This window comes from Nonomuraea sp. NPDC048826 (assembly GCF_043198225.1).
In the GTDB taxonomy this organism is placed as follows: domain Bacteria; phylum Actinomycetota; class Actinomycetes; order Streptosporangiales; family Streptosporangiaceae; genus Nonomuraea.
The window spans coordinates 863,744-919,168 of record NZ_JBICUQ010000001.1; the positions used below are offsets into that span (position 1 = coordinate 863,744).

53 protein-coding genes and 1 tRNA gene (2 of these 54 only partly in view) are annotated in these 55,425 nt (G+C 72.9%); 25 read left to right on the forward strand and 29 right to left on the reverse strand.

Annotated elements, in window-relative coordinates:
• On the reverse strand, positions 1-563 hold the 5' portion of the coding sequence (locus ACGFI7_RS04280; RefSeq protein WP_393398878.1) for a crotonase/enoyl-CoA hydratase family protein. The gene continues 247 nt to the left of window position 1, outside the view; only the first 563 of its 810 coding nucleotides appear in the window; its start codon is at positions 561-563; its stop codon lies off the left edge, out of view.
• Positions 564-687: 124 nt separating this feature from the next.
• Between ACGFI7_RS04280 and ACGFI7_RS04285 the strand changes: the two genes are divergently transcribed.
• Genes ACGFI7_RS04285 through ACGFI7_RS04305 form a run of 5 tightly spaced genes read left to right on the forward strand, consistent with a single transcriptional unit; the run spans position 688 to position 6,905 of the window.
• Entirely contained in the window at positions 688-2,232 is a 1,545-nt protein-coding gene (locus tag ACGFI7_RS04285) for an acyl-CoA synthetase (protein WP_393398880.1), read from the forward strand.
• Positions 2,233-2,248: 16 nt separating this feature from the next.
• The gene (locus tag ACGFI7_RS04290; RefSeq protein ID WP_393398882.1) at positions 2,249-3,142 is read left to right on the forward strand and encodes a Zn-ribbon domain-containing OB-fold protein; all 894 of its coding nucleotides are present in this window, start codon (positions 2,249-2,251) and stop codon (positions 3,140-3,142) included.
• Entirely contained in the window at positions 3,143-4,162 is a 1,020-nt protein-coding gene (locus ACGFI7_RS04295) for a thiolase domain-containing protein (protein WP_393398884.1), read from the forward strand.
• Entirely contained in the window at positions 4,163-5,329 is a 1,167-nt protein-coding gene (locus ACGFI7_RS04300) for a thiolase domain-containing protein (protein WP_393398886.1), read from the forward strand.
• Positions 5,310-6,905 (forward strand): acyl-CoA synthetase, encoded by a 1,596-nt coding sequence (locus ACGFI7_RS04305; RefSeq protein ID WP_393398888.1) that lies wholly within the window; start codon positions 5,310-5,312, stop codon positions 6,903-6,905. Before ACGFI7_RS04300 ends, ACGFI7_RS04305 begins: the two co-directional genes overlap by 20 nt.
• On the opposite strand, the gene ACGFI7_RS04310 is transcribed toward ACGFI7_RS04305, so the two are convergent.
• From ACGFI7_RS04310 to ACGFI7_RS04320, 3 genes are all read right to left on the reverse strand, one after another.
• Positions 6,892-12,399: a hypothetical protein gene (locus ACGFI7_RS04310; protein ID WP_393398890.1), complete on the reverse strand. Its 5,508-nt coding sequence runs from the start codon at positions 12,397-12,399 to the stop codon at positions 6,892-6,894. The genes ACGFI7_RS04305 and ACGFI7_RS04310 overlap by 14 nt on opposite strands.
• Positions 12,400-12,509: 110 nt before the next feature.
• Positions 12,510-13,139, reverse strand: a complete 630-nt coding sequence (locus ACGFI7_RS04315) for a LysE family translocator (protein ID WP_393398892.1) — start codon at positions 13,137-13,139, stop codon at positions 12,510-12,512.
• Between the two features lie 21 nt (positions 13,140-13,160).
• Positions 13,161-14,042 (reverse strand): LysR family transcriptional regulator, encoded by an 882-nt coding sequence (locus ACGFI7_RS04320; protein WP_393398894.1) that lies wholly within the window; start codon positions 14,040-14,042, stop codon positions 13,161-13,163.
• A gap of 101 nt (positions 14,043-14,143) precedes the next feature.
• Here ACGFI7_RS04320 and ACGFI7_RS04325 point away from each other — a divergent pair, with 101 nt between their 5' ends.
• Positions 14,144-14,677, forward strand: a complete 534-nt coding sequence (locus ACGFI7_RS04325; RefSeq protein WP_393398896.1) for a cysteine dioxygenase — start codon at positions 14,144-14,146, stop codon at positions 14,675-14,677.
• On the opposite strand, the gene ACGFI7_RS04330 is transcribed toward ACGFI7_RS04325, so the two are convergent.
• Together ACGFI7_RS04330 and ACGFI7_RS04335 are read right to left on the reverse strand one after the other, a co-directional pair.
• Positions 14,661-15,311, reverse strand: a complete 651-nt coding sequence (locus ACGFI7_RS04330) for an alpha/beta fold hydrolase (RefSeq protein ID WP_393398898.1) — start codon at positions 15,309-15,311, stop codon at positions 14,661-14,663. The two genes, ACGFI7_RS04325 and ACGFI7_RS04330, sit on opposite strands and share 17 nt — an antisense overlap.
• Entirely contained in the window at positions 15,311-15,796 is a 486-nt protein-coding gene (locus tag ACGFI7_RS04335) for a pyridoxamine 5'-phosphate oxidase family protein (protein WP_393398900.1), read from the reverse strand. The genes ACGFI7_RS04330 and ACGFI7_RS04335 overlap by 1 nt, the downstream gene beginning before the upstream one ends.
• Before the next feature lie 65 nt (positions 15,797-15,861).
• On the opposite strand from ACGFI7_RS04335, the gene ACGFI7_RS04340 reads away from it, so the two are divergent.
• Together ACGFI7_RS04340 and ACGFI7_RS04345 are read left to right on the forward strand one after the other, a co-directional pair.
• Positions 15,862-16,491, forward strand: coding sequence for a winged helix-turn-helix transcriptional regulator (locus tag ACGFI7_RS04340; protein WP_393398902.1), 630 nt, complete (start codon positions 15,862-15,864; stop codon positions 16,489-16,491).
• Positions 16,492-16,528: 37 nt separating this feature from the next.
• Positions 16,529-17,029, forward strand: coding sequence for a pyridoxamine 5'-phosphate oxidase family protein (locus tag ACGFI7_RS04345; protein ID WP_393398904.1), 501 nt, complete (start codon positions 16,529-16,531; stop codon positions 17,027-17,029).
• Here the strand turns inward: ACGFI7_RS04345 and ACGFI7_RS04350 are convergent, their stop codons facing one another.
• Complete coding sequence (locus ACGFI7_RS04350) at positions 17,030-18,370, reverse strand: M20/M25/M40 family metallo-hydrolase (protein ID WP_393398906.1); 1,341 nt, start codon at positions 18,368-18,370, stop codon at positions 17,030-17,032. It lies immediately after the preceding gene.
• Positions 18,371-18,602: 232 nt separating this feature from the next.
• Between ACGFI7_RS04350 and ACGFI7_RS04355 the strand changes: the two genes are divergently transcribed.
• Positions 18,603-19,988, forward strand: a complete 1,386-nt coding sequence (locus tag ACGFI7_RS04355) for an aspartate aminotransferase family protein (protein ID WP_393398908.1) — start codon at positions 18,603-18,605, stop codon at positions 19,986-19,988.
• Positions 19,989-20,053: 65 nt separating this feature from the next.
• A complete protein-coding gene (gene ald, locus ACGFI7_RS04360; RefSeq protein ID WP_393398910.1) occupies positions 20,054-21,169 on the forward strand; it encodes an alanine dehydrogenase in 1,116 nt (371 codons plus the stop codon).
• Between the two features lie 15 nt (positions 21,170-21,184).
• Here ald and ACGFI7_RS04365 read toward each other — a convergent pair whose 3' ends face one another.
• From ACGFI7_RS04365 to ACGFI7_RS04375, 3 genes are all read right to left on the reverse strand, one after another.
• A complete protein-coding gene (locus ACGFI7_RS04365) occupies positions 21,185-22,612 on the reverse strand; it encodes a sel1 repeat family protein (protein ID WP_393398912.1) in 1,428 nt (475 codons plus the stop codon).
• Positions 22,613-22,693: 81 nt separating this feature from the next.
• On the reverse strand, positions 22,694-23,563 hold the full coding sequence (locus tag ACGFI7_RS04370) for a sulfite exporter TauE/SafE family protein (protein ID WP_393398914.1): 870 nt from the start codon (positions 23,561-23,563) through the stop codon (positions 22,694-22,696).
• Between the two features lie 88 nt (positions 23,564-23,651).
• Entirely contained in the window at positions 23,652-23,897 is a 246-nt protein-coding gene (locus tag ACGFI7_RS04375) for an SHOCT domain-containing protein (RefSeq protein WP_393398916.1), read from the reverse strand.
• 89 nt (positions 23,898-23,986) lie between these two features.
• On the opposite strand from ACGFI7_RS04375, the gene ACGFI7_RS04380 reads away from it, so the two are divergent.
• Positions 23,987-24,109 (forward strand): hypothetical protein, encoded by a 123-nt coding sequence (locus ACGFI7_RS04380; RefSeq protein ID WP_393398918.1) that lies wholly within the window; start codon positions 23,987-23,989, stop codon positions 24,107-24,109.
• A 9-nt stretch (positions 24,110-24,118) separates the two neighbouring features.
• Here the strand turns inward: ACGFI7_RS04380 and ACGFI7_RS04385 are convergent, their stop codons facing one another.
• Both ACGFI7_RS04385 and ACGFI7_RS04390 read right to left on the reverse strand, forming a co-directional pair.
• On the reverse strand, positions 24,119-24,592 hold the full coding sequence (locus ACGFI7_RS04385) for a Clp protease N-terminal domain-containing protein (RefSeq protein ID WP_393398920.1): 474 nt from the start codon (positions 24,590-24,592) through the stop codon (positions 24,119-24,121).
• A gap of 10 nt (positions 24,593-24,602) precedes the next feature.
• A complete protein-coding gene (locus tag ACGFI7_RS04390) occupies positions 24,603-24,800 on the reverse strand; it encodes a helix-turn-helix domain-containing protein (RefSeq protein ID WP_271279122.1) in 198 nt (65 codons plus the stop codon).
• A gap of 238 nt (positions 24,801-25,038) precedes the next feature.
• Here ACGFI7_RS04390 and ACGFI7_RS04395 point away from each other — a divergent pair, with 238 nt between their 5' ends.
• On the forward strand, positions 25,039-25,914 hold the full coding sequence (locus tag ACGFI7_RS04395; RefSeq protein ID WP_393398922.1) for a DMT family transporter: 876 nt from the start codon (positions 25,039-25,041) through the stop codon (positions 25,912-25,914).
• Between the two features lie 7 nt (positions 25,915-25,921).
• Here ACGFI7_RS04395 and ACGFI7_RS04400 read toward each other — a convergent pair whose 3' ends face one another.
• Together ACGFI7_RS04400 and ACGFI7_RS04405 are read right to left on the reverse strand one after the other, a co-directional pair.
• The gene (locus ACGFI7_RS04400; RefSeq protein ID WP_393398924.1) at positions 25,922-26,569 is read right to left on the reverse strand and encodes a response regulator; all 648 of its coding nucleotides are present in this window, start codon (positions 26,567-26,569) and stop codon (positions 25,922-25,924) included.
• The gene (locus ACGFI7_RS04405; protein ID WP_393398926.1) at positions 26,566-27,678 is read right to left on the reverse strand and encodes a sensor histidine kinase; all 1,113 of its coding nucleotides are present in this window, start codon (positions 27,676-27,678) and stop codon (positions 26,566-26,568) included. Before ACGFI7_RS04405 ends, ACGFI7_RS04400 begins: the two co-directional genes overlap by 4 nt.
• A 95-nt stretch (positions 27,679-27,773) precedes the next feature.
• On the opposite strand from ACGFI7_RS04405, the gene ACGFI7_RS04410 reads away from it, so the two are divergent.
• A complete protein-coding gene (locus ACGFI7_RS04410; RefSeq protein ID WP_393398928.1) occupies positions 27,774-29,510 on the forward strand; it encodes a gamma-glutamyltransferase family protein in 1,737 nt (578 codons plus the stop codon).
• A 1-nt stretch (position 29,511) separates the two neighbouring features.
• On the opposite strand, the gene ACGFI7_RS04415 is transcribed toward ACGFI7_RS04410, so the two are convergent.
• Complete coding sequence (locus tag ACGFI7_RS04415) at positions 29,512-30,966, reverse strand: flavin-containing monooxygenase (RefSeq protein WP_393398930.1); 1,455 nt, start codon at positions 30,964-30,966, stop codon at positions 29,512-29,514.
• A gap of 123 nt (positions 30,967-31,089) precedes the next feature.
• The gene (locus tag ACGFI7_RS04420) at positions 31,090-31,263 is read right to left on the reverse strand and encodes a hypothetical protein (protein ID WP_393398932.1); all 174 of its coding nucleotides are present in this window, start codon (positions 31,261-31,263) and stop codon (positions 31,090-31,092) included.
• A 104-nt stretch (positions 31,264-31,367) separates the two neighbouring features.
• On the opposite strand from ACGFI7_RS04420, the gene ACGFI7_RS04425 reads away from it, so the two are divergent.
• Together ACGFI7_RS04425 and ACGFI7_RS04430 are read left to right on the forward strand one after the other, a co-directional pair.
• Positions 31,368-32,150, forward strand: coding sequence for an SURF1 family protein (locus ACGFI7_RS04425; RefSeq protein WP_393398934.1), 783 nt, complete (start codon positions 31,368-31,370; stop codon positions 32,148-32,150).
• Between the two features lie 2 nt (positions 32,151-32,152).
• Positions 32,153-32,458 (forward strand): DUF3817 domain-containing protein, encoded by a 306-nt coding sequence (locus tag ACGFI7_RS04430; RefSeq protein WP_393398936.1) that lies wholly within the window; start codon positions 32,153-32,155, stop codon positions 32,456-32,458.
• A 21-nt stretch (positions 32,459-32,479) separates the two neighbouring features.
• Here ACGFI7_RS04430 and ACGFI7_RS04435 read toward each other — a convergent pair whose 3' ends face one another.
• The 3 genes from ACGFI7_RS04435 to ACGFI7_RS04445 form a co-directional block, all read right to left on the reverse strand.
• Positions 32,480-32,674, reverse strand: a complete 195-nt coding sequence (locus ACGFI7_RS04435) for a hypothetical protein (protein ID WP_393398938.1) — start codon at positions 32,672-32,674, stop codon at positions 32,480-32,482.
• Between the two features lie 105 nt (positions 32,675-32,779).
• On the reverse strand, positions 32,780-33,859 hold the full coding sequence (locus ACGFI7_RS04440) for a protein kinase (RefSeq protein ID WP_393398940.1): 1,080 nt from the start codon (positions 33,857-33,859) through the stop codon (positions 32,780-32,782).
• A gap of 29 nt (positions 33,860-33,888) precedes the next feature.
• Positions 33,889-34,731, reverse strand: a complete 843-nt coding sequence (locus tag ACGFI7_RS04445; protein ID WP_393398942.1) for an arylamine N-acetyltransferase — start codon at positions 34,729-34,731, stop codon at positions 33,889-33,891.
• Between the two features lie 72 nt (positions 34,732-34,803).
• On the opposite strand from ACGFI7_RS04445, the gene ACGFI7_RS04450 reads away from it, so the two are divergent.
• From ACGFI7_RS04450 to ACGFI7_RS04475, 6 genes are read left to right on the forward strand one after another with little or no spacing between them, the layout of a single operon-like run.
• A complete protein-coding gene (locus tag ACGFI7_RS04450) occupies positions 34,804-35,487 on the forward strand; it encodes a response regulator transcription factor (protein ID WP_393398944.1) in 684 nt (227 codons plus the stop codon).
• The gene (locus tag ACGFI7_RS04455; protein ID WP_393398946.1) at positions 35,484-38,957 is read left to right on the forward strand and encodes a DUF4153 domain-containing protein; all 3,474 of its coding nucleotides are present in this window, start codon (positions 35,484-35,486) and stop codon (positions 38,955-38,957) included. Before ACGFI7_RS04450 ends, ACGFI7_RS04455 begins: the two co-directional genes overlap by 4 nt.
• An 11-nt stretch (positions 38,958-38,968) precedes the next feature.
• Positions 38,969-40,501: an amidohydrolase family protein gene (locus ACGFI7_RS04460; RefSeq protein WP_393398948.1), complete on the forward strand. Its 1,533-nt coding sequence runs from the start codon at positions 38,969-38,971 to the stop codon at positions 40,499-40,501.
• Between the two features lie 38 nt (positions 40,502-40,539).
• Complete coding sequence (locus ACGFI7_RS04465; RefSeq protein ID WP_393398950.1) at positions 40,540-41,619, forward strand: alanine racemase; 1,080 nt, start codon at positions 40,540-40,542, stop codon at positions 41,617-41,619.
• A complete protein-coding gene (locus ACGFI7_RS04470; RefSeq protein ID WP_393398952.1) occupies positions 41,616-41,996 on the forward strand; it encodes a RidA family protein in 381 nt (126 codons plus the stop codon). Before ACGFI7_RS04465 ends, ACGFI7_RS04470 begins: the two co-directional genes overlap by 4 nt.
• A gap of 12 nt (positions 41,997-42,008) precedes the next feature.
• A complete protein-coding gene (locus ACGFI7_RS04475; RefSeq protein WP_393398954.1) occupies positions 42,009-43,205 on the forward strand; it encodes a hypothetical protein in 1,197 nt (398 codons plus the stop codon).
• Positions 43,206-43,250: 45 nt separating this feature from the next.
• Here ACGFI7_RS04475 and ACGFI7_RS04480 read toward each other — a convergent pair whose 3' ends face one another.
• A complete protein-coding gene (locus ACGFI7_RS04480) occupies positions 43,251-43,793 on the reverse strand; it encodes a TetR/AcrR family transcriptional regulator (RefSeq protein ID WP_393398956.1) in 543 nt (180 codons plus the stop codon).
• Between the two features lie 4 nt (positions 43,794-43,797).
• Positions 43,798-44,415, reverse strand: a complete 618-nt coding sequence (locus ACGFI7_RS04485; protein WP_393398958.1) for a LysE family translocator — start codon at positions 44,413-44,415, stop codon at positions 43,798-43,800.
• A 101-nt stretch (positions 44,416-44,516) separates the two neighbouring features.
• Here ACGFI7_RS04485 and ACGFI7_RS04490 point away from each other — a divergent pair, with 101 nt between their 5' ends.
• Positions 44,517-47,270, forward strand: a complete 2,754-nt coding sequence (locus ACGFI7_RS04490) for an AAA family ATPase (protein ID WP_393398960.1) — start codon at positions 44,517-44,519, stop codon at positions 47,268-47,270.
• A gap of 28 nt (positions 47,271-47,298) precedes the next feature.
• Here the strand turns inward: ACGFI7_RS04490 and ACGFI7_RS04495 are convergent, their stop codons facing one another.
• Complete coding sequence (locus ACGFI7_RS04495) at positions 47,299-47,676, reverse strand: response regulator transcription factor (RefSeq protein ID WP_393398962.1); 378 nt, start codon at positions 47,674-47,676, stop codon at positions 47,299-47,301.
• Positions 47,677-47,791: 115 nt separating this feature from the next.
• Here ACGFI7_RS04495 and ACGFI7_RS04500 point away from each other — a divergent pair.
• Positions 47,792-47,863: transfer RNA gene (locus ACGFI7_RS04500), tRNA-Arg, on the forward strand.
• 121 nt (positions 47,864-47,984) lie between these two features.
• Here ACGFI7_RS04500 and ACGFI7_RS04505 read toward each other — a convergent pair.
• On the reverse strand, positions 47,985-48,176 hold the full coding sequence (locus ACGFI7_RS04505) for a hypothetical protein (protein WP_393398964.1): 192 nt from the start codon (positions 48,174-48,176) through the stop codon (positions 47,985-47,987).
• Between the two features lie 398 nt (positions 48,177-48,574).
• On the opposite strand from ACGFI7_RS04505, the gene ACGFI7_RS04510 reads away from it, so the two are divergent.
• Positions 48,575-49,432, forward strand: a complete 858-nt coding sequence (locus ACGFI7_RS04510) for an NAD(P)H-binding protein (RefSeq protein ID WP_393398966.1) — start codon at positions 48,575-48,577, stop codon at positions 49,430-49,432.
• A gap of 630 nt (positions 49,433-50,062) precedes the next feature.
• Here the strand turns inward: ACGFI7_RS04510 and ACGFI7_RS04515 are convergent.
• Together ACGFI7_RS04515 and ACGFI7_RS04520 are read right to left on the reverse strand one after the other, a co-directional pair.
• Entirely contained in the window at positions 50,063-50,941 is an 879-nt protein-coding gene (locus tag ACGFI7_RS04515; RefSeq protein WP_393398968.1) for an RNA-binding protein, read from the reverse strand.
• Positions 50,942-51,344: 403 nt separating this feature from the next.
• Positions 51,345-52,007: a tetratricopeptide repeat protein gene (locus tag ACGFI7_RS04520; protein ID WP_393398970.1), complete on the reverse strand. Its 663-nt coding sequence runs from the start codon at positions 52,005-52,007 to the stop codon at positions 51,345-51,347.
• A gap of 110 nt (positions 52,008-52,117) precedes the next feature.
• On the opposite strand from ACGFI7_RS04520, the gene pafA reads away from it, so the two are divergent.
• Complete coding sequence (gene pafA / locus ACGFI7_RS04525; protein ID WP_393398972.1) at positions 52,118-53,476, forward strand: Pup--protein ligase; 1,359 nt, start codon at positions 52,118-52,120, stop codon at positions 53,474-53,476.
• Positions 53,477-53,482: 6 nt separating this feature from the next.
• Here pafA and ACGFI7_RS04530 read toward each other — a convergent pair whose 3' ends face one another.
• The 4 genes from ACGFI7_RS04530 to ACGFI7_RS04545 all read right to left on the reverse strand — a co-directional run.
• Positions 53,483-54,436 (reverse strand): NAD(P)-dependent alcohol dehydrogenase, encoded by a 954-nt coding sequence (locus tag ACGFI7_RS04530; protein ID WP_393398974.1) that lies wholly within the window; start codon positions 54,434-54,436, stop codon positions 53,483-53,485.
• The gene (locus ACGFI7_RS04535; protein ID WP_393398977.1) at positions 54,433-54,666 is read right to left on the reverse strand and encodes a helix-turn-helix transcriptional regulator; all 234 of its coding nucleotides are present in this window, start codon (positions 54,664-54,666) and stop codon (positions 54,433-54,435) included. The genes ACGFI7_RS04530 and ACGFI7_RS04535 overlap by 4 nt, the downstream gene beginning before the upstream one ends.
• Entirely contained in the window at positions 54,660-55,091 is a 432-nt protein-coding gene (locus tag ACGFI7_RS04540) for a hypothetical protein (protein ID WP_393398980.1), read from the reverse strand. The genes ACGFI7_RS04535 and ACGFI7_RS04540 overlap by 7 nt, the downstream gene beginning before the upstream one ends.
• Before the next feature lie 144 nt (positions 55,092-55,235).
• On the reverse strand, positions 55,236-55,425 hold the end of the coding sequence (locus ACGFI7_RS04545) for an ArsR/SmtB family transcription factor (RefSeq protein ID WP_393398983.1). It continues 599 nt past the right edge of the window; the window shows 190 of its 789 coding nt (coding positions 600-789); its start codon lies off the right edge, out of view — the gene reads right to left on this strand; its stop codon occupies positions 55,236-55,238.

Here is a 55,425-nt window from a genome sequence, read left to right on the forward strand (position 1 = left end):
ACCAGGCCCATCGCCAGCGCCTCGGCGGCGGTGACCGACCGGCCCGTGAGGAGGAGGTCCATCGCGTGGCAGTACGGGATCTGGCGCGGCAGGCGGACGGCGCTGCCGCCCATCGGGAACAGCGCCCGCCTGGCCTCGAACAGACCGAGCGTGGCCGACTCCGCCACCACCCGCAGGTCGGTGCCGACCAGCAGCTCGGTGCCGCCCGCCACCGCGTAGCCCTCGACGGCGCTGATCACCGGCTTGGTGGGCAGGTCCTCGCGGAGCAGGCCCTTCCAGTGGTAGTTCGCGATCCGCTCGCCGCGCGCCGCGACCTCGGGGTCCGACGGGGGCGTGGCCATCGCCTTGAGGTCGGCGCCGGAGCAGAACGTGCCCGCCGCGCCCGTCAGGATCGCCACCCTGACGTCCGGCTCGGCCGACACGTACGCCCAGGCGCTCGCCATGCCGATGAGCATGTCGGAGGAGAGCGCGTTGCGGGCCTCGGGACGGTTCATGGTGACGATCACCACGTGGTGGTCGCGTTCCACGCGGCAGTGGGGGGTGCTGATGGGCAGAAGCTCCACTCACTCCTCCTTGGATCAAGCGCTTGCTCACACCATAGCCGCGGGTTACGCTGCCCGAAAGAAATGAGAACCTGTTCTTATTTCGCCTGGTTCGGGGCCTCTTAACACCTGGTGAGGAGTACCGATGGGCACGCTCGGCTTCTGGCGGCTGGCGCAGGCGGACCCCGGCTGGATCGCGGCCGTGGACCCTGACGGCACCGAGCACCGGGCCGGTGATCTGCTGGCCCGGTCGAACCGTCTCGTCCACGGACTGCGCGCTCTCGGGCTGCGGGCCGGCGACGGCTTCTGCGGGCTGGTGCCCAACGGCGCCGACGGGCTCGTGCTCTACCTGGCCGCCCTCCAGGCCGGCTGGTACTACACGCCGATCAACTGGCACCTGACCGGGCCGGAGATCGCGTACATCCTGGCCGACAGCGAGGCCAAGGCGTTCGTCGCGCACCCCAGGTACGCGGCCGAGGCGGTGCGCGCGGCCGACGCCGTCGCCCCCGAGCGGCGCTTCGCCGTCGGGGACCTGCCGGGGTTCCGGCCGCTGGACGAGCTCACCGCCGGGCAGCCGGACACCCTGCCCGGCGACCGCACCGCGGGCGCGACCATGCACTACACCTCCGGCACCACCGGCCGCCCCAAGGGCGTGCGCCGCTCGCTGCCCGGCCTCGACCCGGACGACAACGCGGAGCTGATGACCTTCCTGCTCGCCCTGTTCGGCATCACCCCGGGGCAGCCCAACGCCCACCTGGTCACCTCGCCCAGCTACCACACCGCCGTCAGCCAGTTCGGCGGCACGGCCCTGCACCTGGGCCACACCGTCGTCTACATGGACCGGTGGGACGCCGAGGAGATGCTCCGGCTCTGCGAACGCCACCGCGTCACCAGCTCCCACCTGGTGCCCACCCACTTCAAGCGCCTGCTCACGCTGCCCGAGGAGACCAGGAACGCCTACGACCTGTCGTCCCTGCGCTGGATGATCCACGCCGCCGCGCCCTGTCCCGTACCGGTGAAATGGGACATGCTCCGGTGGTGGGGCGACGTCGTGTACGAGTACTACGCGGCCACCGAGGGCGGCGGCACCCTGGCCACGCCCGCCGACTGGAAGGCGCACCCCGGCACGGTCGGCAACGCCTGGCCCATCACCGAGCTGCTCATCGCCGACGAGTCCGGCGAACCGGTGCCCACCGGCACCCCCGGCACGATCTACATGAAGATGATGGGCGCCTCCTTCGAGTACAAGGGCGACCCGGCCAAGACCGAGGAGAACCGGCTCAAGGACTTCTTCACCGTCGGCGACATCGGCTACCTGGACGAGGACGGCTTCCTGTTCCTCTGCGACCGCAAGGCGGACATGATCATCTCCGGCGGGGCGAACATCTACCCCGCCGAGATCGAGAACGAGATCATGATCCACCCGAAGGTCGCCGACGTCGCCGTGTTCGGTGTCCCCGACGACGAGTGGGGCGAGCAGATCAAGGCCGTCGTCGAGCCCGCGCCCGGCGCCGACCCGGGCCCCGAGCTGGCCGCCGAGATTCTCGCCTCGCTGGAGGGCCGCCTGGCCAGGATGAAGTGGCCCCGGTCGATCGACTTCATCGCCGAGATGCCCCGCGAGCCCAACGGCAAGCTGCTCAAACGCAAGCTGCGCGCCCCGTACTGGGAGGGCCGCGACCGAGCCATCTGACCGCCCAGGAGGGTGCATGTCCGATCCGCTGACCGCGGAGCACGTGCTGGAGTTCCCCGGTGGCTACACCCGATCGACCGGGCCGGTGATCGGCCGGTTCCTGACCGAGCTGCGCGCCGGCCGGATCGTCGGGGCGCGCACCGCCGAGGGCCGGGTGCTCGTCCCCCCGCTGGAGTACGACCCCGCGACCGGCGACCCGGTGACCGGCGAGTACGTCGAGGTCGGCCCGGCCGGGACCGTCACCGCGTGCGCCTGGGTGGCCGAGCCGCGGCCCGAGCACCCGCTGGACCGGCCCTTCGCCTGGGCCCTGATCAAGCTGGACGGCGCCGACACCGCGCTCGTGCACGCCGTGGACGCGGGCAACCCCAAGGCGGTCGCGCCCGGCACCCGGGTGTGGCCGGTGTGGCGCGGCGAACGCTCCGGCCACATCACCGACATCTCCTGCTTCGCCCCCGAGGTCACCAGGATCGTCTCGCCCGTCCGCACCCCGTACACGCTCCAGGCCGGCGGCGCGCTCCGCGTCTTCCTGGAAGGGATCAGGCGCGGCGTCTTCATCGGCGGGCGGTGCGCGAGCTGCGGCCAGGTGTACGTCCCGTACCGTCTGTCCTGCCCCCAGTGCGGCATCGCGATCGGCGAGCAGGTCGAACTGCCCGACACCGGGACGATCACCACGTTCGCGATCAACAACCTGCCCGACCCGCGCGCCCCCGAGGTGCCCTTCGTCTCCGCGTACGTGCTCCTCGACGGCTCCGACGTGCCGGTGATCGCGCTCGTCGGCGGGATCCCCGCGCACGAGGTGCGGCAAGGCATGCGGGTGAAGGCCGAGTGGGTGCCCGAGAGCGAGCGGACCGCGTCCATGGCGAACATCCGGTGGTTCGCGCCCACCGGCGAACCCGATGTGGAGCTGTGAATGAGACAGGTGGCCATCGTCGCCTTCGCCCAGACCCGGCACACCGGCCACGACACCGGCCTGTCCGAGCCCGAGCTGATCCTGCCCGTGATCGAGGAGGTCAAGGCGCGCACCGGGCTCGGCCGGTTCGGCTTCACCTGCTCGGGAAGCTGCGACTACCTGGCCGGCGCGCCGTTCTCGTTCGTCTCCGCGCTGGACGCGGTCGGCGCCTGGCCGCCGATCTCGGAGAGCCACGTGGAGATGGACGGCGCCTGGGCCCTGTACGAGGCGTGGGTCCGGCTCCAGCACGGCGACGTGGACACCGCGCTGGTGTACGGGTTCGGCAAGTCCAGCCAGGGCGACCTGCGGTCCATCATGACGCTGCAGCTCGACCCGTACTATCTGGCGCCGCTCGGGCTGGACCAGCTCTCGTACGCGGCGCTGCAGGCGGCGGCGCTCGGCGCCGGGCGGGACGAGCTGGACGCGATCGCGCGCCGCAGCCGCGCCGACGGCAGGCGCAACCCCTACGCGCTGGACCTGCCGGACGAGCTGCCCGGCGGGTGGGCGGTCGAGCCGCTGAAGGAGTCGGACGTCGCGCCCGTCACCGACGGGGCGGCGGCCGTGGTGCTCGCCGCCGGCGACCGGGCCCGCGAGCTGTGCGCCAACCCCGCCTGGATCGCCGGCATCGCGCACCGCATCGAACCGCACTACCTCGGCCTGCGCGACCTCGGCCGGTCGCCGTCGGCGGCCGACGCCGGACGCGCCGCCGGGGTGGGCAAGGGGCCGGTCGACGTGGCCGAGCTGCACACCCAGTTCGCGCACGAGGAACCGATCCTGCGCCGCGCCCTGGAACTGCCGGCCGACACGGTGATCAACCCGTCCGGCGGGCCGCTGGCCGCCAACCCCGTCATGGCCACCGGCCTCATCCGCATCGGGGAGGCCGCCCGCCGCATCCACGACGGCGCCGCCCGCCGCACCGTCGGCCACGCGGCGAGCGGCCCCTGCCTGCAGCACAACCTCGTCACCGTACTGGAGGCCTGAATGGCTGAGCGCTGCGCCGTGATCGGCGTCGGGCAGACGCACTACACGACCAAGCGCAGGGACGTGTCGATCGCCGGCCTGGTGCGCGAGGCGGCGCTGCGGGCGCTGGACGACGCCGGGCTGACGTTCAAGGACATCGACGCCGTCGTCATCGGCAAGGCGCCCGACCTGTTCGAAGGCGTCATGATGCCCGAGGCCTACCTCGCCGACGCGCTCGGCGCCGCGGGCAAGCCGATGATGCGCGTACACACCGCGGGCAGCGTCGGCGGCTCCACCGCGCTCGTCGGCGCCGGGCTCGTCCAGGGCGGGGTGCACGAGCGGGTGCTGGTCGTCGGGTACGAGAAGCAGTCGGAGTCCAACGCCACCTGGGCGCTCTCCACCCACCTGCCGTTCAGCTCCTCGCTCGTCGTCGGCGCGGGCGGCTACTTCGCCCCGCACATCAGGGAGTACATGCGCAGGAGCGGCGCCCCCGGCCACATCGGCGTGCTCGTCGCCGTCAAGGACCGGCTCAACGCGCTCAAGAACCCCTACGCGCACCTGCGCATCCCCGGCATCGACCGGGCGATGGTCGAGTCCACGCCCATGCTGTGGGAGCCGATCCGCTACCTGGAGTCGTGCCCGTCCAGCGACGGCGCCTGCGCGATCGTGCTCTCGTCCGAACGGGCCGCCACCGGCACCCCGGCCTGGGTGCACGGCGCCGCCATGCGCTCCGAGCCGCTCTTCAGGGCCGGCCGCGACACCGTGAGCCCGCAGGCCGGCAAGGACTGCGCGGCCGACGTCTACCGGCAGGCCGGCATCACCGACCCGCGCCGCCAGATCGACGTGGCCGAGGTGTACGTGCCGTTCTCCTGGTACGAGCCGATGTGGCTGGAGAACCTTGGCTTCGCCGCCGAGGGCGAGGGATGGAAGGTCACCGAGTCCGGGGCCACCGCGCTCGACGGGGACATCCCGTGGAACCCCTCCGGCGGGGTGCTGTCCAGCAACCCGATCGGGGCGTCAGGACTGATCAGGTTCGCCGAGGCCGCGCTGCAGGTGCGCGGCATGGCGGGCGAGCACCAGGTGGACGGGGCACGCCTGGCGCTCGGGCACGCGTACGGGGGCGGAGCGCAGTTCTTCGCCATGTGGATCGTCGGACGGGAGAAGCCTGATGGAGTTCAACCACGCTGACTTGTTCGAAGGGCTGGCGGACGCGGTCGGGGACCGGACCGCGGTGGTCTGCGGCACGGACCGCCGCACCTACGCCGAACTCGACGCCGAGGCCAACCGGCTCGCCCACCACCTGGAATCCCGCGGCATCGGCCCCGGCGACCACGTCGGCATCCACCTGTACAACGGGGTCGAGTACGTGGCCGGCCTCCTGGCAGCGCTCAAGCTCCGCGCCGTCCCGGTCAACGTCAACTACCGGTACGTGGCGGCCGAGCTGCTCTACCTCTACCGCGACTCCGACATCAGGGCGCTGCTGTACGACGTCGAGTTCGAGTCGCGGGTGGCCGCCGTCGCCGGCCAGGCCCCCGAGCTGGGCCACCTCATCGCGGTCAACGGGCCGCCGGGGATCCCGGGCGCGATCCCGTACGCGGAAGCCCTGAACGACGGCAGCCCCGAGCGCGGGTTCGGGCCGCGGTCCGGAAGGGACGTCTACATCATCTACACCGGCGGCACCACCGGCATGCCCAAGGGCGCCATGTGGCACGTCGAGGACCTGTTCATGGCCTTCGGGGCCGGCAACCCCACCGGCGAGCCGCGCACCAGCCCGCAGGAGGTGATCGACGAGGCCGTCAAGGGCAGCCCGTTCGCGATGATGGCCGCCGCGCCCCTCATGCACGGCGCCGCCCAGATGGGCACCTTCATCACCTTCTTCATGGGCGCGACGATGGTGTACGTGCCCACGTTCGACGCCGACGAGGTGTGGCGGGCCGTCGCGCGGGAGCGGGTGCTCACCATGAACATCACCGGCGACGCCATGGCCAGGCCGCTCGCCGAGGCGCTGGAGAAGGGCTCCTACGACGTGTCGTCGCTGTTCGTGCTCAGCTCGACCGGCGCGATCCTCAGCGGCACCGTACGCGACCGGCTGCAGGAACTCCTGCCCAACGTGCTGATCCGCGACAGCTTCGGCTCCACCGAGGCCGGCTACACCGCCGACGGGGTCGACGGCGCCCGCCCCGAGACCGGCCTGCGCTACCGGCCCAACCCGCACGCCAGGCTGGTCGTGCTCGACGATCGCCTGCACCCCGTCCGGCCCGGCTCCGGCGACCTCGGCACCGTCGCCAAGGCCGGCCGCATCGCCTTCGGCTACTACAACGACCCGGACAAGACCGCCCGCACCTTCGTCACCACCGAGGACGGCACCCGCTGGCTGCTCACCGGCGACCTGGCCACCGTCGAGGAAGACGGCACGATCACCGTGTACGGGCGCGGCTCGCAGTGCATCAACACCGGCGGCGAGAAGGTGTTCCCCGAGGAGGTGGAGGCCGTGCTCAAGGGGCACCCGGCGGTGTTCGACGCGGTCGTCACCGGGGTGCCTGACGAGCGGTGGGGCAGCCGGGTCGCCGCCGTGGTCGAGCCCAGGCCCGGCCTGGACGTCACCGGCGACGAGCTCGACGCCCACTGCAGGGAGCAGCTGTCGGGCTACAAGGTGCCCCGCTCGTACGCGTTCGTGGACCGCGTGCAGCGCTCACCGGCCGGCAAGGCCGACTACCGATGGGCCAGGGACACGGTGCTGGCCGGCGAGGCTAGCGAGGTCTGAACCAGCGCAGATCGATGAGGTCGCGCTCGACCAGCGCGACCTCGCCCGCCCGGCCCGCGCGCTCGTGCAGCTCCAGCCGGGCGCGCAGCACGTCGCGGTGCATCTCCACCAGCTCCTCGTCCTCCTCCTCGCCGAGCAGCTCGCGCAGCCTGCCGTCCGCCGCGCGCAACGCCGCGTCGGCCGCCTCGTCGCGGCCCAGCCGCAGCTCGCACAGGCCGAGCTGGTAGTGCGCCAGCACGCTCAGGTAGCCGTCGCCGATCACCCGCGTGCCGCGGTGCAGCACCGCGCTCGCCTCCGGCGCCCGGCCCGCCGCCATCAGCGCGTCGCCCAGCATGAGCAGCGCCCTGGCCAGATGGCCGCCCAGCAGCGGATCGCCCGGCGCGTACCGCTCCAGCGCCGACACCGCCTCACGCAGCGGCGCCACCTCGTCCTCGTACCGCTCCTGCGCCGCCAGCGCCGCCGCCAGCGACAGGTTCGCCCCCGCCCGGCCGGCGTGCACGCCCTCGGCGGCCACCCCCGCCGCGATCAGCTCGTCGTACAGCCCGATCGCCTCCCGCGCCCTGGCCTCCGCCTTCGGCCCGTCGTCCAGGTGCAGCATGGTGAGGAGCTCCGCGCTCTGCGCCAGCGAGTCGGCGAGCACCGCCCGGTAGGTCAAGTCGCCGGTGGCCCGCCGGGCGTCCACGATCAGCTCCTCCACCAGCGGGGCCGCCTCGCCCAGCGCGCCGCACATCAGATGGCAGCGGACCAGCCGCTGCTTGGCCAGCGCGTGCTTGAGCCGGGCCGGCGGGCACCCCGCGTACCCGTCCACGGCCAGCAGCGCGTACTCGACCGCCTCGTCCGCCCGGCCGTCCGCCAGCAGGTCGTCCACGATCACCACCGCCACCTCGGCCACCGCCAACCGCCGCGCGGGGGTACGGGGAAGCGTTCGATGCTGGTCGACCGCCTCCACCAGATGGGCCAGCGCCTCCCGCCTCCTGCCCATGCGGCGCAGCACCAGCCCGCGCACCTCGTCCGCCCTGGCCCGCGCCGCCGCCCGGCCCCGCGGCATCCGCTCCTGCTCGGCCGCCGACCACGCGACGGCCTCCAGCGCGGCCTGCGGCCGGTCCAGCGCGGCCAGCGCCGCCCCCAGACCGGCGTAGGCCATCGCGGCGACGCCGGGCTCGTCCAGCTCGTCACACAGGTCGGCGGCCCGCTCCAGCTGGGCCAGCGCCTCCACGGGGCGGCGCGCGGCCAGCAGCGTGTCGCCGTAGAGCGCCAGCGTCGACGCCAAGGCCGCCCCCTGGGACGAGCCGGCCAGCAGGTCCGCGGCCCGCTCCAGGGTGGCGAGCACCGGGCGGGCCTGCTCGTGCTCGATCCCGGCCAGCACGGCGAACGCTCCGCCCAGCCGCTCCCGGTACCCCTCGCCGGTCGTCGCCGGCCCCTCGAACACCCGCACCGCAGCCTCGGCCGCCGCCGCCTCGCCGGTGAGCGCCGCGTACCGCTCCAGGCACTCGCCCAGCGACTCGTGCAACCCGGGCTCCGCCCCGACCGGCACCTCACGGATGAACGCCTCGGCGAACGCGGTCAGCGGCCCCAGCAGGTCACCGTCCGCCGGGCCGTCCAGATGGTCGGCGAGCTCGTCCAGCAGGGCGCGCACCGCCTCCGGCGGCGGCACCGGCCTGACCTCCAGCGCCCTGGCCAGGAACGGCGCGGGATCGCGCTGCAGCTCGCCGAGGGCCAGCAGGGCGAGCAGGTGCGTGCCGGCCAGCTCCGGGTCCAGCGGCCCGTGCTCGTCCAGCAGCCCCGCGATCAGCGTGGTGCCCCGCACCAGGTCCAGGCCCGCCCGCTCGTCGTCGTCCAAGTGCGCCCGGCACAGTCCACGCAGTTGCAGGCACGTCCCGGCCAGCAACCGCCTGGGCACCGTGGCCTCCTCCGGCAGCGCCCGGACCGCCGCGCCGGCCGCCTCCGACGCCCCGCCGAAGTCCCCCCGGGCGAACCGCGCCCCCGCCAGCACCCGGAGCGCCACCGCCACCTGCAGCGGCTCCCGCACCTGCTCGACCACCCGCCCGGCGATCTCCTCCGCCTCCGCCCAGCGCCCCAGGCCGGTCAGCGCGCAGGCGGCCGGCAACCACCGCTCCGCCCCGTCGGCCGCCCCGTCAGCCCCGTTCGCCGTCAGCACCGCCAGCGCCTGCTCGGCCCGCTCCACACTCTCCCCGGGCCGCACCGCCATGCCGGCCAGCGACAACCCACCCCGCATCCGCGCGCCGACGCCCAGGCCGGGCGGCGGTGCCGGGAAGGCCGCCCGCCGGCCCAGCAGGGTCAGGGTCCGGCGTACCCACCCCTCGACGTCCCGTCGCAGCGCCGCGTCCTCCTCGTCCAGCTCCCCGAGCAGCCCGGCCGCCGCCTCGAACTGGGCCAGCGCGTCGTCCAGCCGCCCCAGCTCCACCAGGCACACCCCGAGCAGCCGACGGCACCCCGCGACCAGGCGGGCGTGGCCGTCACCGAGCCCGCCCGCCACCCACACGGCCTCACGCAGCACCTCCGCCGCCGCCCACGACCGGCGGCGGAGCAGCAGGTACTCGCCCAGCTCGGACAGCCGCCCGGCCAGGTCCCGCCGGTGCCGCCCCGGTTCCAGGACCACCAGCGCCCGCAGGTTGTCCACCGCCTCCTCGGCGCCCCGTACCGCGGCCTCCAGCTCGCCCCGCTCCGCGTGCACCCGCGACACCAGCCCTGCCGCCGCGGCCAGCACCGCACGCAGCCCCGGCTCCTCCGCCGCGATCCCGCGCAGCCGGACGACCGCCTCACCGGCGACCACCACGGCCGCCTCGCCCCGCCCCTGACGGTCCAGCCGCACCCCCAGCCGGTACAGCCGCCGGCACACCTCCTGGTCCGTCACCGCCACGCCGCGCACCGCCTCGGCGGCCATGACCGCCAGCCGGGCCCCCAGCCCGAGCAACCGCCCCTCGTCCAGCTCGTCGAGCGGCCCCAACGGCCCCAACGGCTCCACCGCCCCGCCGTACGACCCCGCACCCGCGAAGAAGCCGGTACGCGCAGGGGGAGAAGCCCCGCCGGGGAGTACGGTGAGGACCGCTGTCACGTCCTCGGCCAGCAGCGCGTCCCCGCCCGCGGCCACGAACCCGGCCACCGCCTCCCGTAACCGCCCCGCCCCCGCCAGCGCGCACGCCAGGTTGTACCGCGCCCGCTCCGCGTGCGCCGCGTACCGGGGATCCTCCTCCGCCAGGATCCCGAACCGCGCCACCGCCTCCCGCGCCGGCCTCTGGGCCACCTCCGGAACCTCCGACAGCAGCAGGCACGCCGCCTGGTTGAACAGCGCCTCCGCGTGCCCTTCCGCCTGCTCGTACGGGGGAGCGGCGGCGAAGATGTCGGCCGCCTGCCGCGCCGCCGCGACCGCCTCCGGCAGCCTCCCCACCGCCGCGAGACACGCCGACGACGTGGACAGCGCCGTGGCCAGATCGGCCCGTTTCCCGCCCCGCCGACGCTCCACCAGCATCTCGGCCAGCGTCACCTTCAACGCCCTGACCCCGTGGTGTCCCGCCTGCCACGGCGGCAGCGCCGCCACCGCCGCCGCCACCTCCGGCTCGCCCGCCAGCAGCCGCAGCACCGCGTCGATCCGGTCGACGAGCTGCTCGCCCGGCCCCATGGCGGCCTCGACCAGCATCCGGTCCAGCCGGTGCACGACCAGTGACCGCAGCGCGGCCCGTACCCGCGGGTGATCCGCGCCCACCCGCAGCACGTCGAGCATCCGCGCCAGGTGCGCCGCCGTCCGCCCCGGATGATCGTGCGCGGCGGTCACCAGGGACTCCAGTCCCGCCGTCTCTTCCAGGAGCTGACCGACCACCCCGTCAGGCACCCCGGGCGCGCCGGGCGGCGGCAGCAGCCCGCTCACCCACCCGGCCACGTCGGCCCGCCGCTCCGCCTTCAGCCCGGGTACGACCGACAACAGCGCCCCCAGTTCACCGGGCGACGGCGCGACCAGCAGAGCCAGCGCCACAGAGGCCTCGGCCACCCCGGCGTCCGGCGCTCCCGGCGAACGGGACCAGCGCTCCCGCTCCCGGCCCAGGAAGCGGTGGATCAGCTCGTTGCCCGGCCCTGCCTCGTGCCCGCGCACCCGCATGAGCGCCGCCAGGTGAACCCGCAGCGGCACCGCGTACAAGGGATCGTCCAGCGGAAACGGGCGGATCCGGTCGAGTCCACCACCTGCCTCGTCACCTTGACGGGACCGCGCGGCGAAGGCGCGGATGGCGGCGGCGGCGTGCTCGGCGCGCTCCGGCAGGGTCAGCGGGTGATCCTCCAGCCGGATCGTCGTGTGGACGAGGCGCTTGAGCCGGCCGCCTGCAGCAGTGTCCAGCCGGCGCCACCAGGCGGCGGACGGCGGGGCGGCGCCCGCCGAGGCGCGGGCCACCAGCAGCAGGCGCACGCGCGGGTTGTGCCGGTGCCCGGCCAGGCGGCGCGCCAGCTCGGCGGCGAGCGCCGCCGACGGCTCCGGGAAGTCGAGCACCAGCAGGGTGGGCCGGAGCGCGTCGAGCCTGACCGCCGGATCCGAGAGCGGCCCCACGAGGGACGCCTCGGTAAGCAGCCCGGTGTCCCACCCGGCCGCCGCGAGCTCCTCGCCCAGCTCCACCGCCAGCCTGCTCTTCCCGGCTCCGCCCGGCCCGGTGACCAGCGCGGCCGACACCGGCTCGGGCCCGGCCGCCCAGGTCCGCAGCGCCGCCAGCTCCGCTTTCCGGCCGACGAACGGCACCACCGCGTGCCGGGCCGCGGGCAGCGACCAGTCCGGGCAGTCCTCCGGCGGCTGCACCGCGACCGGCTCCAGCAGCTCGGGCAGCAGGACGACCCGCTCGTCCCCGGACACGTCCTCCAGCACCCCGGGCGAACCCCCGGCCCAGGCGCGGAAGTCGTCGTCCAGCAGCAGCGCCTCGGCCGGTACGACGTCCGCCCGGCCGTCCTCGTACCAGCAGACGAGCACGCCGACGAGCTGACCCGTGGGCTCGGCCAGCACCGCCGCGCCCGCGAGGGTCCGGGGCGGCGGACCGGCGAGCTCGACCCTCAGAGAGACGGGCACCACCCCGACCCCCGCGCCCGCCACCGCCGGCACTGTCCCGGCCTCAGCGCCCGCCGCGCCCGGCACCACCCCGGCCCCGGGCACGGCCGCGCGGCCTCGTACGACGCATGGCGCCTCGTCGCCCGTGATCCGGCCCCATCGGACCGTTCCGGGAGGTTCCGTCCAGGGTCCGGGGTCCGTGACGCGGAGCAGGGTCGCGGCCAGGGAGCCGGAGCCGCGCCACACCGGCTCGGCCGCCGCCCGCGCCCCGTCCCCGCGCACGTGACAAGGCGCGGCAGGGTCCACCAGGTAGGCCGAGGTCAGCACCAGGCCGGGGCCGACCACGTATCCGGAGCCGGTCGCACCGGCCAGGTCGTCATGACCCGAGTGCACCTCGACGACGCGCTGGGAGGCGACCCGTTCGTTTTGGGAACCGCGTGGTGGCCTGTCCATGGCCCCCGCCTAGTCGCCGCGTCCTGGAATGCCCTGTGCGGCGTCCGGCCTCAGGGATAATTCCGCCACCAGCTCACTATCGCACTACGGCCACGAAATTTCCGGGCTTGTTAGGCCTTCTCCCCCGTGAGCCAGGCCGCCAGCCCCAAGTAGACCAGCCCGCTGCCGATGTCGATCCGCCGCCGGGCCCGCACCGACTGGCGCACGCGGGTGGCCAGCACCGACGACAGCACCGCGTACCCGCCGTCGGAGACCATCCCGATCGCCATCCAGACCAGGCCGAGGACCAGGATCTGCGGCGCGACGGGCCCGGCGGCGGGATCGGTGAACGGCGGCAGGAACGCCAGGAAGAAGATCGCCGTCTTCGGGTTGAGCACGTTGACCACGAGCCCTTCCCAGAACATCCGCCGCTTCGACTGCTCCGGCAGCTCCACCGGGTCGTCGCCGGCGGCCTCCCGCGTCAGCAGCTTGCGGAGCCCGAGCCAGACGAGGTAGGCGACGCCGGCCCACTTGACGATCGTGAAGGCGGTCGCCGAGGCGGCGAGCAGGGCGCTGAGGCCGAGGGCGGCGGCGACCACGTGGACCGCCGATCCCGCGTGCACGCCGAGCACCGACACCAGGCCCGCCGCCCTGCCCTGGGCGACGCTGCGCGTGACGATGAAGAGCACCGCCGGCCCGGGGACGAGCATGATCGCCAGGGTGGCGGCAGAGAAGAGGACGAGCGTGCTGAGTTCGGGCATGCGGCCATCGTAAGAAGGCCGTCAAAGGCTTTCCGGCAGGGCGGCGAGCAGCGCCCCGGTGGCCGGGGGGTGCGGGGGAGCGCCGTAGACGGCGGCGTACACGTGCCTGGTCGAGCCCGGGATGCGGCGCGCGGTCACGGCCGGGTGGCGGTGCGCGCGCAGCGCCAGCCCCGGCAGGACGGTGATGCCGATCCCGGCGGCCACCAGCGCCTGCACGGCCACGATGTCGTCGCTGGTGAACGAGATGCGCGGCTCGAACCCGGCCTTGTCGCACATGTCGAGCAGGTGGCTCCGGCAGCGGTCGCACCCGGCGATCCACGAGGCTCCCGCGTGCGCGGCCAGCCCGGCCTCGTCGTCCTCGTCGCCTTCCTGGGCGCCTTGGGTGATCAGGTAGCTGGGGTCGTCCCACAGGTGGATCATCTGGAGGCCGGGGTCCTCCGGCGCGGTGTCGTCGTACCGGAACATGACCGCGACGTCGACCCGCCCCGCGCGCAGCAGCCTGAGCGCCTCGGGCGGCTCGGTCTCGGTGAGTTCGAGCCGCAGCCCGGGATGCGCCTTGCGCAGCCGGGCGGCGGCCTCGGGGATGAACGTGCCGAGCGCGGAGGGGAAGGCGGCCAGCCGGACCCGGCCCGCGTGCAGCCCGACGTGCGCGGCCAGCTCCTCGGCCGCCGCGTCGAGCCGCCCCACGATGTCGCCGGCCCGCTCGGCAAGCAGCCGGCCGGCTTCGGTGAGCCGGATGCCGCGCCCGGCGCGCTGGATCAGCTTGGCGCCGGTCTCGGCCTCCAGCCGGGCGAGGTGATGGCTGACGGACGGCTGGGCGTAGTGCAGCTCGCGGGCGGCTGCGGTGAGCGAGCCGGTGCGGGCGACGGCCAGCAGGACGCGGAGCCGGGTGACATCCAGCATTCATCAATCGTACCTATAGGTCGGCTCGAATACTTCTGTTGGACCTATCGATGGTCGGTGCCGCACCGTAGAGGGGAGAGCCGATCCCCTCAGGAGGCGACATGAACACCGTCACGATCACGCGGCCGGGCCTGGCCGAGCTGGTCCAGCGGGTGGGCGCGGTGGCCGACCGCCGTCTGTCCGCCCGCGAGACCGCCTTCGCCGTCGCCGACCTGCTGCGCGAGCGGCCGCCCGGGCTGGACATCCTCACCGAGGAGGAGCGGCTGGGCTCCCCGGACTCGTACGTGTCGCGCGCGCTGCACGCGCAGGACGAGTTCTCGGTCGTCGCCGTGGTCTGGCGGCCGGGCCAGGAGACGGCCATCCACGACCACGTCTCCTGGTGCGCGTTCGCCGTGCTCGCCGGCAACGAGCACGAGACCCTCTACCGCGACAAAGGCGACCACCTGGTGGAGATCGGCCGGGCCGACAACCGGCCGGGCGACGTCAGCGGCTTCGCCCCGCCCGGCGACATCCACAAGGTGCGCAACACCAGCTCCGAGATCGGCGTGTCGATCCACGTGTACGGGGCGGACGTCGGGAAGCTGGGCAGCAGCGTCAGGCGCGTCTACGAGCTGCCCGTCATAGGTAGCCGATGAGCCGGTCGGCCAGCTCCTCCGGCCGTGACAGCATGACGCTGTGGCTGCCGCCGATCTCGTCGGGCTCGACGCCCAGCCGCTCGCGCACCATCGGCCGGACGAACTCCGGCGGGAACCACCGGTCGTCCCGGCACAGCAGATAGCGGGTCGGCACGTCCGGCCACCGGTCCAGCGGCCACGGCTCGACCAGCGCCTTCTCGGCGTGTTCCCGGCCGTGGCTGAGCGCCTCGGCCGCGAGGTCGGCGGGCACGTCGTGCATGAACGCGGCGATCGGGTCGTCGATGTCCTTCATGCCGAACCCGGACGCCTCCCACCAGTCGGCGGGGGCCTCGCCGGGCGCCGGGACCATGCCCGCCAGCAGCACCACCAGCTCGGCCTTCGTCCGGTCGCAGACGATCGGGGCGACGAATCCGCCCCACGAGTGCGCCACGACGACGAGTTCGTCCAGGTGCCCGGCCTTCTTCAGCACGTCGTCGATCACGTGGTCCGCGTAGTCGGTGAGCCCGGCGTCCGGGTCGTCGAGCGGCAGGTCCACGGCCACCGTGCGGTGCCCGCGTGCGCGCAGGCAGGCTTCCAGCGGGCGCCACGGCCAGGAGGTCCCGCCGCCCCCGTGGATCAGCGCGAACGTCGCCATCACGACTCCGCCGGCATCTGGCCGGGGAAGCGGGTGCGGAAGTCCAGCACGCCGACCCAGGTGGGCCGGACGGCGATGCGGGCCATGCGGACGCCCGGCCGGTCGGCCTCGGCCACGTTCTTGGCGCCCTGCTCGGGGCCCGCGTAGCGGTGGTGGGCGAGCGCGTACTCCGGCACGATGCCGTCGACGTCGGTCACCTCGGCCCGGCCTCGGATGAGCAGCACCTCGGGCGGGGTGGCGGAGGTGTCGATGGTGATGGCGACGGCCGGCCTGGCCCGCAGCGCGTTGATCTTGGCGGCTCCGGCGAACGTGGCCATGACGAGCTCCTCGCCGTCCCAGTGGAACAGCGTGGGGTAGACGCGCGGGGTGCCGTCGGCGGCGACGTACGCCACCCGGGCCAGTTCTTTCGAGACGAGCAGCGTGCGGGCGGTCGGATGCTCCAGCAGCCCGACATCTCCCTGCGGCAGGGTGTCCAGGGCATTCATGATGCGCCTCCTCACTTGTTGGTCCTAAACTAGGACTAACAAGTGCGTATTCGCAAGGATTTTCGATGCGAAGCTATGACGACCCCTGCGGCGTCGCCCGCGCCCTCGACCACGTCGGTGAGCGGTGGGCCATGCTGATCGTGCGCGAGCTGCTGCTCGGCCCCAAACGCTTCACGGACCTGCGCACCGGCCTGCCCGGCGCGAGCCAGAACGTGCTCTCCCAGCGGCTGCGCGAGCTGGAGCGGTCAGGCGTCCTGCGCCGCCGCAGGCTGCCCCCGCCCGCCGCGAGCCAGGTGTACGAGCTGACGGACCGGGGGCGCGAGCTGGAGCCGGTGGTGCTGGCGCTGGCCCGGTGGGGCAGCCGCATGCCGCTCACCTCGACGGGGCCGATGAGCGTCGACGCCCTCTTGTACGCGCTGAAGTCCACGTTCGACCCCGGGAAGGCGGCCGGGTTCGCCGGCGGCGTCGAGCTCAGGCTCGGCGACCAGAGCTTCCTCGCGACGGTGTCGGACGGGCGGCTCACCCTGGTCAGAGCCGATGGCGCCGGCGCCGACGCCGTCCTGCGCACCGACACCGAGACGCTCAGGTCCGCGGTGTTCGGCGGCCGGGGCCTCGAAGGGATCGAGGCGGAGGGGGACCTCCAGGTGGCCGAGCGGTTCCTAACCCTCTTCCCCCGCCCGCCGGTGAGTTCCTGAGCGTCGCCGGGTCCCTCCTGGGTAGAGGAGGACCACCATGGAACCGATCACCGAAGTCGACGCCCGCTTCAGTCTCCCCGGGGCCGCGGCCACGTCCTGGGAGGAGGCGGCCGAGCTGCTGGAACGCGCCGAGGTCTGGTGGCTGGCGACGGTGCGCCGCGACGGCCGCCCGCACGTCACGCCCCTGCTGGCGGTCTGGCGTGACGGCGCGCTGCACTTCTGCACCGGCACCGAGGAGCAGAAGTCGAGAAACCTGGAGGCCAACCGGCAGGTCGCGCTGACCACCGGCGACAACTCCTTCACCAGCGGCCTGGACCTGGTCGTGGAGGGCGTGGCCGAGCAGGTCACCGACCAGGGCACGCTGAAGGCGCTGGCGGACGCCTGGGAGGCCAAGTACGGTCCCGACTGGCACTTCGACGTGCACGACGGCGCCTTCCACAACAGCGAGGGTGGGCGGGCCCCGGTCTACGCGGTCGCCCCCACGAGAGCCTTCGGCTTCCGCAAGGGCGACTACGCGCAGACCCGCTGGCGCTTCTGACTACAGCTGGGACAACTCCTGAAGGAAGATCGCCTCGGTGGTCGCCACCCGGCGCAGCTCCTCCAGGTCGACCCGCTCGTTGGGGGCGTGGCAGGCGGCGTCCTCGTCCTCCGCGCCGAACAGCAGGATCTCCGCCGCGGGGAACTGCTTGAGCAGGGTGTTGACCAGCGGGATCGAGCCGCCCGCGCCCACGTCGCGAGGCGGCCGGCCGAACGCCCGCTCCATCGCCTTGTTGAGCGCGGCGCGGGCCTTGCCGCCGGAGTCGGCCTGGAAGCCCGAGCCGACGGTGAGGTCGCCGAACGACACCTGCACGCCCCACGGCGCCACCTGGCGCAGGAACTCCACCACGGCGTTGACCGTGGTCTTCGGGTCGCCGGCCGGAGGCACCCGCACCGTCACCCTGGCCCGCGCGACCGGCTGCACGGCGTTGACCGCCCCGGACACCGAGGGCACGTCCAGCCCGGTCACGGTGATCGCGTACGAGGACCACAGGCGGTCGGCCAGCGAGCCGGAGCCGACCAGCGACACGCCGTCGACCACGCCCGCGGTGGCGCGGAACTCCTCCTCCGTCGGCCCCTGGCCGAGGAAGGAGCCGCGCGGCAGGCCGGGCACCCGGACGTCGCCGTTCTCGTCGTGCAGCGCGACGCACATGCGCATCAGCGCCGCCAGCGCGTCGGGGGCGGCGCCGCCGAACGAGCCGCTGTGAACGGCCTCGCGCAGGGTGCGCACCTCCATGGTGAAGGCCGCCATGCCGCGCAGCGACGTCGTCACGGCCGGGTCGCCGACGCGCGGGTTGCCGGTGTCGGCCACCACGACGGCGTCGGCCCGCAGCAGGTCGGGGTTGCGCTCGACGAACGCCTCCAGCCGCTCGCCGGCGTATTCCTCCTGGCCCTCGATGATGACCTTGACGCCGACGGGGAAGCGGCCCTGGAAGACGCGGAGCGCGGCGACGTGGGACATGACGCCGGACTTGTCGTCGGCCACGCCGCGGCCGTAGAGCTTGCCGTCGATCAGCGTGGGCTCGAACGGCGGCGTGCGCCAGGCGGCCGGGTCGCCCGCGGGCTGCACGTCGTAGTGCGCGTAGAGCAGGACGGTGGGCGCGCCGGGCGGCGCGGGCGCCTCGGCGTAGACGGCCGGGAAGCTGCCCTCGACCGGGACGCGCTGCACGCGCGGCAGGCCGGTGCTGCGCAGCAGCTCCTCGACCGCGGCCGCGGCGGCGTGCACGGGCTCCTCGGGATGCCCCGGGAAGGCCACCGACGGGATGGCGGCCAGCCGCTTGAGCTCCTCGACGGTCTGCGGCATCGCGGCCGCTACGGCGCTCTCGATCTGGTCAGGAGTCACGGGACGATCCCCCGGGTCGTTCTCGATGGTGGGCGTTCCATTGGATCACACCGATGCTCACGGCAGGTGAAAGCGGGTGACCACTGCGCCAGCGTACCTGCGGATTTCGTAGTTGTTACAGGAAAGTTCTGCGGATCCATGGCACATGAACTTTCTCCGCGACGCAATCCCTTGGCAAAGTAGCAGGTGAGGTTGCACACTGGTGTGCGGATCGACACGAGGGAAGATAGACATGAGCCAGCCCGAACACGACCTCCTGAAGGCGGCGCAGGACAACCTGTGGCTGCACTTCACCCGGCACAGCGCCTACCAGAAGTCCGAGGTCCCCACCATCGTCCGCGGTGAGGGCTCCTACATCTACGACGTCCACGGCAAGCGCTACCTCGACGGTCTGGCCGGGCTCTTCGTCGTCCAGGTCGGCCACGGGCGCGGCGAGTTGGCCGAGGCCGCCGCCAAGCAGGCCCAGGAGCTGGCGTTCTTCCCGCTCTGGTCGTACGCGCACCCCAAGGCGGCGGAGCTGGCCCAGCGCCTGGCGAGCCTCGCGCCCGGCGACCTCAACCGGGTGTTCTTCACCACCGGCGGCGGCGAGGCCGTCGAGAGCGCGTGGAAGCTCGCCAAGCAGTACTACAAGCTCATCGGCAAGCCGCTCAAGCACAAGGTCATCAGCCGCCAGATCGCCTACCACGGCACCCCGCAGGGCGCCCTGTCGATCACCGGCATCCCGGCGTTCAAGCAGATGTTCGAGCCGCTCGTGCCCGGCTCCGTGCGGGTGCCCAACACCAACCACTACCGCGCCGACGAGATCACCGGCATCCCCGGCATGACGCCCGAGGAGTACGGCTACTGGGCGGCCGAGCGGGTGGCCCGGGCGATCGAGATGGAGGGCCCCGACACGGTGGCCGCCGTCTTCGCCGAGCCGGTGCAGAACGCCGGCGGCTGCTTCCCGCCGCCTCCCGGCTACTGGCAGCGGCTGCGCGAGATCTGCGACGAGTACGACGTGCTGCTCGTTTCCGACGAGGTCATCTGCGCCTTCGGCCGCCTCGGCACCATGTTCGGCGGCGAGAAGTTCGACTACGTGCCCGACATCATCACCTGCGCCAAGGGCATGACCAGCGGCTACTCGCCGATCGGCGCGATGATCGCGCACGACCGGCTGTTCGAGCCGTTCAAGAACGGCGAGGAGATGTTCGCCCACGGCTACACCTTCGGCGGTCACCCGGTCTCGGCCGCCGTGGCGCTGGCCAACCTCGACATCTTCGAGCGTGAGGACCTGCTCGGCCACGTCACCAGGAACGAGCCGCTGTTCCAGGCCACGCTGGAGGGCCTGAAGGAGGACCTGCCCATCGTCGGCGACGTGCGCGGCTCCGGCTACTTCTGGGGCATCGAGCTGGTCAAGGACCGCGACACCAAGGAGACCTTCACCGACGAGGAGTCCGAGCGGCTGCTGCGCGGGTTCCTGTCGCAGGCGCTGTTCGAGGCGGGCCTCTACTGCCGCGCCGACGACCGCGGCGACCCGGTCATCCAGCTCGCGCCGCCGCTGATCGCCGGGCCGAAGGAGTTCGAGGAGATCGGCGGGATTCTGCGAAGTGTGCTGAAAGAGGCGTGGGCGCGCCTCTGAACGACAAAATATCCGGTACGGAGCCACGTACCGGATATTTTTTTCTCATATAAGGAGCAACGCTCATGAAGATCGGCGTTCCTGCCGAGGTCAAGAACCACGAATACCGCGTCGCCGTCACCCCCGCGGGTGTGCTCGAGCTGGTCAAGCGAGGCCACGACGTCACCGTCCAGCGCGGCGCGGGCGAGGGCTCGCACATCACCGACGAGGAGTATCTCGCCGCCGGCGCGAAGATCCGCGACGACGCCGACCAGGTCTGGGCCGAGGCCGACCTGGTGCTGAAGGTGAAGGAGCCGATCGCCGAGGAGTACCACCGGCTGCGCGAGGGCCTGGTGCTCTTCACCTACCTGCACCTGGCCGCCTCCCGGCCGTGCACGGACGCGCTGCTGTCCGCCCGCACCACCGCCATCGCGTACGAGACCGTCCAGGTCAACGGGGCGCTCCCGCTGCTCGCCCCCATGTCGGAGGTCGCCGGCCGGCTCGCGCCGCAGGTGGGCGCGTACAACCTGATGCGGTTCAACGGCGGGCGCGGCGTGCTGCCCGGCGGCGTGCCCGGCGTGGCCCCCGCCAAGGTCCTCGTCATCGGCGGCGGCGTCTCCGGCCTGAACGCGGCGCAGATCGCCGTCGGCATGGGCGCCGAGGTCACCGTGCTCGACACCAACGTCGACCGGCTGCGCTTCATCGACGCCGTCTACCAGGGCCGGATCAGGACCCTGATGTCGAACGCCTACACGATCGAGCAGGAGGCGCTCGCCGCCGACCTGGTCATCGGCGCGGTGCTCATCCCCGGCGCCAAGGCCCCGACCCTCGTCTCCAACGACCTCGTCTCCCGCATGAAGCCCGGTTCGGTGCTCGTCGACATCGCCATCGACCAGGGCGGCTGCTTCGCCGACTCGCGGCCGACCACGCACGCCCAGCCCACCTACGAGGTGCACGGCTCGGTCTTCTACTGCGTGGCCAACATGCCCGGATCGGTGCCCAACACCTCCACCTACGCGCTCACCAACGCCACGCTCCCGTACGTGGTCAAGCTGGCCGGCCAGGGCTGGAAAGAGGCGCTGCGCGGCGACGCCGGCCTCGCGGGCGGTCTCAGCACCCACGACGGCGCGCTCACCAACGAGCCCGTCGCCGAGGCGCTCCGTCTCCCGTACACCCCGGTGGCCGACCTCCTGGCGGCGTGAATCCGCGCGCCCGGTTCAGAAGCCGGGCGTGCGGACGTCCGCGCCGTCCCTGACGACGTTCGACAGCCCGAGCCGGGTGCGCAGCTCGCGCGCCGTCGCCAGCACGTGCTCGATCTCGACCGGGCTGGGCCACGGCGAGTTGCCCGGGCGCAGCAGCGTGCCGCGCACCGACGCGAGATGCTCCACCGCGCTCGCGTGCAGGCCGCTCCGCGCCACCAGCCACGGGATCACCTCGCCGTGGTCGAGCAGCGGCCTGGTCACCAGGTCCCACGTGCCGAGGATCTCGGTCAGCTCCGCCACGCCGAGCGCCGGCCCGCCCCTGCGGTCGGTGGCCAGCGCGGCCAGCTCGGCCCGGGCGGCCAGCTCCGGCTCGGCCGGCCGGTCCCAGACGGGCGGCGGCGGGTCGGTCAGCCACTCCTGGGCCTCGCCGTCCCTGCCCGCCGCCGACAGCAGCCCGCCCAGCTCCAGCGCCGCCCGGTGGTGACCGGCCAGCGCCGCCTGCCGGAACCAGTGCTGGCCGCCCTTCAGGTCGCCGAACTCCGCGATCAGCAACAGCCCGAAGTTGAACGCCGACTCCGGGTCGCCCGCCGCCGCGCCCCTGCCGAACCAGTGGCTGGCGCCCTTGGCGTCGCCCAGCTCCACACAGACGAACCCGGCCATCCGCTGGCCCTCCAGCCGGCCCGCGTACGCCGCCTGCTCGTACCAGCCCCTGGCGGTGCGCAGGTCGCGGCGGGCCAGCGCGATGCCGCCGAGCTGGGCCGCCGCGCCCGGGTGCTCGCTCTTGGCGGCCATCCGGTAGTAGGCCTCGGCGCCCTCCGGGTCGCGCCCGGCCTGCAGGAACAGGCCCAGGCAGTAGGCGGCGCCCGCGTGGCCGGACCGGCAGGCCGTCTCCCACCAGAGCACGGTCTCCTCGTCCTGGCCCGCCGAGTAGGCCAGGAAGCCCAGGTCGTGCGCCGAGGCGGCGTCGCCGCCCGCCGCCGCCTGCCGGTGCCACTCCCGCGCGGCCGCGAGCTCGCCGGTGTCCTCGCAGATCAGCGCCAGCCTGCGCGCCGCCGGCCGGCTGCCCGTCTGGGCCGCGCGCTCGTACCAGATCCGCGCCCTGCCGGGGTCGCCGCGCTGCTCCAGCAGGAGCGTGGCCAGGTTGACCGCCGCCTCGGCGTCACCCGCCGCGGCCGCGCGTTCGTACCAGCCGAGCGCCTCGTCGAGCGTGCCGTGCTTCTCGTGCCAGAGACCCAGGTTGTAAGCGCTGTCGACGTTCCCGGCCCCGGCCGCGCACTCCCACCAGTGACGGGCCGCGCCGCGGTCGCCGCGCTGGGCGTAGAGCCTGCCGAGCCGGTGGGCGGCCTGGGCGTCGCCCTTCCGCGCGGCCATCAGGAGCTCGGCCTCGTCGCCCACCCGGGGCGCCGGTACGGCCGGCTTCGTCGCATCACCTTGCCAGAGCATGCGAGAAAGGGTGGCATGTGACGGCCCGATTGCGAACCGTAATCGCCGAGCGGCGCGGCAGAACTTACCCGCCGGGCCCGCCTACGGCGCGGAGAACGTGATGAACCCGGTGTACATGCCCATGCCGCAGGCGTAGCGGAGCGTGCCCGGCTGCTGCGGCGGCAGCCGCACCGTCGCGGGCAGCGCCAGATCACGCCCGGCGAACGCCACGGTGTCGGTGCAGCCCCGGTCGACCAGCTTGAACACCACCTCGACCGGCACCCCGGCGGGCGCCTCCACGGCCGCCGGCCGGTAGCCGTCGCGCAGCGCCCAGATGGTCACGACGGGGCTCCGCTCGCCCGTGGTGGTCGCGGTCGCGGGCAGCCAGCCGCCCAGGTTGACCCCGGCGCCGACGGTCCACAACCCTGCGGCGACGGCCACCACCGCCGCCGCCTTGACGAGCCGGGTCCGGGTGACCCGGCGCAGCAGCCAGCCCAGCAGTCCCAGCGCGGGGGCGGTGCCGAGCACGAACCCGGCCATCACCGCCGCCCCGGACAGCGGCGAGCCGCTGGAGATCGCGACCAGCTCCATGCCGATCGTGACCCCGCACGGCACCAGGATCGTGGCCGCTCCCAGCAGCGGCGGGCCGAGCCGGGCGAACGCCCGCCGGGGCGGCTGGCACCCGGGGCGGCGGTAGAGCCGGACCGCGAACGCGATCACCATGAGACCCGCCGCGACCAGCAGCACCGCCCGCGCCTGCGGCGGCGGCTTCACCGCGGAACCGGCCAGCCCGAGCAGCGCGCCCGCCCCCGTGTAGGACAGCAGCCGGCCCGTCAGGAACCACCCCAGCACCACCCGGTCGCGCTCCCCGGTGAGCCCGACGAGCAGGCCCCCCTGCACGGCCGTGCACGACGCGGTCCCCGCCACCAGCCCGGCGACGAGACCGCTGCCGAACAGGGCCGCCGCCTGCATTCAACCCCTCCCCGCAGAAGGTTCTCCTCGCAAGGTAACGGCCCTGCCCGAACGCGGCCAGTGACACTTCTTGCACCCTCCGTGCCGTTTAGGCGCTGCCGCCCTTGAGCACGGAGACCTTCTCGAAGTACTCGTCGTCGCTCATCTCGCCGCGCGCGTACCTCTCGGCGAGAATCTGCTCCGCCGTGGCGGTCGGCCGGGTCTCGGTACGGCCCTGCCGCGGCCCCCAGTAGCCCCGGCGCCGCGCCCACACGGCCAGACCGATGAGGGCCACCCAGAACAGACCCCAGAAAATCGGGAAGACGGGCCAGAACCCGTGTGCGAACGTATGCATGATCTCCTCCTTCGACGTACCTCCAGGTTCGCCGCCGGAGAGCTCCCGGACATCGGCCCCCGGTCCCGTCCGGAGATCCGCCGCCCGTCGTGCTTCCGCTCCAGGCCCGTACGACGGATGACGTACGACTCGCCGCGGCGCTCGACGCCCGCGTCCCCGGCCCGGTGCGGGCCAGCTCCTTCCTGGACCGCGGCGCGCTCCGTGGGCCGTGAACCTGCCGCTCAGGCGGTCCGCTCCAGGCGGGAGCGGACGGTGGCGCGGTCGACGCCGAGGTGGTCGATCAGCCGGGCCACCGGGTCCGGGTAACTCCGGTCGAGGAGGGCGACCAGGACGGCGCTCGGCCCGGTACGGTCCCTGGTCTTGCGGGAGGTGGCCCTGGCGGCCTGCTCGATGACGGCGCGGGCGCTCGACGTCAGCGCGGTGCCGGGCAGCGCCGGGTGCTTGCGCGGCCGGGCGTCCGGCGTTTCGCCGGGTTCGATCCCGATGGCCCGCAGCGCCGCCCGGTCGAGGGCGTCGAGCGCGGCCCTGGCCGTCTCCGCGCGCACCCCGAGCGCTCTGGCCGGCGCTCCTTCGGGATCCCGGAGCAGGCCGAGCAGCAGGTGCTCGGTGCCCATCTTCCGGTCGCCGCGCTGCCTGGCCTCTTCCATGGCGGCCTTGACTGCCACCGCGAACGGGCTCTTCTCCGTACCGAACATGGCTTCGGCCTCATTTCCCGTACTTGGCGTGCACCGACTGGCGGGACATGCCGAGGGCGTCGCCGATCTGCTCCCACGTCCAGCCCTGCTCCCGGGCGAGCGCCACGGAGACGGCCTCGACCTGCTCGGCCAGCCGGTGCAGCGCCCCGACGGCCCGGAGCCCCACGGCGGGGTCGTTGGATCTGATGCGCTCGGAGAGTTCTCCCATGTCCACGCTGTCAGGCTAGACTGACAGTCGCAGCCGAGTCAACAGAAATTGACGACTCTCGGGTGTACGCTCGTCGGTACCGACTGAAGGGTGGCTAGGGTTCCGCGGGCACGGCTGTTCGCCCGGACCGGTCCGAGCGCCACGTAATGCCAGAAGACGGCAGGCACCCGAGGGACAAAAGCCCGGAGGGGATAGGTCGGCACATTCGTGTGCCCCCTAGCCCGTTCGGAGGCTTCCGGTGTCCCCTCGTCTCATCGCCACCGTCCAGGCCGTGGCGGTCTGCTTCGTCTGGTCCATCTCCTTCCTGATCACCAAACGGCTGTACGAGTACGGTGTGGGCCCGCTGACGTTGACCGGCCTGCGGTTCGGGCTGGCCGCCGCCGTGCTGGCGCCGCTGTGGTGGTTCCGCAGCCGGCGCGGCGGCGTCCGGCGCCGGCTGCGACCGCGCGTGGTCATCGCACTGGGCATCGCCGGCTACGCGGTCAACCCGGCCGGCTACCACCTCGCCCTGGCCATGGCGGACGCGAGCTGGGTGGGCGTGCTGCTGGCCGTGGGCAACACGCTCCAGGTCCTGGCCTGGAGCGCGGTCATCCTGGGGGAGCGGCCGACCCGGGTGCAGCTCGCCGCCATGGCCACGGCCGTGATCGGAATCTGGGTGTTCGCATGGCCCACCGGTGGAGCGGAGTCCGTCGTCCCCGTCCTGAGCGTGGTCGTGGGCGGCGCCGGTTATGCCCTGTGGGTGGTGGGCGGCCGCGTGATCATGCGCGAGGCGGATCCCGTGGCGCTCGCCTCCGCCTGCATGCTCGCCGGCGCGGCGCCCACCCTGGTCGCCGGCCTCCTGATCGAGGGACCGCCGCGCCTGCCCGTCGTCGCGTGGGCCCTGATCGCGCTGCTCGCCGTGGTGAACACCGCGTGCGCCTTCGTGGTCTGGAACCACACCCAGCGGGTCCTGCCCGCGTACGAGAGCGCGATCGTCAACAACACCATGACGGTCCAGGTGGCCTTACTGGCGTTCGCCTTCCTGGGCGACCCGCTGGGCGTCCGCCAGTGGGCGGCGATCGGCGTCGTGACCGCCGCGATCCTCGCGGTCCAGCTCATGAAGCCCGATCCATGAGACCGCCTCAGAGCCAGCCCGGTCTCACCAGGCCCGACTCGTACGCGATCACCACCAGCTGCGCCCGGTCCCTCGCGTGCAGTTTCATCATGGCCCGGCTCACGTGTGTCTTGGCCGTGGCCGGTGACATGAAGAGCTTGGCAGCGATCTCGTCGTTCGTCAGGCCGCCGCCGACCAGGGTGAGGACCTCGCGTTCGCGGTCGGTGAGCTGGTCCAGGCCCTCGGCGGCCAGCGGCTCCTTGGCGCGGGAGGCGTACTCGGCGATCAGGCGGCGGGTCACGCTCGGCGAGAGCAGCGCCTCGCCGGCCGCCACCACCCGGACCGCCTGGATGAGCTCGGCCGGCTCGGTGTCCTTGACCAGGAACCCGCTGGCCCCGCCGCGCAGCGCCTCGAAGACGTACTCGTCCAGCTCGAACGTGGTCAGGATGATGATCCGCGGCCCCTCGGGCATCTGCCGGGTGGCGGTGAGCCCGTCCATGCCCGGCATGCGGATGTCCATCAGCACCACGTCCGGCGCGTGCTCGCGGGCCAGCCGGACCGCCTCGGCGCCGTCGGACGCCTCGGCCGCCACGCTCATGTCCGGCTGGGCGTCGAGCAGGGCCTTGAACCCGGCCCGCACCAGCGCCTGGTCGTCGGCGAGCAACAGCTTGATCATGCGTTCTCCTCGGGTAGGGGCAAGCGGGCCGAGACCCGGAAACCGGGGCCGAACGGGCCGGCGACCAGTGTCCCGCCCAGCGCGGCGGCCCGCTCGCGCATGCCGGGGATGCCGTTGCCGCTGCCCTCCCCGGCCAGCACCGGGGGCGTGGTCGAGCCGTCGTCGGTCACCTCGATGCCCAGGCCGGTGGGCTCGTACGTGAGCCGGACCGTCACCGCGGCCCCGGGGGCGTGGCGGGCGGCGTTGGTGAGCGACTCCTGGACGATCCGGTAGGCGGCCCGTTCGACCTGCGGCGGCAGCGTGCGCTCGCCGGTGCGTTCCAGCCGCACGTCCAGCCCGGAGCGCTCGATCAGCTCGTCCAGGCGGTCGAGCCCGGCGGTGGGGGAGCGGGGGGCGCCCTCGCGCAGCACGTTGAGCACCGAGCGCATCTCGCCCAGCACCTCCTTGGAGGCGGTCTTGATGGTGGCGAGCGCCGTGCGGGCCTGTTCGGGGTTGTCGTCGATGAGGTGGAGCGCGGTCGCGGCCTGCACGTGGATCAGCGAGATGTTGTGCGCCAGCACGTCGTGCAGCTCCTGCGCCATGGTCAGCCGCTCCTCGCTGGCCTGCCGCCTGGTCTCCTCCTCGGCGGCCCGCTGCTGCTGGGCACGCCGCTCCCGGACGATCCTGGTCAGCTCGGCCAGCAGCATGAACAACAGGACGAACGCGGTCACCGCCAGGTCATGGAAGATCCCGGTCGGCTCCTTGGACGCGGCGTAGCCGTACACGATGAAGACCGCGATCGACACCCCTGCCATGGTCCACGCCTGGACCCGCAGGCCCCGGGTGACGAGGGCGAACAGCAGGATGATCGGGGACAGGTAGGCGGGACCGTGCGGGTACCCGAGCCAGACGAAGACGTAGGTGGCCGCGAGCGTGACGGCCGCGGTCGCGACCGGGAACCGCCGCCGCAGCAGCACGCCCACCGGCCCCACCAGCAGCAGCGCGATCGCCGTCGCGTCCAGAGGTTCGCGGAAGGTCCGCTGGCCCCAGTACGCGCCGTACGAGAGCACGATCTGGGCGACCGCCACCACCACCGCGTTGTACGGGTCGAGCCCGAGCTTCTTGCCCACCCCCCCACGCTAGGACCCCCGGCCCTGTCGGCGCATCCGCCGGTCGGCGCAGGGGGCCCTACCGCCGCGGGCGTAGCTGGGCCATGGTGGAGTCCATGCGCCGAGTGATCGTTCCCGCAGCAGCAGTCCTCGTCACACTCGCACCCGCCGCGCCCGCGGTGGCCTCGATCCACCCGTCCCAGCAGAAGGTCCCGGTCGCCGAGGGATACGGGGGCGCGGTGGCCACCGTCGACCTCGACGCCTCCAAGGCGGCCGTCGACGTGCTCAGACGAGGCGGCAACGCCATCGACGCCGCCGTCGCCGCGGGCGCGGTGCTGGGCGTCACCGAGCCCTACTCCGCCGGTCTGGCCGGTGGCGGCTTCATCGTCTACTACGACGCCAAGCGCCGGAAGGTGCACACCATCGACGGCCGCGAGGCCGCGCCCCGGGCCATGACGGCCACCTCGCTGGAGGGCATCCCGTTCGAGGAGGCGGTCACCAGCGGCCTGTCGGCCGGCGTGCCGGGCGCGGTCGCCCAGTGGGAGCTGGCCCTGCGCCGGTTCGGCACGATCTCGCTGAAGCAGGCGCTCCAGCCCGCCGTCCAGGTCGCGTCCCGGGGGTTCGTGGTCGACCAGACGTTCCACGACCAGACCGCGCAGAACGCGGCCCGGTTCAAGGACTTCACCTCCACGGCGGCGCTCTACCTGCCGAACGGCGCGCCGCCGCCCGTCGGCTCCGTCTTCAGGAACCCCCAACTCGCCGCCACCTACCGCGAGCTGGGCCGGCGCGGACCCGGCTGGCTGTACGGGGGAGGGCTCGGCAAGGAGGTCGTGGCCACGGTCAAGCGGCCGCCGGTCACCCCCGGCGCCACCAGGAACGTCAGGCCCGGCCTGATGGAACTGCGCGACCTGCGCGACTACCGCGCGCTGCTGCGCGAGCCGACCAGGTCCGACTACCGCGGCATGACGGTGTACGGCATGGCGCCGCCGTCGTCGGGCGGCTCGACCGTGGGGGAGGCGCTCAACATCCTGGACGCGCTGCCCGAGGTCGGCCCGCACGAGTATCTGGAGGCGTCCCGGCTGGCCTTCGCCGACCGCAACGCCTACGTCGGCGACGTGCCGGGCGTGCCGCTGCGTGAGCTGCTGTCCGACGGGTTCGCCAAGGAGCGCGCCTGCCTGGTCGGCGAGCGCGCGATGGCGCACCCGGCCGCCCCGGGCAACCCCGACGGCTCGTACGAGGCCTGCCCGACGCCTGACGGCACCGCCGCCGAGACCACGACCGAGGGCCCGGAGACCACCCACCTGGTCGTGGCCGACCGGTGGGGCAACGTGGTGGCCTACAACCTGACCATCGAGTCCACCGGCGGCAACGGCATCGTGGTGCCGGGCCGCGGCTTCCTGCTCAACAACGAGCTGACCGACTTCACCTTCGGCCCCGCGCCCGGCGACCCGAACCTGCCCGCCCCGGGCAAGCGGCCGCGCTCGTCGATGGCGCCGACGCTGGTGTTCGACCACGGCAAGCCGGTCATGGCCCTCGGCTCGCCGGGCGGCTCCACGATCATCACGACCGTGCTGCAGATCCTGCTCAACCGGTACGAGTTCGGCATGTCGCTGCCCGACGCGCTGGCCGCCCCCAGGGCCACCCAGCGCAACACCGCGCAGACCCAGGCCGAGCAGGGCTTCCTCGACCGCTACGAGCAGGAGCTGGAGGCCAGGGGCCACGACCTGGTGCTGAACCCGGAGATCGGCGCGGCCACGGCGCTGGAGTTCCTCGGCCGTGACCGGATCCAGGCGGTCGCCGAGCCGACCAGGCGCGGCGGCGGCAGCGCCCTGGTGGTCTCGCCACGCCGCTGACTCAGCGGATCAGCTCGTAGTCGCCGGGTTTCGCCTTCCGGGTACGCGCCCAGTACTCGAAGGTGAAGCCCGGCCAGATCGTCCGGTTCACCCCGTGCTCGTCCAGATACCAGGAGGCGCAGCCGCCGGCGTTCCACACCAGCGGGTCGAGCCGCTCGCGCAGCCGCCGGTTGAACGCCCGCTGCCGTTCAGGCCGCACGTCGAGCGCCCGCGCCCCGGTCCTCGACAGCAGCCGCAGGCAGTCGAGCACGTAGCGGACCTGAGACTCGATCATGAAGACGACCGAGTTGTGGCCCAGCCCGGTGTTGGGCCCGAGCAGGAAGAACAGGTTGGGGAACCCGGCCGTGGTCACCCCGTAGAAGGCCTCGATCCCGTCCCGCCAGGCCTCTTGGATCTTGACTCCGCCGCGCCCGACGATGCTCAGCTCCTTGAGCGACTCGGTGACCTTGAAGCCGGTGCCGTAGACGATCACGTCGGCGGGGTGCTCCACCCCCGAGGCGTCCACCACCGACCGCTCACGGATCTCGGCGACCCCGCCGGTGACCAGGGAGACGTTCTCCCGGCAGAGCGCCGGATAGTAGTCGCTGGAGATGATCACCCGCTTGCACCCGATCGTGTAGTCAGGCGTCAGGGCGCGGCGCAGCTCCGGGTCGGCCACCTGGCTCTCCAGATGCCGCCGGGCCATCCGCTCGTGCGCCTTCATCAGCGAGGGGTGCACGGTGAACCCCAGCGCCCTGCTCTCCATCGCCCCGTAGACGAGCCAGCGGAGCGCCCGCGCCGTGCCGGGCAGCCGCAGCATCCGCCGGGCGGCGGGCGGGAAGGCGAAGTCGGGCTTGGCCTGCACCCAGGGCGGCGTCCGCTGGAAGACGGTCAGGTGGCTCGCGAGCGGCGCGATCCGCGGCACGAACTGCGCGGCGGACGCCCCGGTGCCGATGACGGCCACCCGCTTGCCCGTCAGGCCGGCGGAGTGGTCCCACTCGGCCGAGTGGAAGGCGGGGCCCTGGAACCGGTCGCGTCCCGGCACGTCCGGGTAGGACGGCACGTGCAGCGCCCCGATCCCGGAGATCACGGCGTGCGGCCTGAGCACGCCGCCCCCGTCGAGCGCCACCCGCCACCGGCGGGCCCGCTCGTCGTACTCCAGCGACTCGACCCGCGCCCCGTACCGCACGTGCGGCAGCACCCCGTACTTCGCCGCGCACCCGCGCAGGTACTCCCGGATCTCCTCCTGCGGCGCGAACATCCGCGACCAGCCGGGGTTCAGCTCGAAGGAGTACGAGTACAGATGCGAGGGCACGTCACAGGCGCAGCCGGGATAGGTGTTGTCCCGCCAGGTGCCGCCGAGGTCGTCGCCCTTCTCCAGGACGACGAAGTCGTGGTAGCCGGCCTCCTTCAGCTTGATCGCCATCCCGATGCCGGCGAACCCCGCGCCGACGATCACGATTCCCGGCTCGCCCACAGGCCCCTCCGCTCGCGTCACGTCCTCCGAGTGAACCACGCCGGACCGACCGGGCGGTATGGGCATGACGAAAGCCCGCCACACCCGTGGCGGGTCAGCCCCCCGGTGACGACGAGAGGGGGTCTAGCGGAGCAGCAGGAACGCCGCCACGCCGATGATCGCGACGACGACGACCACCGCGATGATCGGCAGAACCGGCGACTTCTTCGCGGCGGCGGCCGACTCCTGCTCGGACCGCTGCGCGAACGCGCGGAACTGCTGGGTGTTGCCCGCGGGATCGATATGCTGGTCAGACATGGCCAGCAGCCTAGCGTGATCGCCTGTCGCGATTGTGCCTTTTATCGGTTTCCGCCCGGCGGGCTGGTTACGGCACCGGTCGTCCGGGCGGATAGTTTGAAGGCATGCTCAAGACCCTGCTCTCGCCCCGCCTCCTGGGGCTGCATCTGCTGACGATCGGGGTCGTGATCGCGTTCATCATGCTGGGGCGCTGGCAGCTCGGCGTCTTCCAGGATTCGGGCAAGCCGGTGATCACCACGGACCCCGCCCCGGTGTCCGTCACGGAGCTGGCCCCCATGGGCGCGCAGATGAGAGGCGACGCCGTCGGGCGCAGGGTCACCGTCGAGGGCGTCTACGACGCGAGCCGCCAGCTCTTGGTCGCCGACCGCCGCCCCGACGTCGACGCGCCGGGCGGCAACGTCTCGCGCGACCACGGCTTCTGGGTGTTGACCCCGGTCCGGCTCGACGACGGCACGCTGATGCCGGTGGTGCGCGGCTGGGTGGCCGACGCCGCCGAGCCCGCCGCCGCGGCGGTGCCGCAGGGCAGGGTGAGCGTGCCGGGCCGGCTCCGCCCGCAGCAGGGCAGCGACAGCGTCCAGCGCCGGCGGGAGGGCCTGCCCCCGGGTCAGGTGCAGACGGTGGCGACCGGCGAGCTGGTCAACCTGTGGGAGGGCGAGCGGGTGCGCAACGGCTACGTCGTGGCCGAGCCGCCCTCGGGGGCGCTGACCCCGGTCGTCTCCCAGCCGCCGATGGTCGGCGGCGAGGTCACCTGGCGCAACCTCGCCTACGCCGCCAACTGGTGGATCTTCGCGGGGTTCGCCGTGTTCATGTGGTTCCACTTCGTACGCGACGCCGTACGAACGGATCGGGACCGTGAGAAGTCCCCCGAGATGGTTCTGGAAGGTTAACGGTGGAATCGGCTCTCAAGCCCTTCCGGGCGCTCGCCTACATCGTCGGCGTGATGCTGCTCGTGCTCTGCGTCGGGATGGTACTGCGCTACGGCTTCGACATGCCCGGCCTGTCGAAAGTGATCGCGCCCATCCACGGCGGCCTCTACATGCTCTATCTGGTCGCGGTGATGAACCTGGGCATGAAGGGCCGCTGGACGTGGCCCTACATGCTGGGGGTCATGCTGGCCGGCACCGTGCCGCTCCTGTCGTTCTACGTGGAGCGCCGGGTCACCCAGCGGGTGACGACGACGTTGGCGGAGGCCTGACAGGCCCCCGCCGGCTCGCCGCTAGCGGCCGATGCCGCGCCTGCGGGCCCTCTTGAGCCGCTCGCGCTGCGACGGGTCGAGCATGAAGTAGGCCACCACCGGGGCGCCGATCACACCGAGGATGACGAGGAGGGTCACGAACCCGGCCCCGAAGAACCACAGCGAGAGCAGCACGGCGGCACCGGCGCCGATGGCGTACTTCTGGATTGGCGACATCCTCAACACCCTCCGAACGCGGAGCGCGCGCCCCGCCTCTTCCACATTCTGCGTCGTGCGGACAACGAGCGAGACCACTGGCAGAGTTCCCGGTCACGATATATCTCAACTGGCGAGCACGACAAGGAGCTGCCGGCGCAGCGCCGCGGGCGTCGGCCGCTCGGCCGGCGGGCCCGCCAGCAGCGCGACCAGATACGGCGCCAGCGGCCCCGCCCGCAGCAGCGACGCGCCAGGAGCGGGCGGCCGGCCCTCCACGGCCAGGAACAACGTGGCCCCGAGCGCCCACAGGTCGGCCGCCGGGCCCGGCACGCCCTCCGGCGGCCGGTAGGCGGGCGGCGGCACGGGCACCGGCGGCGGGATCAACGCCGCCCGGCCCTCCGCGTCGATCAGCACGCTGCCCGGCTGCACCCCGCCGTGGTGCGCGCCGCGACCGTGCCAGGCGGTGAGCCGGTCGAGCAGCGACAGCCCCACCGCGGCCGTCCGCACCGGCGACAGCGGGCCCTCGGTCGCCACCACCCGTTCGAGGGAGCGGTCCAAGGCGAGCCGCTGCAGGGTCCACGCCACCGTGTCGACCGGCGGCGAGTCCGGCGTGAGCATGGCCCTGATCAGCGCACGGAACGGATCGGTCGCCTCGGCCGGCGCCTGGCCCGGCGGCCGGCCCTCGACCGCGAAGTGCAGCGTGGCGGCCAGCGACCACAGATCGGCGTCCGGCCGCATGCCCGTCACCGGCAGCCCGAACCCGGTCAGCAGCGCCCGCCCGGTCGGCGACAGCAGCACGTTGCCCGGACGCACCCGGCCGTGCACGATCCCCGCCGCGTGCGCCGCCGTCAGCGCCGACAGCACGTACACGCCCACCCGGGCCGCCTGCCTGACCGGCAGCGGCCGCCGCCCGCGCACCGTCTGCTCCAGCGACGCGCCCTCCGCGAACGCCGTCACCAGCCACGGCTCGCCGCCCTCCACCGGCACGTCGAGCACCGGCACGATCGACGGATGCACGAACCGCGCGACCCGGCGCGCCGCCACCACCGCGGCGTCCAGATCACCGTCGGGGGCGCGCAACCGCCGCACCACCACGTCACGGTGTTCGACCTCGTCGAAGGCCAGCAGCGACTCACCCCCGCCGAGGGGGTTCAGCAGCCGATAGCGCCCCGCGAGCTTCCCGGTCTCTCCCATGGCCACGCGCACCAGGACCTCCTGATGAGCTGTTTACCCCGTCAGGCCAGCCATGCCTCATGCGCGGTGTGCAACCTGCTCCACAGCTTCTCCTTCTCCCCGCCGCTCACGTCGTCCAGCGGCAGCGCGAAGACGTCGGCCAGGGCCGCGAAGTAGTCGCGGGAGCTCTCCAGCGTCACCCGGTCCGCCCCGACCCCCAGCCGTGACAGCACCAGCCCGCGCAGGCTGTCGACCCCGCGCGCGTCCCGCCGCTGCACCACCGCGGTCCGCACGAACCCCGACTCCGGCGACGTGGACAGGTGCTCGTGCATGGCCGCGAAATCCGCCATCTCGGCCGGCTCCAGGCGGAAGTCCATGCCGAGGAACGAACCGGCCGGGTCATGATCGAACCGCCATCCGCCCGGCGCCACCTCCGACGGGCGCAGCCCGTACTCGTGCGGGCCCTGCCGGTAGGTGCCGGCGACCAGCGGGAGCGGCTCGTGCAGCCCGTCGCCCAGCCCCGCGTCCACCAGCCACACCCCGCCGGGATTGGCCTCGTCCGGCAGCCCCGACACGGTCAGCACCAGGTGGTTGCCGATGATCCCCGGCTCGGCCCCGCGCATCTGCGCGCCGCCCACGTGCCGCGTCACCGCGTAGCCGAGCTTCGCCAGCAGCTCCGAGAACGCCCCGTTCAGGTGGTAGCAGTAGCCGCCCCGGCCGCCGAGAATCCGGGCCGCCGACTCCAGCGGGTCCACCGTGGTGGGCCGGCCCAGCCAAATCTCCAGCGCCTCGTACGCGATCCGCTCCACGTGCGCGGCGTGCAGGGCGCGCAGGGCGCCGGCGGAGGGCGGGGCGTGCTCGAACGCGGGCAGGCCGAGGCGGCGCAGGTATCCAGGGATGTTCACCGCCCAAGTCTGCACCGGATGTGCACGAATTGGGGAGTGCCGTCTGCACACCCCGCTCCTAGGCTCTCGGGTGTGACGCAGCAGCGACGCATTCTCGTGGTGGAAGACGACCAGACGATCGCGCTGGCCGTGCGCGACCGGCTGGCCGCCGAAGGCTTCCAGGTCAGGACGGCCGCCGACGGACAGGCCGGACTCGCCGAGTTCGACCGGGCCGAACCCGACCTGGTGATCCTGGACCGGCTGCTGCCCGGGCTCGACGGGCTGGAGGTGTGCCGCCGGATGCAGGCCGCCAGGCCGGTCCCGGTGCTCATGCTGACCGCGCTCGGCGAGGAGACCGACGTGCTCGTCGGCCTCGGCGTGGGTGCCGACGACTACCTGACCAAGCCCTTCAGCATGCGCGAGCTGGTGGCCAGGATCCACGCGCTGCTGCGCCGGGTCGAGCGGGCCGGGCAGCTCACCGCCGAGGACACCGTGATCAAGGTGGGGGAGGTGCGGATCGACACCGCCGCCCGCCGGGTGTTCGTCCGCGGCGCCGAGGCCCAGCTCACCCGGACCGAGTTCGACCTGCTGCGCCGCCTCGCCGAACGGCCGGGCCAGGTGTTCGAGCGGGAACGGCTGCTCTCGGACGTGTGGGGCTTCTCCGAGGCCGCCGCCACCCGGACCGTCGACAGCCACGTGCGGGCGCTGCGCCGCAAACTCGGCTCCGACGTGGTCCGCACCGTGCACGGCGTCGGCTACGCGCTGGTCCGGCCATGAGACCGCTCGACTTCCTCGGCCGGATCAAGGTCAAGCTCGGCATCGTCATCGTGCTCGCCGTCGCCACCGCGTTCGTGGTGAACGAGGTCGGCATCAACTCGGGGCTGTCGCGCGAGGTGCGCATCGGCGTGGCCGTGGTGCTCGCCCTCATCATGGTCCAGCTGCTCGCCATGGGCATGACCAGGCCGCTGCGCGAGATGGCCAGGGCCGCCCAGACCATCGCCAAGGGCCGCTACGCGCTGCGTGTCCAGGCCACCTCGCGCGACGAGGTGGGCGAGCTGGCGCGGGCCTTCAACGCGATGGCCGCCGACCTCGGGGAGGTCGACCGGCAGCGCCGCGAGCTGATCGCCAACGTCAGCCACGAGCTGCGCACGCCCATCACCGGCCTGCGCGCCGTCCTGGAGAACGTGGTCGACGGCGTGTCCGCGCCCGACCCGGCCACCATGCGCACCGCGCTCGCCCAGACCGAACGGCTCGGCCGGCTGGTCGCCCAGCTCCTCGACCTGTCCCGGCTCGACTCCGGCGCACGCCTCATCGAACCCGAGGCGGTCGAGCTGCGGCCGCTCGTGGAACAGGCCGTCGCGGAGGCGGCGCTGGCGCGCGAGGACGTCCGGCTCGCCTCCTCGGCCCCCGCCGGGCTCGTCGTCCGCGCCGACCCCGACCTGCTGGCCCAGGTCCTGGCCAACCTGCTCGACAACGCCGTACGGCACAGCCCGCCGGACGGGACCGTCACCGTGACCGCCTCGCCCGCCGGGCCCGGGGTCCGCCTGGCGGTCGCCGACCGTGGTCCGGGCATCCCGGCGTCGGCCAGGGGGCGCGTCTTCGAACGCTTCTCCCGCCTCGACGCCGGCCGCACCGCCGACGGCGGCGGCGCCGGGCTGGGCCTGGCCATCGTCAAGGAGATCGTCGAGCTGCACGGCGGTTCGATCCGCATCGACGACTGCGCGGGGTGCCGCATGATCGTCGACCTACCAGGGAGGACTGCGATGGGGCCCGAAGACGACCAGCCGCCGAACCTCGACCCCCAGGAACCGGCCCTCGCGCTCCCCAGGGGGTTGACCGGGGATCCGGGGCCGGGCGGGAGCAGGAACCCGGCAGGATCGATCGGGAGCGCGACCCCCACGGGGTTGACGGGGGGCGTGGTCCCGGCAGGAACGGCCGCCGGGGAAGGGGCGCTCGCGCGGCCGGGTGCCGGTGCGTCCGGCGACGGCGGCCCCGCGGCGGGCTCGGGAGACGCCGCTCCGGTGCCGACGGGCGGCGCTGCCATGGGCGGCGCCGGTTCCGCGCCGACGGGCCCCGGCCAGGGCGACGCCGCGCGGCCTGCCTTCGCCGCACCCGCCTCCGCTTCCGCCACCTCGGCCGCGGCCGCCTCCACCCCCGCCGGTTCCGTTTCGGCCGCTCTGGCCGCGCCCGCGAACTCAGGGGTGGAAGGCGCCGAGGAGGCGAAGCCCGCGAGCGCCGTTCACGGGCCGGCGGGCGTCGTGCCGGCCGGGCCGGGTGAGCCGGAGCTGGTGGTCCTGGGCGGGGATCCGCCGGTCAAGGGTCTGATCAGGATCGCGACCGGGGGGATTCTCGGGCTGGCCGTGGGGTTCGTGGCCGGGTTGCTGGCCGCCGCGGTGGCGAGCGTGATCTTCGGGGACGGCGCCGCGCTGGTCACGCTGGTGTGCGTCACCGCGCTGTTCGGCGCCATCGGGGCGTCGCTGGGGGCCAACACCGCCCGCCGCGCCGCCGAGCAGGCTCATCTGGCCGCGGTGTACGGGCCGGGGTACGGACCGGCGCACCCCGGTGGCTGGGCGGGCGCCCCGGTGAGGGGAGCGACCGTCGCGCGCGCGTACGGGACGAACGGTCCCGGCGAGCCCGCGTACGGACCGGCTGGGGAGCGGCCCTCGACGGCGCAAGCGCCGATGAGAGGGCAGGTCCCGGGGGGCGGTGCGGGGCCGGGGTACGGGCAGCAGGGGCCGCCGCCCGTGTACACGCCGCCGCCGCTGTTCCCCCGCCCCGAGCTTCCCGGCACGCCCAGGTGGCTGCTGCCGGCGGCGGGCGGGGCCGGGGTGTTCGCGGCGATCGCGCTGCCCGAGGCCCAGGTCGGGCTGGGAATCGTGCTGGTGGGCGTGGTGCTGGGGGCCGCCGCGCTGCCCGCCGTCGCCCGGCGGATGACCCCGTGGACGATCGCGTTCGGGCTGACCGCGTACTGGCTGATCGCGATGGCGGCGGTCAGGGACGCCGACTGGCTGGTGGGGATCCTGCTTCTCGCGGGGGCGGGGCTGGTCGCGCTGGCCGTGTCGGGTGCGGGGCTCGGATGGCTGGGCGTCATCAGGGGCGGCGCGTCGGTCCTGCTCGCGCTCGGCCCGCTGCCCTGGTTCCTGGCCGCGCCGCTGAAGGGGCTGGTCGCCCGGCGGCGGGTCCTGCCGATGCTGGCCGGGATCGGCATCACGGTCGTGCTGCTGGCGGTGTTCGGGCTGCTGTTCGCCTCGGCCGACCCGGTGTTCGCCTCCTACGTGCGGTGGCTGACCTCGACGCCCGACTGGGCCGAGTCGCTGCCGGCGCGGATCGTGCTGTTCGGCGTGTTCGCGGCGCTGCTGGCCGCGATGGTGCTGGTGGCGCTCCGCCCGGTCGCCGATCCGGTGGGCCCGGACGTCAGGATCCCGGTGAGCAGGTCCATCTGGCTGGTGCCGCTCACCGCGGTCAACCTGCTGTTCGCGGCGTTCGTGGCGGTGCAGATCACCGCGCTGTTCGGCGGCGACGCGTGGGTACTGAAGACGGCCGGGCTCACCTACGCCGAGTACGCCAGACAGGGCTTCTTCCAGCTCGTCGTGGTCAGCGTGGTCGTGCTGGGCATCGTCGCGGTGGCCGCGAGCGTGATCAGGACCGAGCGGCGGGAGCGGTGGCTGCTCGCCGGGCAGCTCGGCGTGCTCTGCGCGCTGACCATGGTGGTGCTGTTCTCCGCGCTGCACCGGATGGGTCTCTACACCGACGCGTACGGGCTGTCCCGGCTGCGGCTGTCGGTGGAGGCGACGGTCTACTGGCTGGGGGCGATGTTCGCGCTGGTGCTGCTGGCCGGCGCGGGGCGGCTCGCCGGCCGCGGTTCGGGATGGCTGCCGCGTACGGCGGTCCTGGTGACCGGGCTGGCCCTGGGCGCCTTCGCGGTGGTGAACCCGGATCTGCGGGTGGCGGAGTCCCAGGTCGTGGTCCGCGGGGTGCAGAAGCTGGACTCCGACTATCTGGGCGACCTCGGGGCCGAGGCGGTCCCGGCGCTGGACCGGCTGCCGGAGCCGCTGCGCAGCTGCGTGCTCGCCGACGTGGTCAAGGCCAACGGGCTGGACCGGCCCGACCCGTGGAACGGCTGGAACCTGGCCAGGACCGAGGCCCGCGCCCTGCTCGCGGAACGCCCGATCCTGACCGAGTACCACTCGGGCCCTATCGTCTCCCGCTCCGACGGGTCGTGTTACGTGGAGACCCGCGGTGATTGAATCTGGGGGTGATGTTCGACGTAGTCATCAGCGGCGGGCGCGTGCTCGACGGCACCGGCGCCCCGCCGTACCGCGCGGACGTGGGGATCGCCGGTGACCGGATCGCGGCGGTCGGCCGGCTCGACGACGCCGGGGCGGCGGCCGAGATCGACGCGTCCGGGCGGCTGGTGGCCCCCGGCTTCGTCGACTGCCACGTGCACGGCGACGCGGCGGTGTTCGACCCGGCCGTGCAGCTCGCCGCGCTCCGCCAGGGCGTGACCACGTTCGTGCTCGGCCAGGACGGGCTGTCGTTCGCGCCGGGCTCGGCCGAGACCGTCGCGTACGCGTCCCGCTACTTCGCGGCGGTCAACGGCCCGCTGGCAGAGGGCCCGCTGACCGTGGCGGAGCTGCTCGACGGCTACGACCGCGCGGTCGCGCTCAACACCGCCTACCTGCTGCCGCACGGCACGATCCGCTACGACGTGATGGGCGCCTCGTCCGCGCACGCCTCCCGCGACGACCTGGCGCTCATGCTGAAGGCGGTCGAGCGCGGGCTGTCCGAGGGCGCCGTGGGGCTGTCCAGCGGGCTCGAATACCTGCCGGGCCGGTACGCGGACGCCCAGGAGCTGGCCGAGCTCTGCCGCCCGCTCGGCGGTCTCCCGTACGTCACCCACATGCGCGCCTACGGCGCCAGGGCCGGGGTCGGCATCGGCGAGGTGGTGGAGATCGCCGAGCTGTCCGGCGCCGCCGTGCACGTCTCCCACCTGCACGGCCCGTCCGACGTGCTGCTGCCGCTGCTCGACCAGGCGGCCGAGACCGTCGACCTCACCTTCGACACCTACCCCTACCTGCGCAGCAGCACGATCCTGGCCATGGTGGTGCTGCCGCCGGACGTGCCCGCCGCCGACACCGACAGGGCGCTGGAGATGCTCGGCTCGGGCGAGCTGGACGCCTGGTGGCCGGGGCTGGCGCAGACCTGGCCGAGGCTGACGATCTCGCACGCGCCCGGCCTGGAGTGGGCCGAGGGCATGACCCTGGTCGCGGCGGCCGGGCGCGAGGGTATGGATCCGGCCGCGTTCTGCCGCCGGCTGCTCGTGGAGACCCGCCTGGAGGCGGGCTGCGTGTCGGCCCGCCCCGACGAGGGCCCGGCGGGGGAGGAGTCGGTGCGCCGCGTGCTGCGCCACCCGTCCCACACCGGCGGCTCCGACGGCATCTACGTGGGCGGCCATCCGCATCCGCGCGGCTTCGGGGCGTTCGCCAGGTTTCTCGGCCGGCACGTCCGCGAGCTCGGCGACTGGACGTGGGAACAGGCCGCGGTCCACCTGTCGTCGCATCCGGCGCGGCGGTTCGGGCTGGCCGACCGGGGGCTGCTGCGGCCCGGGTCCGTCGCCGACGTGGTGGTCTTCGACCCGCTCACCGTCGCCGACCGGGCCACCTACGACGCGCCGCGCACGCTCGCGGCGGGCGTGGACGACGTGCTGGTCTCGGGGGAGCGGGTGCTGGCGGCCGGCGAGCCGACCGGGGCGACCCCGGGCAGGGCTCTCCGGCCAAGATCCGCAGGATAAGGTCGGAATCCTGGCGGAGGGGGAGTGCGGTGCCGGAGATGTCGGGGCGTTCGGTGTTCGGCGGGGAGCTGACCTTCCCGCTCATGGTCGTGCACCGCGACGCGCTGGACCACAACATCGCCACCATGGCCGCGTTCGCCCGCGACCACGGCATGGAGCTCGCCCCGCACGCCAAGACCCACATGTCACCGGAGATCGCCGCGCGCCAGCTCGACGCCGGCGCGTGGGGCCTGACCGTGGCGACACCGGCCCAGGCGCGGACGGTGCGCGGCTTCGGGGCCGGCCGCGTCATGGTGGCCAACCAGCTCGTGGACCCCGCCGGGCTGCGCTGGGCCGCCGCCGAGCTCGACGCCGACCCGGGGTTCACGTTCCTGTCGTTCGCCGACTCCCCGGCGGGGGTCGACATCCTCGCCGCGTCCGCGGGCTCGCGGCCGTTCCAGGTGCTGGCGGAGCTGGGCCATCCCGGGGGCAGGGCCGGGTGCCGTACGGTCGAGGAGCTGCTGGCGCTGGCCGGGCACATCGAGCGGACGGACGGGGTCGAGCTGGTGGGGGTGGCGGGGTACGAGGGAGCGCTCGACACGGCCCACGAGGTCCGGAGATATCTGGATCTGTTGCAGGAGGCCGTCGAACACCTCCGCGTCCGCACCCCGATCCTCAGCGTCGGCGGCAGCCAGTGGTTCGACGTGATCGGCCGTCACCTGGTCACCGCCCAGGCCCGGATCCTCCTGCGCAGCGGCGCCTACGTCACCCACGACGACGGCTTCTACCGCGAGCGCACCCCGTACAACCGGATGGACGGCGAGCTGCGCCCCGCGCTGGAGGTGTGGGCGCACGTCCTGTCCACCCCCGAGCCCGGCCTCGCCGTGGTCGGCATGGGCAAGCGCGACGCCCCGTACGACGAGGGGCTGCCCGTGCCCAGGCGAGACGGCGTCACCGTGATCAAGATGCAGGACCAGCACACCCTGGTGCGCGCCGACGGGCTCCGGCCCGGCGACCTGCTCGCGTTCGGCATCTCCCATCCGTGCACCGCCTTCGACAAGTGGCGCGAGCTGCCCCTGGTCGACGACGGCTACCGGATCGCCGGCACCATCACCACCCGTTTCCAGGAGCAACCGTGAAGAAAGAGCTGAGAACCACCGAGGGCGCCGCCCCGATCGGCGCCTACTCGCAGGGGCTCGTCGTGGGCGACTTCGTCTACACCTCGGGCATGGGCCCGCTCGACCCGCAGACCGGCGAGATCGCCGGCGACGACATCGTCACCCAGACCCACCAGGTGATGCGCAACCTCGGCGCCATCCTGGCCGCGCACGGCCTCGGGTTCGACGACGTGGTCAAGTCCACCGTCCACCTCCAGCACCTCAAGCGCGACTTCGCCGCCTACAACGAGGTCTACGAGTCGTACTTCACCCCGCCCTACCCCGTGCGCACCACCGTCGGGTCGGAGCTGCTCGACATCCTGGTGGAGATCGACTTCGTCGCGCACAAGAGCGCCTGAGGGACGCCTGCCGTGGACAGTTCGGTGTTCGCCTTCGTCGAGGACCTGCGTGGCGAGGGCGTCGAGCGGGTGCTCGACAAGATCAGTGGGTACGGGGCAGCCGGCGTCACGGTCGGCGCCGTCCATCACGCCGCCCGCGACGTCACCCCGCACGGGCTGTCCCGGCTGACCGTACGCCACGACGGGGCGCACTTCACCCCGCCCGGCGACCTGTTCTCCGGCCTGCGGCTGCGGCCGCCGGCCGGACACCAGGACACCTTCGACGGCCTGCGCGAGGCGTGCGCGGAGCGCGGGCTGCGGCTGCACGGCTGGGCGGTGTTCCTGCGCAACGCCACCCTCGGCCGGGCGCACCCCGACGTGACCGTCCGCGACTGCTTCGGCGACCGCGGCTCGCCCGCCGACCTGTGTCCCGCCCATCCCGACGCGCGCGCGTACGCGGTCGCGCTGGCCAGGGCGGTGGCCAGGCTCGGCGTCGACTCCGTGGTGGCCGAGGCGCTGCACTTCCGCCCGCTCCGGGCGGAGCGCTCGTTCGTGCCCCTCGGGCCGATGGACGCCTACATGTTCGGGCTCTGCTTCTGCGACTACTGCATGCGCCGGGCCGCCGACCTGGGCGTGGACGCCGAGGTGGCGCGCGAGGAGTGCGCCAGGATCCTCGGCGGCGTGCTCGGCGGCGACCCGCCCGCGCAGGGCGAGGTGACCAGGGCCGCGCTGACCGCGTACGCCGGGCCCGACGTGGTCGCCTACGCCAGGGCCAGGTCCGAGACCGTCACCACGCTCGTCTCCGAAGTGGCCTCGGCCGTCGGCGACGAGGGCTCGAAACTGGTGTTCGCCGACTCGACCGGCGGCGTCAAGGGCTACCGCGACGGCCTGCCCACCCCCGGGCTGGCCGCGCACGACTCCTGGCAGCTCGGCATCGACCTGGTGGCGCTCGGCGACTTGGTGCCCGCCTTCGCGGTGCTGGCGTACGCGCGCGACGCGGCCAGGGTCGCCGACGACCTCGGCGCCTACCTGCGTTCGGTCGGCAAGGACCGCGAGGTGCGCGCGGTGCTGCGGCCTGGTTACCCCGACAGCGACTCCACCGACCGGTTGGTCGCCAAGGCGCGGGCGGCCAAGGCGGCGGGGGCGGCGGCGGTCGACTTCTACGCCTACGGGCTCATGCCGCACCCGGTCCTCGACCGCATCCCGGCCGCCCTCGCCGAGGTGCGGTGACGTCCGGCGATCCGGCCTTTCAGCGGATCCCGTCGAGCACCGCCTTCAGCGGATCCCGTCGAGCACCGCCGCGACCGCGTCGCGCGCGAACCCGTCGGGCAGCGGCCTGGCCCTGAACACCGACCTGATCCACACCGCCCCGGCCAGCAGGTCGACCACCAGCATCGGGTCGACCGACTCCGTCAGCTCGCCGCGCCGTACCGCACGCTCGAAGATCTCGCGCTCCCTGGCGAACCGGTCGGCGAAGAACCGCCGCGCGTCCAGCTCCGGATGCTCCACCGCGGCCGCCAGCGCGGCCACCGCGACATCCCTGGCCGGAGGCTCCGACAGGAGCCGCACGACCCCCTTCACCAGCGCCTCCAGGTCACCGCGCAGGCTCCCCGTGTCGGGCGCCGCGAACGCCAGCAGGTCGGCCTCCACCAGCGCCGCCCCCAGCAGCGCCGCTTTCGACGGCCACCAGCGGTAGATCGTCGTCTTGTTGACCCCGGACCGCTCCGCCACACCCTCGACGGTCAGCCCCGCGTACCCCTTCTCGGCCACCAGGCGCAACGTCGCGTCGAAGATCTGCTGCTGCTTCCTGGGCGCCATGGCATCATTTTCTCCCGGCGAACGCGGCGGCCACGCCCAGGCCCAGATAGACGACGCCGCTGACGTACCGCAGCGCCCTGGCCCCGCGGGCGAGCCGGCCGCCCAGCGCCCCCGCCGCGACCGCGTACACCACATCCGAGATCAGCCCCAGCACCAGCAGCGTGAGCCCGAACACCACCACCTGCAGCGCCGGCGGCCCAGCCGACGGGTCCACGAACTGCGGCAGGAGCGCCAGGAAGAACAGCGTCACCTTGGGGTTCAGCACGTTGACCAGCACGCCCTCCAGGAACACCGCGCGCAGCGGCTGCGGGGGAGGAGCCTGCGCCGCTTCGCCGTCAGGCGCGGTGAACGCCCGGTACGCCAGATAGACCAGGTACGCGACGCCCGCCCACTTCACCAGCGCGAACAGCGTGGCCGACTGCGAGATCACGTACGACAGCCCGAGCGCCGCCGCGGCGATGTGCACCAGCGTGCCCGCCTCCACCCCGAACGCGCTCGCCAGCCCCGCCGACCTGCCCTGGGCGAGCCCACGCGCGGCGATGTAGAGATGGTTGGGCCCGGGGATCACGACCAGGGCCAGGGCGGTGACCGCGAACAGCAGGTATGTCGGGAGGGAGACCATGTCCCTGACTGTACGGGCACGTTTGGTCCCCTGCGAAGGCCAATCCTGGCCTGTGATAATGGACCAAAAGGATTGTCGTCCGTGCATGGGATAGTGGCAGCGTGAACGGTTCTCTCGCCGGGCGGGCATCTCTCGTCGGACGCGCGGCCGAGCTGGCGCGGCTCGTCCGCGTGCTCGAAGCGGCCGCGTCCGGCACCGCCGGGGTCGCGCTCGTCGGCGGCGACGCCGGCATCGGCAAGACCCGCCTGGCCGCCGAGCTGGTCGCCGAGGCCCGCGAGCGCGGCTTCCGCGTGCTCGCCGGCCAGTGCGCCGAGCTCGGCGACGCGCTGCCCTACCTCCCGCTGGCCGACGCCCTGCGCGGCGCCGAGCCCGCGGTGGCCACGGCCGCCGCCGCCCACCCGCTGCTCGGCCAGCTCCTGCCCGGCACCGAGACCGCCCCGCAGGCGAGCCTCACCCAGCAGCGGCTGTTCGGCTCGCTGCTCGGGCTGCTCAACGAGGTCCAGCCGGTGCTGTTCGTGATCGAGGACCTCCACTGGGCCGACCGGTCCACCCGCGACCTGCTCGTGTTCCTCAGCCGCATGGTCCAGACCGAGCGCGTCTGCGTCCTCGGCACCTACCGCACCGACGACCTCCACCGCCGCCACCCGCTCCGATCGGTCCTCGCCGAGCTCAGGCGCCTGCCGACGGTCACCGACGTCGAGCTCGGCCCGCTCGATACGTGTGAGATGTCCGACTACGTGTCGACGTTCGGCACGGTCAACGTCCGCGACCTGGGCCTGATCGTCACCCGCGCCGAAGGCAACCCGTTCTACGCCGAGGAGCTGTTCGCCGCGCTGACCGAAGGCGAGGACCTGCCCGACGGCCTGGCCAGCCTGCTGATGTCCCGGGTCGAGGTGCTCTCCCCGGCCGGCCAGCAGGTGCTGCGCGCCGCCGCCGTCGCCGGCCGCAAGGTCGAGGACGACCTGCTCTGCGAGGTCTCCGGGCTGCCGCTGGCCGAGTTCGAGGAGGCGGTGCGGGAGATCGTCTCGCGCGGGCTGCTCCGCGTCCACGGCCGGGGTTACGCCTTCCGTCACGCCCTGCTGCAGGAGGCGGTCTACAACGACCTGCTGCCCGGCGAGCGCACCCGCCTGCACGCCGCCTTCGCCCGCCTGCTCACCTCCCCGGCGGAGCTGGCCCACCACCACCTCGCCGGCCACGACCTGGCCGGCGCGCTGGCCGCCTCCGCCGAAGCGGGCCGCCAGGCCGAGCGCCTCGGCGCCCCCGCCGAGGCCCACAGCCACTACGACCGCGCGCTCGGCCTGTGGGCGCGCGTCGACAACGCCGCCGAGCTGGCCGGCGAGAGCCGCGAGGCGCTCGCCTTCCGCAGCGCGGTAGCCACCGCCGACAGCGGCGACAACCACCGCGCCATCACCGCCCTGCGTGCCCAGCCGCAGACCTCCGAGGTGAGCGAGCGGCTCGCCTACTACCTCGTCGAGATCGACGACCTCGACGCCGCCGTCGCGGCCGCCGAGCACGCGGTGCGGACGGCGACCGACCAGGTGCCCCTCGCCAGAGCCCTGGCCACGCTCGCCCGCGCCCTGCTGTGGACCCCACGCCACGCCGAGGTCGAGGAGCTCGCCCACCGCGCCCTCGACACCGCCCGCGCCGCCGGAGCCAAGGACGCCGCGACCAACGCCCAGCTCATCCTGGCCGGCTACACCGAGATCCACCACGGCATGGCCAAGGCCCACGACATGGTGCGGCTCGCCACCGCCGAGCGCTCCGGCGACCTGGCCATGGACCTGCGCGCCCGCTTCCACCACGCCCGCATCCACTACGACCAGGGCCTCATGGCCGAGGCCGCCGAGGTCGCCGACGCCGGCATCCGCCTCGCCTACGAAACCGGCCTCAAGTGGAGCATCTACGGCACCGAGCTGCGCTTCCTGCGCTTCCTCATCCACTACGTCTCCGGTGACTGGGACCAGGCCGAGGCGGTCGCGGCCGGCTTCGGCGCCCGAGTCGGCACCATCCCCGAGGCCATCCTGTCGTCGTTCGCCCTGTTCATGGAGGTCGGCCGCGGCCGTCCCGCGGTCGAGAGCCGCCTGGAGTGGCTGCGCCCCTTCTGGCACGACCAGCTCACCGCCTACATGTCCCGCGGCATGGCCGCCGAGCAGGCCCTGTGGCAGGGCGACCCGTCCACCGCGCTCGACCACGTCCGCGCCGCCCTCGACGCCCTGCTCCCCGGCGACGCCGGCGCCATCCGCATCGCCGCCATCGGCCTGTGGGCCCTCTCCGACCTCGGCACCACCGAAGGCTCCGACGAGCTGCTCGCCGCCGCCCGCCACGCCGCCGAGTCCGGCATCGTCGGCGAACGCGTCCAGCTCGGCCCTGAAGGCCTGGCCTGGGCGCTGCGCGCCGAGGCCGAATGGCACCGCGTGCACGGCCGCCTCGACCCCGAGCTGTGGCGTCAGGTCGCCGAGGCCTTCTCCTTCTTCCCCTACGAGGAAGCCCGCGCCCGCTGGCGCCTCACCGAGGCGCTCCTCGCCTCAGGCGACCGCGACGCCGCCGCGGCCGCATGGTCCCGGGCCGACGAGATCGCCACCCGCCTGCGCGCCGAGCCCCTGCAGCGCGCCCTCACCGAACTCGCCCGCCGCGCCCGCTTCACCAGCGGCGCCTCCGAAAACCTGCTCACCGCCCGCGAGCAGGAAGTCCTGGCCCTCGTCGCCAACGGCCTGACCAACAAGGAGATCGCCGCCCGCCTCTTCATCGCCCAGAAGACGGTCAGCGTCCACGTCTCCAACATCCTCGCCAAGCTGGAGGTCTCCACCCGCACCCAGGCCGCAGCGGCAGCCCGCCGCGCCGGCCTCATCCCCTGAGGACGCCTACCTGATCCCCTGAGGACGCCTACTTGGCGACGAGGTCCCGAACCACCTGGATCAGCTCGCCCGGGTCGAACGGCTTCGTCAGGTACGCGTCGACCCCGATCTCCCGGCCCCGCCGCTTGTCGTCGTCCTGGGCCCTGGCAGTGATCAACACCACCTTGATGTGCCGCGTCGCATCGTCACTCCGCAGCCGTTCCGCCGTCGTCCACCCATCGAGCAACGGCATCATCACATCCAGCGTGACCACATCCGGCCGCACATCCAGCACCCGATCCAGGCAATCCTGCCCATCGGTGGCCGTCACCACCTCGAACCCCTCAAGGTTCAGATTGACGGCGATCAGCTGACGAATGACCTCGTCATCGTCCACGACCAGAACTTTCCCCAGAACCTCGCCCACGGCGGTCAAGCTAGCGGTAGCGAGCCAGTCACGGGGGGTTTTCCGCGGATGTGTTGGCGGACGGTTATCTGGTGCCGAGGGGGTCCGGGATACTGGTAACCTTGGTTCTCGTTGAGCCCCCTTAGCTCAGGGGATAGAGCACCGGCCTCCGGAGCCGGGTGCGCAGGTTCGAATCCTGCAGGGGGCACACAACATCAGCCAGGCCAGACATCGTCTGACCTGGCTTTTTGCTTGTTTCCTCAATCATGCGATCTTGCCATCCTGCGACACTGCGGGACGAGAAGCGCGCGGCATAAGCGATTCCTTGGTCATTGGTCGTCCTCTCGGGCGCGGTCCATCCGCTCGATCCACACTTCGTCGTAGCCGGCCGTGCAGCGGTGGTGGATCCGCTGCAGCACCTCCACGCTGTGCCCGGCCCACTGGGCCACCTGAGCCGCGGGCACGCCCGTGGACAACCGCCAGGTGACCCTCGCATGCCGCACGTCGTACCGCACGTTCATCAACGGCGTGCTGAGCTGTTCCGGTGTGAGCGTGAGGTTCCGGACACGCTTCCACGGCCGGGAATCGGCACCGGGCGGCCGCTCTCCGAGCGAAACAGCTTGTCAGAGTGCCGTCGAAAGGGGCGCGGACTGTTCAGGCGTCAAGCCCGGCTCGCGTAAGCGGGCAGGGCGTAGCGGCGCGCCAGTCGCTGGTGTCCAGCTTGGTCGGCTTCGCCTCCCGCCGGCCGGCTCCGAGCCGCCTGTAGGCGACGAGGTGGCGCCCGCCATCGGTTGAGCCTCTGCTCGGGCGGTCACGAACACCCAGGTGGGAACGTTCCATATGCGAGGCCCGCCGGACCTGCCCTACCGTCTCCGGCAGCGGGCTCGCACCCTTCGTTGTTTCCACAGAGAGGTTCTCCATGACCATCCTTGTGACCGGAGCGACCGGCACCGTGGGCAGGCACGTGGTCGATCGGCTGGTGGTGGCCGGGCTGCCCGTGCGGGCGCTCACCCGCAATCCCGAGAAGGCCGGGCTGCCCGTCGGCGTCGATGTCGTGCAGGGCGACCTGAACCGTCCGGGCGATCTGTCGTTCGACGGGATGCAGAGCATGTTCCTCATCGCCGGCCTCTTCGATCCAGAGCGCGCGACCGACCTGGCGAAAGCCTGCGTCGGCCGCGCCGTGGCGGCCGGGGTGACCCGGATCGTGTGCATGTCCGGCGCCGCCGTCACAGTGCGGCGGGCCGGGAGCTTCGAGATGCTGCACGCGGTGGAGCAGGTCGTCGAGGAGTCCGGGGTGACCTGGACCCACGTACGGCCCGGCGAGTTCGCCATCAACAAGCTCGATCTCTGGGGTGAGTCCATCCGCAGGGAGGGCGTGGTCCGCAACGCCTACCCTGACGGCGTCGGCGTTCCCATCCATGAGAAGGACATCGCCGAGGTCGTGGCGATCGCTCTGATGCAGGATGGCCACGCGGACCAGGCCTACGACCTGACAGGGCCCGAGGCGCTCACTCACCGGCAGCAGGCGGAGGCGATCGGCGCCGGGCTCGGCCGCCCGATCGCGTTCGAGGGGCAGACGTTCGGGCAGGCCCGCCAGGCCTACATCAAGGCCGGGCTCCCGATGGAGATCGCCGAATACGTCCTGTGCTACCAGGCGGAGTACGCCGACGAGCCCCCGCCGGTCTCACCCACCTTCGAGCTGGTCACCGGCAGGAAGGGCCGCACGCTCGCGCAGTGGGCGGCCGACCACGCCGGCGAATTGGCCCCGGCCACCTGACGTCCGATGACACGAGGCGAGCGGTGCCCCCAGGCCCCGCCCGCCACTCTTTCCCGCCATGGGAGCCGCCCCGCCAGGCCTGCCTGTGATCCCCCACCCTTGTCACGGCGCACTGTCGCCCACAGCCGGCAGTGACTGCGTCATCTTCTACGGCAAGGGCGGCGACGGCTCACCGAATCCGGTGAGAGCAAGGGCAAGCCGGGCCGCAAGTACGCGGCGACCTTCCGCGGCCAGAGCGAGAGCGCGCTGGGTGGCTCTACGACTTCCACCGCGACGCCACCCGGCGAGGAATACCGTCCAGGACAGTCAACTTCTCCACGTGCCACAGCCAGGAGAGACTGTTGCGCAAGTTCCGGCGGCGTACAGGTGAACCACCGTTTGGCGGGGCTCCGACGCGACAAGCAGTGGGGAGAAGGTGCCGGGTGGCTTCCGGGTTGGTGGCCTGCTGGACCGTCTCCGTCTGCTCCCAGATGTCCTCGTAGGCGACTTGCCCTGGAGCGATGGGCCCGTCCTTGCCGAGGCGGCCGAGTTCGGTGCAGTTGCGCGCGCTGAGGGCGAACGGTTGGCCCCCGTTTGTTCCGCACCGCCCGTCCGATCTGCCAAGCCGACTGCACCTCTATGGCGTGCGCGTCAAGGCGTCCATCGGGCGCGGAGTACGCCGTCGGGGTCGGGTAGGACGGCGGCCATCAGCGGGGTGTTTTCGTCCTGGTAGCCGGAAAGAACCAGGATCGCGCGGGCTTCGGCCAGCGTGGGGAGCAGTCCCGGGTAGTCGGTCTCGTCGACGGTCAGGCCGGTGATGTGCCCCTGAGGGTTCTGCCAGATGATGTCGACGAGGCCCTCGGGAGGAAGGCCGGCAAGGGCTGCATCCACGTCTGTCGACAGGTCGGGCCAGATCAGCAGTCTGGCCCGTGGGGCGAGCCGGCTCCGGGTCTGAGCCACCTCGTCGAGGGTGATGCGGTGCCAGCGTGCGGCGTTGGAGAGGTAGCCCTCCTCAAGGACGACCGCGCCTTGTTCTCTGACCAGAGCATCGAGCTCCGTCCAGAAGGCGTCGTCGGCGGGGCGTCGCTGTATGGGATCGGCCTCGTCGAGGTGGGGATCGTACGGTGACTGGTCGATCGGTTCGGCGAAGAGCCCACGCCGGTGGGTGAGCATCACCGCGTTCGGGCACGGCCGGGCGCTGCCTACATAGACGTACTGGTCGTAGCCGACGTGGACGAAGAACTGGTCCTCGGCCTCCAGGCGGCACCAGGCGCCGTTCTCGCGCAGCATCGCTCGGACCAGTTCCAGGGCGACAGGCAACGGCACCTGCGCGCCGTCGTGGTATCCGGTCAGGTCGGGTGGGAACAGCCTGGTCAGGCCGTGACCTTCGATCGGAGGGGCCGCGCCGAAGTGGACGAAGCCGGTCATCCCGGGTTCCCGGATGGTGAGGTGGGTGATGCCGGTTTCTTCGGCGAAGGCGGCCACGGAAGCCAGGTAGGCATCTTCCACAGGGCCGTGGTCGCTGTGCACGTCCTCGGGACCGTCGTAGTGCCCGGCTTCAGTGCGGTCGGCCGGGTCGTACTTCGTGACGCGGTAGACGTGGAGTGCCGTGTCGGTTCGGTCATCGGCGGGAGAGGTCCGGGGTAAGGAGGCCGGTGAGTCGGGATCGGCCTTGGGAGCGTTCATCGTCCCCATTTTGGCGGGAGGTCCGGATCTTCGCCGCCGAGGGACCTCTTCCTGACTGAACGCCGGCCGGCGGTTGGAGGCGGTCGCGCCGCCTGTCACGGTCGAGGAAGCGCAGGAGCCCGCGGCCTGCTTCGGCCCTGACGAATGCCATCTCCATCTCATCGAGACAAGCCCAGGCTCGCTACCTGCCGTATCCAGGCCTGGTCCGGACGCCGGTGACTGGCATCACGTCCTCCGGGAGCGGCGGCTAGATCTCCGTTCTCGTCTGCTGGATCTGGCGTGCGAGGGCGTGGGCGCCGTGGGCCTGGGCGATGGCGTGGGCCTCGTCCAGTGTCGTGAGGGCGTCCGTACGGCGGTTCTGGGCGGCGGCGATGTAGGCCAGGCCGACCATGTTGGAGGCCAGGCCCGGCATGGCGCCGATCTCCCGGCGCAGCCGGGACGACTCCTCCAGGTGCTCGCGTGCTTCGTCCAGGCGGCCGGCCATGTGAGCGGCGATGCCCAGGTGGCGCAGGGCCTCGGCGTGGATGGGCTTGTCGCCGGTCCGCGCCGCCAACTGGCAGGACTGCTCCAGGGCGGGAAGGGCGGTCTCGTTGTCGCGGCGGATGACCTGGTGGAGGCAGCCGATCCAGAACAGCGCCTCGCCTTCGCCGCGCGCGTCGCCCAGCGTGCGGTACAGCTTGAGCGCGCGCTCGAACAACGGCAGCTCTGCCGGGTCCTCGGCGGGTGACGAGCCGGTGTGGGCGCGGGCGTGGAGGAAGCGGGCGTGCAGGATCCGGCCGCGGGCCAGCGAGGTGTCGGCCTCCACCGCGTCCAGGTCCCGGTCGGCGTCGGTCAGCGCGCCGGCGTCGCCGCCGAACACTGCCTGGTCATAGAGCGTTCTGGTGCGTTCGATCCGGTCTTCGGCGTTCATCGCCGCCCCCGCCCTGGTATCGCCCCTAGGTGATAGATCGGCAGTACAGTACTCCGGATCAGCCGCGTGCACCGCCGGGCGTGGCGAGGGTGTGAGCGTAGGCTGTGGTAATGGATCGTCGCATCCTCGGCTTGGAGAACGAGTACGGCACCATGTTCACGTTCCGGGGGCAGCGCCGACTTTCCCCCGACGAGGTGGTCAGATACCTGTTCCGGCAGGTCGTCTCCTGGGGCCGATCGAGCAACGTCTTCCTTCGCAACGGCGCACGCCTGTACCTCGACGTGGGCAGCCATCCTGAGTACGCCACCCCCGAGTGTGACGACGCGCTCCAGTTGGTCACCCACGACAAGGCGGGGGAGCGCATCCTGGAGGGTCTGCTCGTCGACGCCGAGCGGCGCCTCCATGAGGAGGGCATCGTCGGGGACATCTACGTGTTCAAGAACAACACGGACTCGGCCGGCAACTCCTACGGCTGTCACGAGAACTATTCGGTGGCCCGGCACGGCGAGTTCGGGCGGTTGACCGACGTGCTGATCCCGTTCCTGGTCACGCGGCAGATCATCTGCGGCGCGGGCAAGGTGCTGCAGACGCCGCGCGGCGCCGTCTACTGCGTGTCGCAGCGGGCCGAGCACATCTGGGAGAGCGTCTCGTCGGCGACCACCCGGTCGCGGCCGATCATCAACACGCGCGACGAGCCGCTCGCCGACGCCGAGCGGTTCCGCCGCCTGCATGTGATCGTCGGCGACTCCAACATGAGCGAGACCACGACCCTCCTCAAGGTCGGCGCGACCGATCTGGTGCTGCGCCTGTTCGAGGCCGGGGTCGGGATGCGCGACCTGACCCTGGAGAACCCGATCCGGGCCATCCGTGAGATCTCCCACGACATGACCGGGCGGCGGCGGGTGCGGCTGGCCGGTGGACGTGAGGTGTCTTCCTTAGAGATCCAGCAGGAATACCTGTCCAAGGCGAAGGACCTGGTCGACCGGGACGGCGGCGACCCGGTCACCCACCGGGTGCTGGAGCTGTGGGAGCGTACGCTGCGCGCGGTCGAGACCGGGAATCTCGACCTGGTGTCGCGGGAGATTGACTGGGTCACGAAATATCAGCTGATCGAGCGGTATCGCAAGAAGTACGACCTGCCACTGTCCTCGCCCCGGGTGGCGCAGCTCGACCTCGCCTACCACGACGTCCATCGCAGGCGCGGCCTCTACTATCTGCTGCAGAAGCGCGGCTCGGTGGAGCGGGCGGTGTCCGACCTGAAGATCTTCGAGGCGAAGTCGGTGCCGCCGCAGACGACCCGGGCGCGGCTGCGCGGCGAGTTCATCCGCAGGGCGCAGGAGAAGCGGCGCGACTACACCGTCGACTGGGTGCATCTCAAGCTGAACGATCAGGTCCAGCGGACGGTGCTGTGCAAGGACCCGTTCCGGAGCGTCGACGAGAGGGTGGACAAGCTCATCGCCGACATGTGACCCGCGTCAGCCGACCGTGACGACGAGCTTGCCGGGGGCGTTGCCCGCCTCCAGATCGGCCACCGCCTTGGGGGCCTCCGCCAGGGGGTAGGTGCGTCCGACGGACGGCCGCAGGGTGCCCGCCTCGATGAGGTCGCGCAGGGTGTCGAGGTCGGCGGTGCGCGTGAGGGAGATCGGCGCGTCCAGGCGCTGGCGGGTGAACGGGCCGGTCAGCCGGGCCGCCAGCATCCGGTTGAGCCCGCCGAACCACCGGCCGCCGCCCTCGGCGCCGATGAGGACGAGCCGGCCGCGCTCGGTGAGCAGCCCGCGCAGCTGCCGCAGCGGCCGGTTGCCCGCGATGTCGTGGATCACGTCGTACGTCCCGGTGAGCGGTTCGCGGGTGTAGTCGATGACGGTCCGGGCGCCGAGCGACCGGACGAGGTCGACCTTGGCCGTGCTGCACACGCCGGTGACGTCGGCGCCGCCGGCGGCCGCGAGCTGCGTCGCGAAGCTGCCCACTCCGCCGCCCGCGCCGATGACCAGCACCCTCTCGCCGGCGGTGACCTGGCCGACGACCTGCAACGCGGTCACCCCTGACACGGGCACCGCCGCGGCTTCGGCGAAGCTCAGGTTGGCGGGCTTGCGGGCGAGCTTGCCGGGGCGGGCGAGCGCGTACTCCGCGTACGTGCCGGTCCCCGCGCCGTACACCTCGTCTCCGGGGCGCAGGTCGGTCACCTTGGCGCCGACGGACTCGACGACGCCGGCCAGGTCCATGCCGGGCACGCGGTTGCGGGGGCGGCGCAGGCCGAAGCCGAGGCGGCCGACGAGCGGCAGCCCGGTCATGATGTGCCAGACGCCGTAGTCGACGCCGGCCGCGTGCACCCGGATCAGCACCTGGCCGGGGCCGGGCCTCGGCGTCGGGACCTCGCCGAGGCTGAGCGTGTGGGAGGGGCCGTACTCGTCCTGGACGATCGCTTTCATGGGGGGTCTCCTTCGGTGTCGGGGTACTGGAAGACGTCGTCGAGCCCGACCCGGAACACCCGGGCGATGCGGAACGCCATTTCCAGGGAGGGGGAGTAGCGGCCCTGTTCGATCGCGATGATGGTCTGGCGGGTGACGCCGACCCGGTCGGCCAGCTCGGCCTGGGTCATCTCGCCGTGCGCGAACCGCAGGGCCCGGATCGCGTTGGTGACCCGCGTCGGCTTCACCACGTCTGGAAGCCGCCCTTGCGATACGCCATGATCTTGGCGAACGAGCTGAGCACCAAGGACAGCACGCACGCCAGGTAGACGGCGTTGGCGATCCAGAAGTGGCGCAGCTCGGCGACGGACATGATCAGTGCGGCGAGCGCGCCGATGGCGACGAACGACCCGCCGATGCGCTCGCTGACGTGGTTGATCTCGCGGTCGCGCTCGTCGGTGCGGTCGGAGCCGTGGCCGCCCGCGACGGCCATCGCGATGTGGGACACGATCGCGGCGACGATGGCGCCGCCGATGGTCCACAGCAGTGCTCCCCCGTACGCGACGTCGGCGAGCGGGCTGTCGCCGGCCCGGCTCAGGACGGTCGCCACGTAGATCGTGTACGCGACGATCGTGATCACGATCGTCGCCCAGGCGCGTTTCTCCTCGAAGGCCATGCCCGCCCCTCATGTAAAACAAAGCTGACATTGCTCAAGGTAAAGCACACCGGACATGATGTCAAAGTTCTTTTACGTGCCCGCCTGGAGACGCCAGAAGGCCCGGTGTCCATGTCATGAACACCGGGCCCGGGAAACGCCTGGTCAGGCCGGCAGGGGTTCGCCGGTCTCCAGGATGGACTTCAGGCTCGCCACGACGCTCGGCCAGCCGTTGCTGACCATCTCGGCCATGGCCGATCCGGCCTCGAAGCCGTCGTGCACGACGGTGAGCTTCACGACCTGCGCGGCCTCCTCCTCGATCGTGAAGGTGACCTTGGAGCGGGGCTCGGAGGAC

Bases quoted from the DNA above. Each gene is read 5' to 3' on its own strand.
- ACGFI7_RS04325 (WP_393398896.1), top strand. From the start codon at position 14,144: ATGAACACCGTCACGATCACGCGGCCGGGCCTGGCCGAGCTGGTCCAG.
- ACGFI7_RS04365 (WP_393398912.1), bottom strand. From the start codon at position 22,612: ATGCTCTGGCAAGGTGATGCGACGAAGCCGGCCGTACCGGCGCCCCGG.
- ACGFI7_RS04460 (WP_393398948.1), top strand. From the start codon at position 38,969: ATGTTCGACGTAGTCATCAGCGGCGGGCGCGTGCTCGACGGCACCGGC.
- ACGFI7_RS04345 (WP_393398904.1), top strand. From the start codon at position 16,529: ATGGAACCGATCACCGAAGTCGACGCCCGCTTCAGTCTCCCCGGGGCC.
- ACGFI7_RS04315 (WP_393398892.1), bottom strand. From the start codon at position 13,139: ATGCCCGAACTCAGCACGCTCGTCCTCTTCTCTGCCGCCACCCTGGCG.
- ACGFI7_RS04540 (WP_393398980.1), bottom strand. From the start codon at position 55,091: ATGGCCTTCGAGGAGAAACGCGCCTGGGCGACGATCGTGATCACGATC.
- ACGFI7_RS04510 (WP_393398966.1), top strand. From the start codon at position 48,575: ATGACCATCCTTGTGACCGGAGCGACCGGCACCGTGGGCAGGCACGTG.
- ACGFI7_RS04400 (WP_393398924.1), bottom strand. From the start codon at position 26,569: ATGATCAAGCTGTTGCTCGCCGACGACCAGGCGCTGGTGCGGGCCGGG.
- ACGFI7_RS04530 (WP_393398974.1), bottom strand. From the start codon at position 54,436: ATGAAAGCGATCGTCCAGGACGAGTACGGCCCCTCCCACACGCTCAGC.
- ACGFI7_RS04435 (WP_393398938.1), bottom strand. From the start codon at position 32,674: ATGTCGCCAATCCAGAAGTACGCCATCGGCGCCGGTGCCGCCGTGCTG.
- ald (WP_393398910.1), top strand. From the start codon at position 20,054: ATGAAGATCGGCGTTCCTGCCGAGGTCAAGAACCACGAATACCGCGTC.
- ACGFI7_RS04520 (WP_393398970.1), bottom strand. From the start codon at position 52,007: ATGAACGCCGAAGACCGGATCGAACGCACCAGAACGCTCTATGACCAG.
- ACGFI7_RS04320 (WP_393398894.1), bottom strand. From the start codon at position 14,042: ATGCTGGATGTCACCCGGCTCCGCGTCCTGCTGGCCGTCGCCCGCACC.
- ACGFI7_RS04425 (WP_393398934.1), top strand. From the start codon at position 31,368: ATGCTCAAGACCCTGCTCTCGCCCCGCCTCCTGGGGCTGCATCTGCTG.
- ACGFI7_RS04355 (WP_393398908.1), top strand. From the start codon at position 18,603: ATGAGCCAGCCCGAACACGACCTCCTGAAGGCGGCGCAGGACAACCTG.
- ACGFI7_RS04330 (WP_393398898.1), bottom strand. From the start codon at position 15,311: ATGGCGACGTTCGCGCTGATCCACGGGGGCGGCGGGACCTCCTGGCCG.
- ACGFI7_RS04290 (WP_393398882.1), top strand. From the start codon at position 2,249: ATGTCCGATCCGCTGACCGCGGAGCACGTGCTGGAGTTCCCCGGTGGC.
- ACGFI7_RS04505 (WP_393398964.1), bottom strand. From the start codon at position 48,176: ATGAACGTGCGGTACGACGTGCGGCATGCGAGGGTCACCTGGCGGTTG.
- ACGFI7_RS04485 (WP_393398958.1), bottom strand. From the start codon at position 44,415: ATGGTCTCCCTCCCGACATACCTGCTGTTCGCGGTCACCGCCCTGGCC.
- ACGFI7_RS04375 (WP_393398916.1), bottom strand. From the start codon at position 23,897: ATGCATACGTTCGCACACGGGTTCTGGCCCGTCTTCCCGATTTTCTGG.
- ACGFI7_RS04295 (WP_393398884.1), top strand. From the start codon at position 3,143: ATGAGACAGGTGGCCATCGTCGCCTTCGCCCAGACCCGGCACACCGGC.
- pafA (WP_393398972.1), top strand. From the start codon at position 52,118: ATGGATCGTCGCATCCTCGGCTTGGAGAACGAGTACGGCACCATGTTC.
- ACGFI7_RS04370 (WP_393398914.1), bottom strand. From the start codon at position 23,563: ATGCAGGCGGCGGCCCTGTTCGGCAGCGGTCTCGTCGCCGGGCTGGTG.
- ACGFI7_RS04285 (WP_393398880.1), top strand. From the start codon at position 688: ATGGGCACGCTCGGCTTCTGGCGGCTGGCGCAGGCGGACCCCGGCTGG.
- ACGFI7_RS04310 (WP_393398890.1), bottom strand. From the start codon at position 12,399: ATGGACAGGCCACCACGCGGTTCCCAAAACGAACGGGTCGCCTCCCAG.
- ACGFI7_RS04480 (WP_393398956.1), bottom strand. From the start codon at position 43,793: ATGGCGCCCAGGAAGCAGCAGCAGATCTTCGACGCGACGTTGCGCCTG.
- ACGFI7_RS04455 (WP_393398946.1), top strand. From the start codon at position 35,484: ATGAGACCGCTCGACTTCCTCGGCCGGATCAAGGTCAAGCTCGGCATC.
- ACGFI7_RS04340 (WP_393398902.1), top strand. From the start codon at position 15,862: ATGCGAAGCTATGACGACCCCTGCGGCGTCGCCCGCGCCCTCGACCAC.
- ACGFI7_RS04300 (WP_393398886.1), top strand. From the start codon at position 4,163: ATGGCTGAGCGCTGCGCCGTGATCGGCGTCGGGCAGACGCACTACACG.
- ACGFI7_RS04385 (WP_393398920.1), bottom strand. From the start codon at position 24,592: ATGTTCGGTACGGAGAAGAGCCCGTTCGCGGTGGCAGTCAAGGCCGCC.
- ACGFI7_RS04420 (WP_393398932.1), bottom strand. From the start codon at position 31,263: ATGTCTGACCAGCATATCGATCCCGCGGGCAACACCCAGCAGTTCCGC.
- ACGFI7_RS04465 (WP_393398950.1), top strand. From the start codon at position 40,540: ATGTCGGGGCGTTCGGTGTTCGGCGGGGAGCTGACCTTCCCGCTCATG.
- ACGFI7_RS04410 (WP_393398928.1), top strand. From the start codon at position 27,774: ATGCGCCGAGTGATCGTTCCCGCAGCAGCAGTCCTCGTCACACTCGCA.
- ACGFI7_RS04305 (WP_393398888.1), top strand. From the start codon at position 5,310: ATGGAGTTCAACCACGCTGACTTGTTCGAAGGGCTGGCGGACGCGGTC.
- ACGFI7_RS04335 (WP_393398900.1), bottom strand. From the start codon at position 15,796: ATGAATGCCCTGGACACCCTGCCGCAGGGAGATGTCGGGCTGCTGGAG.
- ACGFI7_RS04390 (WP_271279122.1), bottom strand. From the start codon at position 24,800: ATGGGAGAACTCTCCGAGCGCATCAGATCCAACGACCCCGCCGTGGGG.